The organism is Bradyrhizobium sp. 142 (genome assembly GCF_023074015.1).
Classification (GTDB): domain Bacteria; phylum Pseudomonadota; class Alphaproteobacteria; order Rhizobiales; family Xanthobacteraceae; genus Bradyrhizobium.
The window spans coordinates 1-56,197 of sequence record NZ_JADPKQ010000344.1 but is presented as its reverse complement, the minus strand read 5'-3'; the positions used below and the strand labels follow the sequence as shown (position 1 = coordinate 56,197).

Sequence of the window (56,197 nt, the reverse complement as noted above, 5' to 3'; positions counted from 1 at the left end):
TGCGCCTCGTCAATCTTCCAGAGTCGAAAATCCTTGCTCATAGCCCCGCAAAGAATCAGACTCGCCCCAGCTTGACCAGCGACTACTTGGACAGGCTCCTAGCTAGAAGCACCCGTGTTTATTGGGCTTTTCGCACGGGCTGGACACCGCAGATATGGCGGAGAGGGAGGGATTCGAACCCCCGATAGGCTTGCACCTATGCCGCATTTCGAGTGCGGTGCATTCAACCACTCTGCCACCTCTCCTTGAAGTGCCGATGAGGGGCAGGAACCCCTGTGGTCGGGGCGTGTAATAGGCGAGGACGGCGAGTGAGACAAGGCGCGAAAGGCGAAAATCCGCAGCCACCCCTGCCCTTCGCCTGGAAGGAACTGCGATGGAGCATCTGACCATCACGGCCAATGGCGCCAGCTTCCACCTGGCCCGCTGCGGGCGAGGCAAACCGCTGCTTTTGCTGCATGGTTGGCCGGAATTCTGGCTGACCTGGGAGCCGGTGATGTCGCGGCTGGCGGACCGGTACATGCTGATCGCGCCCGATCTGCGCGGCTTTGGCGACAGCGACAAGCCGGACGGGCCTTACGGATCGGACGGTCACGCAGCGGACATGCTGGCGCTGATGCAGGGGCTCGGCATCAGCCGATCCGGCGTCGTCGGCCATGATGTCGGCGGCGCCGTGATGCAGCCTTTGGCGCGCCAGGCGCCGGAGCGGCTGGCCGGGCTGTTCCTGTTCGATTTCGTCTATCCCGGCATCGGGCCGCGCATGGCGGCGCCTGACCGGCTCAACCACATCTGGTACCAGTCCTTTCACCAGCTGGAGATGGCCGAGCGGCTCGTCGGCGCGAGCCGCGAGAGCTGCCGGCTCTATATCGGCCATTTCCTGAAGGGCTGGTCTCACCGCAAGCACGCTTTCGACGATGTCCTCAATGATTTCACCGACAATTTCTTTGAGGAAGGCAACCTCGCCGGCGGCTTTGCGTATTATCGCGCCGCGCATGCCGGGCGTATCGCGATGATGAAGGGCGAAGCGCCGCACCTGCCGCCGATCACAACGCCGACCTGCGTGCGCTGGGCCGAGCACGATCCGTTATTTCCTTATGCCTGGACCGACCGGCTCAAGGAGACTTTCAGCGAGCTCGATCTTGCGATGTTTCCCGGCGTCGGACACTTCCCGCATCGCGAGGATCCGGATCGCGCAGCAACGGAGATCGCTGCGTTCTTTGGGCGAATTGGCTGGAGCTGAAACCCCCGGGGAATCCAAAGGGCTATCGCGTACAGATTTCACGAGGGCAGTCCGCGGGCTTGCTCCGCCTCTCCCGCTTGCGGGAGAGGCCGACGCGCTCGCAGAGCGCGGCGGGTGAGGGTTCTCGCCGCGCTGGGACGTCCTCCGCAAGCCTTAACAATCCCGACGCGGGGATACCCCCACCCCAACCCTCCCCCGCAAGCGGGAGAGGGAGCTCAGTGCCGACGTCGAAGCATCATGCACACAAATATGCGATTGCCCTGCTAGATGGGGGTGGGACCGCCAGACGCGGTAAACACTGGCGGTCCCGTGCCGCTCATTGAAATACTGGCTGGGAAGGGCGGCTTCGCCGGCCAGGTGAGGCGACAATTCGACCGTAGCGTGCGTCTGCCATCCCGCAACGCAATCCGTCCCTTAACCTAACCAGTCAAGGTTACTCCTTGTCGCCTCTGCCCTTTTTCTTGCCGTTCTCCGTAGAGTCCCGGTCTTTGCTGTTGCCGCCGTCCTTGCGGCGGTTGGTGAAGCGCGCGTTGCCAAGCCCGGTGCCGATGGTCAGCACGCCCCAGCGCTCGACGTCTTGCATGAAGGGGATTTCGGAAAGGCCCTGCACCACGCCGTCATTGTGCATCACGATCGCGGTATCGTGCTCGCCGATCTGCGGGATGCCCTCGGCCAGACTCGCCGGCAGGTTGAACTTGCTGCTCTCCCAATTGCCCGGCAGGTTTTGGGCGCCCTTCTCGATGGAGCCGTCCTCGTCAATCACGCCGGGACAGGCGATGCCGATGAACGGCGCCAGCTTGAAGCCCTCATTTTCGGCTTCCGCGATCAGTCCCTTGAGCATTTTCGCGAGCCGTTTCACCGCCGCTTCGCGGGTCGGCTCGTCGTCAGCATGACGCCACAGCTCGGATTTCCAGACCGAAGCCTTCGACAGGTCGTTGGCCTTCTTCCAGCCGGTTGCCACCACGCCACAGCGGATGTTGGTGCCGCCGATATCAACGGCGAGGATGCTGTCATAGGCCTCAAAGATCCAGGATGGCGCCAGATGCAGCGCCCCGATCAGGCCGGCCTCGTCCGGATGATGACGGATCGGCTGCAAGTCGATCTTGGAGTTCTCGGACTTCAGGATGATCTCGGCGCGCGCGATCGCGAGCTCGCCGAGCCTGGAGTCGCGAAAACCGCCCCCGACCACGATGCGCTCGGTCTTGGCCCAGGCCTTGGACTTGAGGAAGCGGCGCGTGACATAAGCAAGCTCCTGGGCGAAATCCTCGATTGCGCTGTGCACTACGGCCGAGGCCTCGGTGTCATCGCCGACCAGGATGTCGTCCAGTGTCTTCTTGCTGATCTCCTCCGACGGCTCCTTGCCGAACGGATCCTCGCCGGTCTTGCGCAGCGGCTTGCGCCAGCGCTCGAGAATGTCGCGGAACGCGCCCTTGCTGGCGCGGTCGCCGAGAAAACCGTCCTCGTCCTTCATCTCGATGTTGAAGCTGTCGATGTCCACCGACGGCAGCCGCGCCGCGCCGTGGGTGGCGATGCCCGTCGTCTTGACCAGTTCGTCTGTTGCCATGGAAAGCCCTTGCCCGCGCGCGAAATTCGCTTGAACAACGGCGGGGGAACCCGTTTGGTTGCAGGCTGGACCCGAGAAACGATTTCCGGACCGGGAAGCGGCCCAAATCCTTCAATTCCGGGCCTTTTCCGGCGGTTTTCCTTGACTCTCGGCGTCCGCCGGCTATAAGTCCCGCAACCGGCGCGGGGCGTTTCTCGCGCCGCCTGTTTTTGCGTGGGTTTTCAAACGGATAACTCCCACCTGCGCAAAACTCGCAAAACCCATAGCGACTGACAAAAAGCCGGCCCGGACATCCTGTCGCGAGGCCGGGATTGAACACGAAGGAAGAAAACGATGTTCGCAGTCATCAAAACCGGCGGCCGGCAGTACCGCGTCGTTCCGGATGATGTCCTGGAAGTAGGCAAGATCGCCGGCGAAGTCGGCACGATCGTGCAGCTGAATGAAGTTCTGGTGGTTGGCGGCGACACGCCGGTGCTGGGTCTGCCGACGGTGGCAGGCGCGTCCGTTGCGGCCGAGGTGCTCGACCACAAGCGCGGGCCGAAGGTCATCGCGTTCAAGAAGCGCCGCCGCAAGAACTCGCGCCGCAAGCGCGGCTACCGCGACGAGATCACGGTGCTGCGCATCACCGAGATCCTAACCAACGACGCCAAGCCTTCGATCGGACCGCGCCCGAAGCGCGAAAAGGTCGCCAAGGAAGCGGCGAAGGAAGAAGAAGCCGCATAAATTGATCACGCCAATTCACGAATTGATGCGTGAGAAAATGTGAAATGATTCCGTCAAGGAATTGATCTAGAACTACGCAGGATTTGGAGACGAGCCATGGCTCACAAAAAAGCAGGCGGTTCATCGCGCAACGGTCGCGATTCGAAGGGCAAGCGCCTTGGCATCAAGGCGTTCGGCGGGGAAGTCGTCATTCCCGGCAACATCATTGCGCGTCAGCGCGGCACCACCTGGCATCCCGGCCTTAATGTCGGCATGGGCACGGACCACACTTTGTTCGCCAAGATCGAGGGTCGCGTTACGTTCCAGGCCAAAGCCAACGGCCGCACCTTTGTATCGGTGCTCCCGCTCGCAGAGGCGGCTGAATAGACGGTGGATCAATTTGGAGTCCGCCGGGTCCTACCAAACCGGCGGAGTCCTTCAGATCAAAAAGATCAAAGGCTCCAGGGGAGGCGGGAAACCGGCCTCCCCTTTCGTTTGACGTGCTCACTTTTCACTTAGTGACTTCGACGGAGCCGGACATGTTGCAGGATTTTTCGAGCGTGACCTTGCGGGAGCCGAGACCGAGCGTCGTCGCCACCGAGCGGCTGACCTTGCGGCGGCCGACGCTCGCCGACGTCAGAACCATCGCCAAGCTCGCCAATGACCGCCGCATCGCGGAAAACACCCGCCGCCTGCCGCATCCCTATTCGCAAGACGATGCCGTCGAATTCATCCGCGCCACCGCGGCGATCGGCAGCGAGACCGTGTTCTTGATCGAGCACGACAGCGGGCCGGTCGGCATGGTCGGCATCGACTGCTCGACGCCGGACAATGCGGAACTCGGCTACTGGCTCGGCGTCGAGCACTGGGGCCGAGGTTTTGCCACCGAAGCTGCGCGCGGCGCGATCGACTTCTTCTTCGAGGAGTTCGACGACGATCATCTCTATGCGGGCGCGCGCGTCACCAATCCGGCGTCCCGCAACGTGCTGGAGAAATGCGGTTTCCAGTGGAGCGGCGTTCAGCTGCACCGCTTCCTGGCGCTGGGCTGCTCCACGCCCGTCGACTGCTTCCGCCTCTCGCGCGGCGTGTGGGCGTCGCTGAAGAGCTGGAGCAGTGCAAGACGGGTGAGATAGGGCGGGAGCGGCGCCTCAATCACAACTGTCGTCCCGGCCTAGTGCGCAATTGCGCACGGGGGCCGGGACCCATAACCACGAATGCTGGTGATGCGAAGGCTCCCACTCCGCGTCTTCGCCAAACATGGTCCTGTGGGTATGGGTCCCGGATCGGTGGCTCACTTCGCTCGCTGGTCCGGGACGACGATCTCGTTTGTGTCTTCTATCTCACGCCGGCGGATTGACCTGCTCGTCCCCACGGCCGAGATCGCGCTCGCGCAGATAGATGTAGAAGCCAGCGCCGATGATGATGGCGGCGCCGACGAGGGTGGCGACCTGCGGCACATCGCCGAACACCACGAAGCCGAAGATCACGGCCCAGACGATCATCGAATATTGGTAAGGCACGACGACGCTGGCCGGCGCGAGCTTGAGCGAGCGGTTGACGCAGAACAGCGCCGTCACCGAGACACATCCCGCCAGCGCGAAGATCACGAGGCTGCCAGGGCTCGGCGGCACCCAGTGGAACGCCGACAGCACGGCGCCGAGCAGGAACGTGCCGACGAATTGCGAGGACGCCATCACGATGTCGGGCGTCTTGCGCAGGCTGCGCGTGATCAGCATCAAGGTTGCAAACGACAAGCTGCCGCCGAGCGCGATCAGCGCCGGCAGGCTGACCGTCTGCGCCGACGGTCGCAGCGCGATCAGAACACCGCAGAAGCCGATCAGGATCGCAGTCCAGCGTCGCCAGCCGACGCGCTCGCCCAGAAAGACAGCCGACATCGCGGTGACGAAAATGGGGCCCGCGAGATAATAGGTGATGACGTCGGCGAGCGGCAGATAGACGGTCGCAAGGAAGAACGCGGCCACTTCCAGTGTCGACAGCGTGACCCGAAACAGCTGAAGCCACGGCCGCTCCGGGTGCAGGAAATCATGACGCTGCCGCCAGATCATCGGCGACAGCAGCAGCAGCGCCGCGCAGGCGCGCAGGAACAGGAGCTGTCCCACCGAATAAGTCCCGACCAGGAACTTGCCCATGGCGTCGCCGAACGAGAACATGAAGATCGACAGCAGCATCAGCGCAATGCCGGCAAGTCGCGCCGAGCGCTCGTCATAGGCGGAGAGATTTTTGAACAGGGGCATTGAACAAGTCTGAGAGAGAAAAGCTCGTCATTGCGAGCGAAGCGAAGCAATCCAGTCTGTCATCGCGAAAACAGTCTCGATTGCTTCGTCGCAAGGGCTCCTCGCAATGACGGGCGGAGGAAGCGGCAGGAACCGGCGACAAGACTCGCTTGTGGCTGTTTTAATGACGTGAGCGACAGCGACAAGCCCGCCGCCTCAAATTGAGCGGATGGTCGCACTCCCTTGATCCGCCGCGGCCGACGGGTTAAGGTAAAAATCGCGAAAATTGGGCCGATTCGCGGGTCAATTCGGGTTGCCGCGCGGGACCGGCTGGCCTACCTATGACGCATGAAATTCCTTGACGAAGCAAAGGTCTATATCCGCTCCGGTGATGGCGGCAACGGCTGCGTGGCGTTCCGCCGCGAAAAATTCATCGAATTCGGCGGTCCTTCCGGCGGCAATGGCGGCCGCGGCGGCAATGTCGTCATCGAGGTCGCCGACGGGCTGAACACGCTGATCGACTATCGCTACCAACAGCACTTCAAGGCCCAGAAGGGCGAAAACGGCAGCGGCTCGGACCGCCACGGCGCCAACGGCAAGAACATCGTGCTGAAGGTCCCCGTCGGCACGCAGATCTTCGACGAAGACCGCGAGACGCTGATCCACGACTTCACCAATGTCGGCGAAAAGTTCGTGCTCGCCGAGGGCGGCAATGGCGGCTTCGGCAATGCGCATTTCAAGACGTCGACCAACCGCGCGCCGCGCAACGCCAATCCCGGCCAGCTTGGCGAGGAGCGCTGGATCTGGCTGCGGCTGAAGCTGATCGCCGACGCCGGCCTGGTCGGCCTGCCCAACGCCGGCAAGTCCACCTTCCTCTCCAAGGTCAGCGCGGCAAAGCCGAAGATCGCCGACTATCCCTTCACCACGCTGCATCCGCAGCTCGGCGTCGTGAACTCCGACGGCCGCGAATTCGTGCTCGCCGACATTCCCGGACTGATCGAAGGCGCGCATGAAGGCGCGGGCCTCGGCGATCGCTTCCTCGGCCATGTCGAGCGCTGCCGCGTGCTGCTGCATCTCGTCGATGCGACCTGCGAACATGCCGGCAAGGCCTACAAGACGGTGCGAACGGAGCTCGATGCCTATGGCGGCCTGCTCACCGACAAGATCGAGATCGTGGCGCTGAACAAGATCGACGCGGTCGAGCCGGACGAGTTGAAGAAGCAGAAGGACCGGCTGAAGCGCGCCGCCAAGAAGACGCCGCTGCTGCTTGCCGGCGCCACCGGCCAGGGCGTCAAGGAAGCGCTGCGCGCGCTCGTCGAGGTGATCGGCGAGAACCCCGTCTCCGCCAAGGCGAAGAGCGCGGCTGAAGCGGAGCCCTGGTCGGCCTGAGGAGAGCGATGCTCATTCCACACCTCTCCCCAAAGGGGAGAGGTTTCTTCGCGCCCTCGATAGTGCAATATCCAGCCAAAGGGACGGAGTGAGAAGCATGGCGCGCGCGAAGAACGTTCTCTGGATCATGTGCGACCAGCTCCGCTACGACTATCTCGGCTGCACCGGCCATCCCTCGCTGAAGACGCCAAACATCGACGCCATGGCGAAGCGCGGCGTGCTCTTCACCAAGGCTTACGTGCAGTCGCCGATCTGCGGCCCGTCGCGGATGTCGTTCTACACCGGGCGCTACATGCGCTCGCACGGCTCGCACTGGAACGGCTGGCCGCTGCGGGTCGGCGAACCCACGCTCGGCGATCACCTCAAGGCAATCGGCGTGCGCAACGTGCTGATCGGCAAGACCCACATGGCCCCCGACATCGAGGGCATGAAGCGGCTCGGCATCCCGCCGGAATCCATCGTCGGCGTCCATGTCGCCGAATGCGGCTTCGAGCCTTATGAGCGTGACGACGGCTTGCATCCGACCGGACGGCCGCGTCCGAAATACGACGACTATCTGCGCAAGCAGGGTTTCGAGGCGACGAACCCCTGGGAGCATTGGGCCAATTCCGGCGCCGCCGACGACGGCAGCTTGCAGAACGGCTGGTTGCTGACGCACGCTGACAAGGCCGCACGCGTGCCGGAAGAACACTCCGAAACGCCCTATATGACGCGGCGCGCGATGGACTTCATCGCCGAGGCCGAGACCGATGGCAAGCCGTGGTGCCTGCATCTGTCCTACATCAAACCGCACTGGCCCTATATCGCGCCCGAGCCCTATGCCAGCATGTATTCGACATCGGACATGCTGCCGGTGATCCGCTCCGAGCGCGAGCGGCAAAACCCGCATCCGGTGTTCGGCGCCTATATGGACATGCGCTACTCCCGCAACATGGCGCGCGACGATGCCCGGGAGAAAGTGATCCCGACCTATATGGGCCTGATCACCCAGATCGACGACCAGATGGGCGTGCTGATGAAGTTTCTCGAGGAGCACGCCCTCCTGGAAACCACCATGATCGTGTTCACCTCCGATCATGGCGACTATCTCGGCGATCATTGGATGGGCGAGAAGGACCTGTTCCACGAACAGTCGGCGAAGATCCCGCTGATCGTCATCGATCCATCGACGGACGCGGATGCGACGCGCGGCACGCGATGCGACGCACTGGTCGAAGGCATCGATCTCGCGCCGACTTTCGTCGATTATTTCGGCGGCAAGGTGCCGGGACACATCCTCGAAGGACGTTCGCTGCTGCCGCTGCTGCGCGGGCCGACGCCGCCCGACTGGCGCAAGGTCGCATTCTCCGAATACGACTACGCCATGCAGGACGTCCGGCTGAAATTGAATCAGCCGATCGAGCGCTGCCGCCTGTTCATGGTGTTCGACGGCCGCTGGAAGTACATCCACGCCTCCGGCTTCCGTCCGATGCTGTATGACATCGAAACCGATCCGGAAGAGTTTTTGGATCGCGGCGACGACTCTGATTGCGCCGGCATCATCGCGCGGTTGCAGGCCGAGCTGTTCGACTGGGCGCTGCATCCAAACGACCACATCACCACGCCTCGCGAGAAGATCGCGAACTATGCGGATAACCAGCTCCAGGTGAAGGGCGGGATTTTGATCGGCGTCTGGGACGAGGCGGAGCTTGCGTCGATCCGCGATGGAATAGAGCGGCGCGCGAAGATGTAGCTGAGCGGCAACTCGTCATGGCCGGGCTTGATCCGGCCATCCACGCGTAGCCGAGCCTGACGCAAGACGTGGATGCCGGGGACAAGCCCGGGCATGACGACGGAGTACTTGGCGCGAGCGCCTCAATTCTCGATCTTGTATCCCGTCGCCTTGACGATCGGCTGCCAGAGGGCGGTGTTCGCGGCGAGCTCCTGAGCAAGTCCGTCCGCCGTGCTGCCGACCGGAATCATGCCGATCGCTGTGAGCCTGTCCTTCACCTCGGGCTTGGCGAGAGCGGCGCGGGCCGCCGCGCCGAGCCTGCTTGCAAATTCCGGCGGGCTGCCGGCGGGAAGCCACATGCCGTACCAGGCGTCCGCAACGAGAGCGATGCCGTTCTCCTTCAAGGTCGGGACATCGGGCGCGAAGGGCGAACGTTCCGCGCTCGCGACCGCGACGATCCTCACGCCCTTGGCGCGATGCTGCGGCAGCGCATCGGCCAGCGTCGTGATTCCGAACGAGAGGTGGCCGCCGACGAGGTCGTTGAGAATCGGCGCACTGCCGCGATAGGGCACCCGGGTCAAGGGAATGCCGAGGTCCTTTTCCAGCTTCGAGCCCATGAAATGCGGAATGGTACCGTTGCTGGGCACGCCGAACGACGTCTTGTCCGGATGCGCCTTCAGCCAGGCCACGAATGACTTGAAGTCCGTGACATCGAGCACCGGATTGATCACGAGCGCGAACTCGAACCGAGCCAGCAGCGACACCGGCACGAAATCCTTCGCCGTGTCGAAGCGCGGCGTCGTCTCCACCATCGGCAGCAGATACATGGTGGGACCCGTCGTCACCAGCACCATGCTGCCGTCGGGGCTCGCGCCCTTCACCGCCTTGATGCCGATCAGACCGTCGCCGCCGGTGCGGTTCTCGACCACCATGGTCCGCTGCAGCACCGGCGCCATGTCCTGCGCGATCAGCCGGCACAGCGTGTCGCCGCCCGCGCCCGCCGCGAACGGGAAGACGATTTTGGTGAGCCCGGCCTGGGCCTCCGCCTCGCCCGCTCGCGCGAGCAGCGGCAGGCCCAGACATCCGGCCATGAATTGACGGCGATCCATACGTTTCCCCTTTTGGTCCGTTATTGATTGCCGGCATTAGAACCGGGCCCGCGTCCAAGACAAGGCCGGCGGTGGCGCTGTTTACCATGCCGGCCGCCTTGCGCCGGCCATCGTCCTGCTGCAAAAAGCAGGCCTCACCGGCGCCGCCCTTCGCTCCGCCGTTTCCTAGTGCAGAGCAACTCGACGCCAGCGCCCATGGCCAGCCCCGAACTCAGTCAATTCCGCCGCATCGTGGTCAAGGTCGGCTCCGCGCTGCTGGTCGATTCCGACAGGGGCGAGGTGCGCGCATCCTGGCTGGCCGCGCTCGCCGACGATATGGCCAAGCTGCACCAGGAGGGCCGCGACGTCCTCGTCGTCTCCTCGGGCTCGATTGCGCTCGGCCGCAGCCGGCTCAAACTGCCGCGCGGCCCGCTCAAGCTTGAAGAGAGCCAGGCGGCCGCCGCCGTCGGTCAAATCGCGCTGGCGCGGATCTGGTCGGAGGTGCTCGGGGCGCACGGCATCGGCGCCGGCCAGATTCTGGTGACGCTCCAGGATACCGAAGAGCGCCGCCGCTATCTCAATGCGCGCTCGACCATCGGCAAGCTGCTGGAATGGCGCGCGATCCCCGTGATCAACGAGAACGACACGGTCGCCACCAACGAGATCCGCTACGGCGACAATGACCGCCTCGCCGCGCGCGTCGCCACCATGGCGAGCGCCGACCTATTAGTGCTGCTGTCCGACATCGACGGGCTCTACGACGCCCCGCCGAAGACCAATCCGGACGCCAAGCTCATACCCGTGGTCGACAGCATTTCCTCGGAAATCGAGGCTGTGGCGGGCGATGCCGAGTCCGAACTGTCGCGCGGCGGCATGCGCACCAAGGTCGAGGCCGCCAAGATCGCCACGACAGGCGGCACGCATATGCTGATTGCGTCCGGCAAGATCGAGCACCCCCTGCAGGCAATCGCCGACGGCGGCCGCTGCACCTGGTTCCTGACGCCCGCCAACCCCATCACCTCGCGCAAACGCTGGATCGCAGGATCGCTGGAGCCGAAGGGCACGCTGACGATCGATGCCGGCGCGGTCACAGCGCTACGCGCGGGTGCCAGCCTGTTGCCGGCGGGCGTCATCAAGGTCGAGGGCCAGTTCGCCCGCGGCGACGCCGTGATCGTGCGCGGCCCCGACACCAGCGAGATCGGCCGCGGCCTGATCGCCTACGACGCCGAAGATGCCGAACGGATCAAGGGCCGCTCCTCCCCCGATGTGATGGCGATCCTCGGCATCAGCGGCCGCGCCGAGATGATCCACCGCGACGATCTGGTGGTGGGTGGGTAGGGCCGAGCCGGGCCGTTTTTCGAGGGACCGCTAGGTCAATGACCCAGCCGGCACGCAGCCGGGGAGACCAGCCATACCCTCCCGACCCTTCGCAAAAGCGGGATTTCCGTGCTAGGACACGCCCTTAGCAGAAGGTTCGAACCGCTATGGCCGCCCCCCTCAAAGCCCTTGATGGCAATGCCGATCTCCAGGCGCTGACGACCCTCGCAGCCAAAGCCCGCGCTGCGGCGCGCGTGCTGGCGCTGGCGCCGCCGGAGCAGAAAGACCGGGCGCTGGAAGCGATGGCGCGGACGATCCGCGAGAACGCGGCCGCCATTCTTGCTGCCAATGCCGAGGACGTCGCCGAGGCCCGTGCCTCCGGCAATGCCACCTCCGCCTTCGTCGACCGCCTGACGCTGACGCCCGCGCGCGTCGAGGCAATGGCCGAAGGCATCGGCATCGTGCGCGGCATTGCCGATCCAATCGGAATCGTCACCGAGAGCTGGCAGCGGCCGAACGGCATGACCATCGAACGCGTGCGTGTGCCGCTCGGCGTCGTCGGCGTGATCTTCGAGAGCCGGCCCAACGTTGCGGCCGACGCCGGCGCGCTGTGCCTGAAGGCGGGCAATGCCGTGATCCTGCGCGGCGGCTCCGACAGTTTCCGCTCCTGCCGCGCGATCCATCAATGCCTGGTGCAGGGCCTGCGCGAAGCGGGACTGCCGGAAGCTGTAATCACGCTGGTGCCGACGCGCGACCGCGCGGCGGTCGGCATGATGCTGTCCGGATTGAACGGCGCCATCGATGTGATCGTGCCGCGCGGGGGAAAAAGCCTCGTCGCGCGGGTCGAGGCTGAAGCGCGCGTGCCGGTGTTCGCGCATCTCGAAGGCATCAACCACGTCTATATCGACGGCAGCGCCGACCTTGCCATGGCGAAGTCGATCGTCCTCAACGCCAAGATGCGCCGCACCGGCGTCTGCGGCGCGGCCGAGACGCTGCTGGTCGACCGCGCCGGCGCCGCAAAGAGCCTGAAGCCACTGATCGAGATGCTGATCGAAGCCGGCTGCGAAGTGCGCGGCGACGAAACGGTGCAAGGAACGGATGCGCGCGTAAAACCCGCGCGCGAGGACGATTGGGACACCGAATATCTCGATGCGATCATCGCGGCGAAGGTGGTCGACGGCATCGACGGCGCGATCGCGCACATCCAGAACCACGGCTCGCACCACACCGATGCCATCGTGAGCCAGGATGAGGCCGCCGCGAAGAAGTTTCTGAGCGAGGTCGATTCCGCGATCGTGCTGCACAACGCCTCGACGCAGTTCGCCGATGGCGGCGAGTTCGGCTTCGGCGCCGAGATCGGCATCGCCACCGGCCGTTTCCACGCTCGCGGCCCGGTCGGGGCCGAGCAGTTGACGAGCTTCAAATATCGCGTCCACGGCACAGGGCAGACGCGGCCGTAACGTCGCAAGGCGCGGGGCATTGAGCAACGATTTCGTCGCGCCTCGCTTCGTGGCGCAGGCCATACCGCCCTATACCCAGGGCATGCGCATCGGCTTGCTCGGCGGCTCGTTCAATCCGCCGCATCAGGCTCATCGCGCCATCAGCCAGTTCGCGCTGAAGCGCCTTCAGCTCGACCGCGTGTGGTGGCTGGTGACGCCGGGCAATCCGCTCAAGGAAAACGGCTCGCTGCATGAGCTCGGCGCGCGCATGCAGGCGGCGCGCGACGTCGCTGGCGATCCCAGGATCGAGGTGAGCTGTCTCGAATCCGTCATCCGTACGCGCTACACTATCGACACGATCAACACCTTGCGCCGCCGCCTCCCCGGCCTGCGCTTTGTCTGGATCATGGGCGCCGACAATCTCGCTCAATTCCACCGTTGGCAGGACTGGCGCCGGATCGCTGGCCAGGTGCCGATCGCGGTAATTGATCGCCCGCCACAGAGTTTTCGCGCCCTTGCCTCGCCCGCCGCCCAGGCGCTCGCGCGCTATCGCCTGCCCGAGAGGGAGGCGGCGCTGCTTGCGGACCGGCCAGCGCCGGCCTGGGTCTTCCTGACGGGATTGAAGCTGAACCTGTCGTCGACCGGCCTGCGGAACCCGGACGGGAGCTGGAAAGGTACGAAGTGAGACGGACTTATGCGGGCTGGGGCTCTCTGGCATATTGAAACCCTTAACCCCACATGATGTAGTGTAACCAGTGAGCGCCGGATTCGGCCCTCGCGATACAGTGAAAGGAATGGTCCCTGACCACGTCTGTATTGTCCAAGTCTGTTTTACCCAAGGTAGCTAAACCGGCGCGTAAAACATCGACCAAAGCTGCGGCCTTGAAGGCGCAACCCGACGCCGACAAGACGCTGAACCTGATCCTCTCCCGCCTCGACGATATGAAGGCGGAAGAGACGGTCACCATCGACCTTCGCGGCAAATCGGCGTATTCCGACTACATGATCGTGACCACGGGCCGGGCCAACCGGCACGTTGGCGCGATCGCGGAAAATGTCACGAAGAGCCTCAAGGAAACCGGCATCAAGACCATCCATGTCGAGGGCTTGCCCAATTGCGACTGGGTGCTGATCGATTCCGGCGATGTGATCGTGCACGTGTTCAGACCCGAGGTCCGTGAGTTCTACAATCTCGAGAGATTGTATACGCAGGGCCCAGGGGCGGCGAAGGCGATCTAGACTTAGAGAGCCGATTTCGAATCGGCTGGCGCGCATGCTAGCGTCGTGCGCGCGCGTGACGCGCGCGGTCTGGAAAACGTGACCCTGAAGACGTGACCCTGAAGACGTGGTCCTAGAGACGTCATGCGTGTTGCCGTCATTGCGGTGGGCCGGCTGAAGCAGGGCCCCGAGCGTGAGCTTGCCGATCGCTATTTCGCGCGGTTCGACGAGGTCGGCCGCAAACTTGGATTCCGCGAGCTCACTGTCCATGAAATTCCAGAGAGCCGGGCGCGCGACGCTGCGACCCGGATGGCCGAGGAAGCCGCGGCGATCGGCGCGCATGTTCCCGACAAGTCGGTCCTGATGGCGCTGGACGAGCGCGGACAAAGTCTGGATTCCACCGTATTCGCACGGAATCTCGGCCGCTGGCGCGACGAGGGCGCCGGACATACTATCTTCGTGATCGGAGGGGCGGACGGACTTTCGCCCGAATTGCGCCGTAAGGCCAAGCTCGCGATCGCGTTCGGCTCTGCGACCTGGCCGCACCAAATGGTTCGCGTCATGCTTCTGGAACAGCTTTATCGGGCCGCAACCATCCTGGCCGGCCATCCCTATCATCGCGCGTGATGCGCGCCACACGAGCATCTTTGCCGAAACGATGCGAGCGCCGATTCTCAACCTGTTGCTGATCGCAATGCTCGCCGGCGCCAGCCTCGCGCAAGCTCAGACGGCAGCGCCGGCACCGCAGACCGCGGCGATCTCGCCCGACGCGATCAAGCAGCGCGAGCAGGAGCTGGAAGCCGCGCGCGCAAGGCAGAAGAGTGCGGAGGAAGCCCAGGCTAAGCTCAAGGCCGAGATCACCTCGCTCGGTCAGGACCGCACCCAGCTCAATCAGCAGTTGATCGATACCGCCGCGAACGTGCGCGCCGTCGAGACCAAGATCGACGAAGCCGAAGCGCGGCTGCGCACGCTGAACGGCCGCGAGCAGGCGATGCGCAGCTCGCTCGATTCGCGCCGCGCCGACATCGTCGAGGTGCTGGCCGCCCTGCAGCGCGCCGGCCGGCGATCGCCGCCTGCACTACTGGTGCGGCCGGAAGATGCGCTGCAGTCGCTGCGCACCGCCATGTTGCTCGGCGCCGTGGTGCCGGAATTGCGCACCCGTGCCGAGAAGATCGCAGGCGAGCTCGGTGAGCTCGTGGCCTTGCGCAAGAGCATAGCCACCGAGCGCGACCAGCTCGCCGCCGATCGCGACAAGATCCGCAACGACCAGACCCGACTCACCGCCCTGGTCGACGAGCGGCAGCGCCAGCAGGCGTCGCGCGAAAAAGATCTCGACGCCGAGAATTCGCGCGCCATCGCGCTATCCCGGCAGGTCGGCGATCTCCAGGGGCTGATCGCCAAGATGGAGCAGGATCTGCAAAGCGCCGCCAAGGCGGCTGAGAAGGCGGCTGAGGCCGCAAAGCAGGCCGAGGCACAGGCGGCAGCCAGCGCCAAGCCCGGCCCGGGCGCTTTCAAGGACCGCTCCCGGGCGACCCCGGCAATCGCTTTCGCTTCGGCCAAGGGCCTCCTGCCTCTTCCGGTTAACGGTAACAAGATCAGGGATTTCGCTGGTTCCGACGGGGTCGGCGGGGTCCAGAAGGGCATTTCCCTGGCGAGTCAGCCCGGCGCCCAGGTCACGACGCCGTGTGACGGCTGGGTGGTCTATGCCGGCCCGTTCCGCAGCTATGGACAACTCTTGATCCTCAATGCCGGGGGCGGGTATCATGTCTTGATCGCCGGGATGGAGCGCATTTCGGTAAACATCGGTCAGTTTGTGCTCACGGGAGAGCCGGTCGCGACCATGGGGTCGACTTCTCAAGTCGCCTCCATTCTCGCCACGAACGCGAGTCAACCTGTGCTCTATGTCGAGTTCCGCAAAGACGGCACTCCAATCGATCCAGGCCCATGGTGGGCCGCAAATGAAGGCGAGAAGGTTCGCGGATGATGCGCAAGACTTCAGTTATCCTCCTCAGCGCGGCCACCGGTGCGGCGCTGACGCTGTTCGTGACCCAGCCGCGCGCGGTGTTCATGGGCTCGAGCGCACGGGCCGCCACCGCGGACACCTATCGCCAGCTCAATCTGTTCGGCGACGTGTTCGAGCGCGTGCGCTCCGATTATGTCGAGAAGCCCGATGACACCAAGCTGATCGAATCAGCCATCAGCGGCATGCTCACCGGTCTCGACCCGCATTCGAGCTACATGGACGCCAAGAGCTTCCGTGACATGCAGGTGCAGACCCGCGGCGAGTTTGGCGGCCTCGGCATCGAAGTCACGATGGAAGACGGCCTGATCAAAGTGGTCTCGCCGATCGACGACACGCCGGCCTCGCGCGCCGGCATCATGGCCAACGACATCATCACCAATCTCGACGAAGAAGCCGTGCAGGGCCTGACCCTGAACCAGGCGGTCGAGAAGATGCGCGGTCCGGTCAACACCAAGATCAAGCTCAAGATCATGCGCAAGGGCCAGGACAATCCGATCGACGTCACGCTGGTGCGCGACAACATCCGCGTCCGCTCGGTGCGCGCGCGCATCGAAGCCGACGACATCGGCTACATCCGTATCACCACCTTCAACGAGCAGACCACCGAAGGCCTGAAACGTGAGGTCACCAGCCTTTCGAACCAGATCGGCGACAAGCTCAAGGGTTACATCATCGACCTGCGCAACAATCCGGGCGGCCTGCTCGAGGAAGCGGTCACCGTCTCCGACTCCTTCCTGGAGAAGGGCGAGATCGTGTCGACCCGCGGCCGCAATGCCGAGGAGACCCAGCGCCGCACCGCCCATGCGGGCGACCTCACCAAGGGCAAGCCGGTCATCGTACTGGTCAACGGCGGCTCGGCCTCGGCGTCGGAAATCGTCGCGGGCGCGCTCCAGGATCACAAGCGTGCGACCATCGTCGGCACGCGTTCGTTCGGCAAGGGCTCGGTGCAGACCATCATCCCGCTCGGCTCGGGCAACGGCGCGCTGCGGCTGACGACGGCGCGCTACTACACGCCTTCGGGCAAGTCCATCCAGGCCAAGGGCATCGTGCCCGACATCGAAGTGCTCCAGGATGTGCCGGACGAGCTGAAGTCGCGCACCGACACCAAGGGCGAGGCTTCGCTGCGCGGCCATCTCAAGAACGACGGCGACGAGAAGACCGGCTCGCAATCCTACATCCCGCCGGACGCCAAGGACGACAAGGCCCTCAAGATGGCCGACGACCTGCTTCACGGCATCAAGAATAGCGCCTCCGCAGCGCCGACGCCGGGCAGCGACAACAAGGGCGCGACCGACAAGCCCAAAGCGGCAAACTAAGTCGTCGCATCACGCGATCTCTCGAAAAGGGCGGCTCCTGGAGCCGCCCTTTTTGCTTGCAACTCCTTGCCAACTCCTGCCGCCCCCGGCCTATCCCGGCCTGCCGCCCCTTGACCTCGGCGTGGTATCGTCGGCACCAGTGATTCGGGATCGCGCATGACTGAAACGGCCGATGATCTGAGCGCCCCGCTTGGACAGGACAAGCCGCGCCGGAAACGCCGGCTGCGGCCGCCGTTCACGGCCATGCAGTTGTTGGCCGTACTGCTCGGCCTGTTCCTGATCAGCTTTGCCGGCTTCGCCATCTTCAACAAGGACCCGCTCGGCGGCGAGCCGATGACGCGGCTGGCGATCGGCGAGCCCAAAGCCACGGACACTACGGAGCAGAAGCCGGCCGCTGGCGGCCATGGCCAGGAAAGCAAGCAGGAGACCAAGGAGGCGCCGAAACCGGCCGCCGCCGGCGAGCACAAGACCGTCACCATCATCGACGGCTCAAGTGGTGCGCGCCATGACGTGGTGATCGGCGGCGATGCCGCCGAGAAGGGCGAGGCGGCCTCCATGGCGCCGCCCGTCATGGCCGGGGTCGACCAGAAGCTGCTGGAGAAATCGCGCTACGGCATGATCCCCGTGGTCGTCGACGGGCTGAAGCCGTTCAACGTCTATGCCGCAGAAGCCGATCGCGCCAGGGCCGCCAAGATGCCGGTGGTTGCGATCGTGATCGGCGGCCTCGGCGTCGGCGCCGCCAAGACCACCGACGCAATCATGAAGCTGCCGCCCGCGGTGACGCTGGCCTTCACGCCCTACGGCTCCGATCCCGGCAAGCTCGCCGAGCGGGCCCGCGCCCAGCGCCACGAGATCTTCCTCCAGATCCCGATGGAGCCCTACGACTTCCCTGACAACGATCCAGGGCCGCAAACGCTGCTGACTTCGCTGAGCGCCGACCAGAACATGGACCGCCTGTACTGGCATCTGAGCCGGATGCAGGGCTACGCCGGCATCACCAATTTCATGGGCGCCCGCTTCGTGGCGACCGATGCGGCGATGCAGCCGATCATCCGCGAAGCCGCCAAGCGCGGGCTCGGCTTCTTCGACGACGGCTCCTCGCCCCGCAGCATCGCGACCCAGGCCGCCGCGAGCCTGGCGATGCCGTTCGGCAAGGGCGACATCGCGATCGACGTCGTGCCGACCCCGGCCGAGATCGACCGCGCCCTGAACAAGCTCGAAGCGGCGGCCCGCGAGCGCGGCGTGGCGGTCGGAACCGCCTCCGCCCTGCCGGTCTCGATCGAGCGGATCGGCACCTGGACCAAGACATTGAGCGACCGGGGCATCCTTTTGGTGCCATTGACAACCGCGATGCTGAAATCAAAATCCAGCTAAATCAACGGATTGGTATGGTACGGGTCCTGCGGGGCCGACGTGCCTGCGTACAGCATGCGAAAGGTTCGGCGGAATGGCGCGTTACGAGGATCTGCCCTACCGAACCTGCGTCGGCGTGATGTTGCTCAACAAGGACGGACTGGTGTTCATCGGCCGCCGCGCCGGCGGCATCGAGCATGTCGACGACGCCCATGTCTGGCAGATGCCGCAAGGCGGCGTCGACCCCGGCGAAGACACCTGGGAAGCGGCCAAGCGCGAGCTCTATGAGGAGACCAGCGTGCGCTCGGTCGAGCGGCTCGGCGAGGTGCCGGACTGGCTCACTTACGACATTCCCCGCACGGTCGCTGGCCGCACCTGGAAGGGCCGCTACCGCGGCCAGCGCCAAAAGTGGTTCGCGGTGCGCTTCACCGGCAAGGACAGCGAGATCAATGTCGAGAAGCCGGGCGGCGGCCACAAGTCCGAGTTCGTGAGCTGGCGCTGGGAGCCGATGAAGAACCTGACCGGCCTGATCATTCCCTTCAAGCGCCCGGTCTATGAGCGGGTGGTGAAGGAATTTGCCGCGCTCGCGGAGCAGTGATTGCATCGTCAATCCTGGGCATGCGAAGCAGGTCCCATGGTGCGCGATTGCGCACCTGAGAATGACGAAGAAGGAAGTCCGTGACCGATCAAAAGCCCTACCGTCCCAATGTCGGGATCGCGCTGTTCAACGCCGATGGCCGCGTGCTGATCGGGCACCGCTTCAAGGGCGATGGACCTGAGATCATCCTGCCGGGCCTCGATTGGCAGATGCCGCAAGGTGGCGTCGACGAAGGCGAGGACCTGCGCGATGCGGCGCTGCGCGAGCTCTGGGAGGAGACCAGCGTCAAGAGTGCAAGCTATCTCGGCGAGACCGACTGGCTGACTTACGAATTCCCGCCTTACGACGGACCGCAGTCACACCGGCTGGCGAAGTTTCGTGGCCAGCGCCAAAAATGGTTCGCACTGCGCTTCACCGGCCAGGACGGCGAGATCGATCCGCTGACGCCGCGCAACGGACAGCCGGCGGAATTCGATGCGTGGCGCTGGGAGAAACTCGACCGGGTCGTCGATCTCGTCGTGCCGTTCCGCCGCGAGGTTTATCGGGCTGTGGCGCAAGCGTTCGCAGCGTTCGCAAACTAAAACAGCGAAAACAACCCCATGCACAGTAGCCGACCACCGCCGGTGCGTTGCCCTGCGGTCGCTGCGAAGCCACTGACATTTCAGAAAGAATCGGGGGCACGGCGCAATCGCCGCAAAAGATGCCATTGAGCACGCGACGGTCATTTACCCGCCGAACGCCGCGCGACTTGTTGGGCAGCATCGGCTTGATCGCGATCCATTCATAGTCGCTGAGTTCGTAGCGCATGATTCAAGGCTCCGGTTTCGGAGATTGAATCACTTCTCGAGCAGCGCCATCAACTCGCCATGACCAACGCGCAGTCGCTAATGCTCTGAATTTACTTACGGACATGGCTGGACTTGCCACTCGTTCGCCCCTGTAGCGAACGACCCTTACAGACAACGGGCTTTGGCTCACCGCAGCTTTGGGCGCCCAGACTAACTCACCCGAACTATCGCCCCTTAATCGGAAAGAGAAGTAAATTAGGTCGGGACCGCACTTGGCAGTGCGGAAACTAAGCCAGTCCCAAGCCGCCATCGACGGCGAGAACCTGGCCCGTCAGCCATTGCGAGGCGGGGCCCGCAAGCTGGACAATCCATTCCGCGATGTCGTCGGGAACGCCGCGCCGACCGAGCGGAATCCGTGCGCGCTCGTCTTCCTTGACGGCTTCCGCCTGTTCCGCAGATAGCCCCATCATCCCGGTCAGGGCGCCGGATTCCGTGGGCCCGGCCGCGACCGCATTCACCCTTATTCCGAGCGGCGCGAGTTCGAGCGCCCAGCAGCGGGTCAGGTGTTCCAGCGCCGCCTTGCTGGCGGCGTAGTGAGATAGTCCCGCCGCCGGCCGGTGACCGAAGGTCGAGGAGATGTTGATGATGGTGCCCTGCGTCGCCTTCAGGTGAGGAAGGGCGGCGCGGGCCAGCAGGCTCGGACCGAGCACATTGACGGAAAAGATGTCTGTGATCCGATCGGCTGTCGCATCCGATAAGGGAAGGATGGCGCCCGCGCCGGCGTTGTTGACGAGCGCATCCACTCGGCCCCACTTGTCGACCGCCGTGGCGATGGTCCGCCTGGCGTCTTCAGCAGAGGCGGTATTCGCAACGATGCCCGCGATATTCTTGTGCTCCGCCACCGTTTGCTCGACGGGGCCGGCGCGGCGGCCGGTGATGAGCACCCTGTCGCCTTGGTTCGCGAAACGGAGCGCGGCCGCGCGACCGATGCCGGAGCTGCCGCCCGTTATGATCATGACCTTTTCGTTCTGCATGTTCGTTCGACTCATCTGTAAAGCTGGAAGTTGGTCAAAGCGGGCATTAAGCGACCGCTCCGGTTTCAGCGGCTCAGTGGTTGCGAGGTATTGAACCAGGGCGCGAACTCATACGCCCTGGTTCGGCCTTAACCCGACGAGCGGTCAGTAGTCCCAGAAGACCGGTACGAAACGGAAGGCGTCGCCGTCGGCCGCCACCCGGCCGATGGACGGGAACGGCAGGTGAGTGGCCACCAGCATCTCGCCGCTCTTAGCCAGCTCCCGCAAAAGACGGACCCGAACGCGCGCCGCCTCTTCGGGGTCGTGTTCGAAGCCGTTGTGCCAGTCGGGCTGCTCGAACCCGACAGTAAACACGGCGTCGCCGGCGAACGTCAGCCCATCGCCGCCGGACGCCACGCGGACCACGCTGTGCCCGGGGGTGTGACCGCCGGTGCGACGGGCGACCACGCCCGGCGCAATCTCGTGCTCCTCATCGAACGTCCGCAGGTTGCTCCCGTACTCGCTCACGAACCGCTTGGCGGCCGACCGAAGCGCATCCGGGAAACCCTGCGGCATGGAGGTGTGGGAGAAATCGGGCGACTCCCAGAACTTGACCTCGGCGGCCGCCACGTGGATCCGCAGGTCTTTACGCAGTCGCTCCTTCACCCCCTCGACGAGCAGCCCGCCAATGTGGTCCATGTGCATGTGGGTCAGCACCAGGTCGGTCACGGACCCAAGATCGATGCCGGCGGCCTCCAGTCGCTTGATCAACTGGCCGGCCCGCGGCAAGTTCAAGTCCGGATCGGACCCTAGTCCAGCGTCAATGAGGATGGTCTTGCCGCCGCTACGCACCACGACCACGTTCAGCGCCCAGTCGAACGCGTCCTGCGGCAGGAACATGTCTTTCAGCCAGGCCGCGCGGTCGGCCGGGTCGGCGTTGTGTCCCAACATTTGGGTTGGGAGCGGCAGCACGCCATCGCTGACCACCAGCACGTCAATGTCGCCGACCTTCAGCGCGTAGCGCGACGGAACGAGCTCTTCGGGTCCCGATGTAACGGGGTATGAGGTGTTGTGCAGGTTCATGTTCGTCTCCTGTTTCATGGTAAAGGCGCCTGGTTGGTCTTGGTTCTGGCTGGTCTTGGTTCTGGCTGGTCTTGGTTGAGCAGGCCGCGCAGCCAGGGGAGCGCGGCCGCCATCGCTTGGGGCGTCTAGAGGTTGGTCACGCGCTCCGGATTGGCCGACGCGAGCGCCGCGGCGCGCTCGGCGCGGGGCGGGTAGATCCAGACAGTATTGATCTCCTGCTTGGTCTTCTTGGCGAGGTCGCCGACCATCTCGACCTTGCGCTCCCAGCTGCGCGTGAACAGAGCGCCGGCTTCGCCGAGGTCGAGGCAGGTGACGTAGGCCTTCTGGTGATACGGCCTGGTCGGAACACCCAGGAGTTCGGCGACGGCATTGTTGCCGGCAAAGGCGCCCATCCGCGTGGCGTGCTGGCACGACATCAGCGCGTAGTTGCCTTCGTCGTCGCATGCGGCCCGCGCAGCATCGCCGGTGGCGAAGACGCCGGCGACACCCGGCACGCGCAGATCGCGATCCACCAGCAGCCGGCCGAAATTGTCGCGCTCGGCAGGAATCTGCTGGGTCAACGGGGCGGCGCGAATGCCGGCCGCCCAGATCACGGTTTCGGCTTCGATGCGTTCGCCGTCGGCAAGCGTGATGCCGGATCCATCGAGCGCCGCAACGCCGGCGCCGAGACGGGTCTCCACACCGAGCTTGCGCAGGGCGTCCTCGATGACAGGACGGGGGCCTTCGCCCATATCGGGTGCGATTGCGCTGTTGCGGTCGACGATGATCACGCGCGTCTTGGCGTCCTTGCCAAGGATTTCGCGCAAGCGCGCAGGCAGCTCGGTTGCTGCCTCGATGCCGGTGAAGCCGCCGCCAGCGACGACGACCGTATCGCGCCCGTTGATGGCCGGCCGGTCGACTAGGCTGTGTAGGTGCTTGTCGAGCGCGATTGCGTCATCGAGCGAGTCAACACTGAAACCGTGCTCGGCAAGGCCCGGAATGTTGGGGCGGAAGAGGCGGCTGCCGGTCGCCACCACGAGACGGTCGTAGGACAGAGTCCTTCGCGGGCCGTTCGGAGTCGTGATCTGCACCGTTCGAGCATCGGTGTTGATCGTTTCGGCGCTGCCCTGGATGTAGTCGACGTCGATCGCCTTGAGGACGTCAAGCAGCGGCGCTGTCAGGGTTTCCGGCTTCGGCTCATAGAGCCGCGGGCGGACCACCAGCGTCGGCTCCGGTGCGATCAGTGCGATTTCGAGATCGTCAGGCGAAACGCCCTGAATGTCGCGCAGCCGGGCGGAGGAAAGGGCGGCGTACATGCCGGCGAAGCCGGCGCCGATAATGACTAGTCGCATGGATTTTCTCCTTGGTTTGCACTTGTCGAAAGTCTGTGCGCTACCGCCGCTTCTCCGTTGAGGGCAGCGTTCGGCGGCTCTACGAGAGGTGAAGCGAATGCTGGTCTTAAGGTGCGATGCAGCGTGACGGCGAGCTCAGCGGCCAGCCGTATATCGAAAGCCAGCCGGTGCAGACCTCTTCGGACTCCAGTCCTGGTAGGGAAGGCCGGACCCAGCCCCGGTCATCATCGAAACCAGCGGGTGCGGCGTTTGCATGAAGTGCGGCGCGACTTCCACCTCCTCGCCCGCCGCGGAAGTGAAGCGAACGGCCAGAGAGAGGCCGTAGAAGACGGCAGGGGCAACGACCCTACGTCGCGATCTGATTGCAAGTGGGCTGGCGAAGCTCTTCCAGGTCATATTTGTCTCCCGCTGTTCCTGATCGGCGCCGACTAGGCCGAGATGAAGGAGAGAATGTCGGCGTTGATGAAGTCGGCATGTGTCGTGCACAGGCCGTGCGGCAGAAGATCGTAGATTTTTAGTGTGCTGTGCTTCAGTAGCTTCGCCGACAGGGGCGCGGAGTCGTCGACGGGTACGATCTGATCGTCACCGCCATGCAGGACGAGCGTGGGCTGGGTGATGCTTTTCAGGTCCTCGCTGAAGTCCGTTTCCGAGAAAGCCTTGATGCCATCATGGTGGGCCTTAGCGCTGCCCATCATGCTTTGGCGCCACCAATTCCAGATGACGGCCTGCGATGCTTCTGCGCCCGGGCGGTTATAGCCATAGAATGGACCGCTCGCGAAATCTCTGTAGAACTGCGCCCTGTTGGCAGAGAGCTGCTGGCGTAGGCCGTCGAACACTTCGATGGGCAAGCCACCCGGATTGGTCTCCGTCTTCAACATCAGCGGCGGCACCGCACCGATCAGGACCAGCTTCGCCACGCGATTTCTGCCATGGCGTGCAACGTAACGCGTGGCCTCGCCGCCGCCCGTGGAATGGCCGATGTGAATGGCATTCCGAAGATCAAGGTGCTCTACGACGGCCGCGACATCGGCTGCGTAGTGATCCATATCGTGGCCGTCACTCACCTGCATCGAACGACCATGACCCCGGCGATCATGGGCGATGACACGGTAACCCTTGCTGACGAAGAAGAGCATCTGGTTATCCCAGTCATCGGCGGTCAGTGGCCAGCCGTGGTGAAAAACGATCGGTTGGGCTGATTTCGGCCCCCAGTCCTTATAGAAAATCTGGACGCCATCGTTGGTGGTGACGGAGATCATAGGATCGGTCCCTTGAGTTCGTGTGTCGCTCTCTCAGCGTGGGCACGACGATCTCTAGCGAACCTGGCGTGCCGCTGCCCCAGAGCGATTGCCGTCGCTATAGAGCGATTGCTGCTAACGCCTGCGCCTCCGCCAATCGCCCGGGGCATAGCGGACCTCGCAAGCCGCCCGTCCGGCAGATTTATGGGTTCACGGCCTAATTGACCGGCCCCACCGCGAACGGGCCGATCGCGATCACATGGCAATCGCTGTCACGCCTGGCGCAATCGGCCAGCGCCGAATTGACGGCGGTCTGCTCGTCGGCGGCCTTCAGGCCGAGACCGGGGCGGCCTGCGGTGCCGACAGCGACCGCATTCCAGCCGGTGGCGTCAGCGAGCTTGCGCGCGACCTCGTCGCGCGCATCCGCCAGAATCGAGGCGTTGCTGGCGGCATGGAAGAAGCCGGTGATCTTGAGCACAGTCGGGATCGGCACGACGAAATTGTCATCGACCGCCACGATCAGGCAGGCCACGCCGGCAATCGCCCCGCAGGATTCGAGCGCGCGCCGCGTCGCATCGTCGGCCGACGGTGCGCCCATCACCATGAAATACTGTCCGCCGGGGCCGAGCGCGACCGAGCGCGATTTCGTAGCCGGAACATACATGTTCTCGAGGCGAAGCTTGGCGGGATCGCGCACCATCGGAAAGTCCTTCGAGGCGAACGGACGCTCGGTCATGGTGTCGTGCCGCACCCAGGGTTGCGGCGGCACCGGCGGCTTGCCGTGGGTGTAGACGATGGTGTTGCCGACCGCATAGAGCTCGCAGCGCCGCGGCGATTGCGAGGCATCGGCGCGCTTCTGGCACTGCTCGAGCGCAGCGTTGCGCGCGGCTTCCTCATTCGGCTGGTTCAGTGCCGAACCAGTGAAGCCGCCGATGTTGAGCGCAAAGGCCTTGTAGTCGCCGGCGGTGGAATACTCATTGGAAAGATAGGCGCGCACACGCTCGCCAATGAACGGCACCATGTCGGCTGGGAATTTGCCGCCTGAGACCGCGGGCGGCGAAGGGACCGGCGCCGGATTCGCCGCGGCCATGGTCGGCGTCGAGCCGGGTGCTGCGGCAGCCGCCGTACTGGCGGCCGGATTTGACGCCGCAGCCGGCGCTGCCGCCGCGCTTGCCGGTGCCTTGGTGGTTTCGAGCTTGGTGAAATAGAGGAAGCCGCCAACGCCAATGGCGACGATGGAGACGACGCCGACGACCAGCGGCCACATCCAGTTCGGCGCGGGCGCGGCCTTGCCCGAGACCTTCTTCACCTGCGGCGTGTTGTAGCTGCCGTCCTCGCGCCGCATCGCCACCATGTAGGCATGGACGGGCGTCGGGATATTCTTGACCTCTTGCGCGCCGATATCGGCGAACTGCACCGACAGCTTGTTGGCGACCTGCTCGTGCACGGCGCGGGAGACGCAAATGCCGCCTACCTCGGCGAGACCTTCCAGCCGCGCCGCGATGTTGACGCCATCGCCGAGCAGATCGCCGTCGCGCTCGACCACGTCACCGATGGTGATGCCGATACGAAACGACATCTGGCGGCTCGGCGGATAGGCCATGTTGCGGGTCCGCAGCGACTCCTGGATGTCGATCGCGCAGCGCACCGCATCAACTGCGCTGGGAAATTCCGCGAGCACGGCATCGCCGGCGGTATTGAAGATTCGTCCGCCCGCTTTCGCAATGAAGTCGTCGACGACTTCGCGGTAGGAGGCCAGACGCCGCAGCGTCTCCTCCTCGTCTTCCGCGACAAGTCTCGAATACCCGGCAATATCGGCTGCGAAGATCGCCGCGATCTTGCGTTTCATCTGCTACCGGCCCCGGAACAAATTTCCGCGGATCAGAATGCCGCTATCGGCGGCGCGGTGCAACAAAGTTTCAGCGCCCGCCACGGCCGTGACGAGCGCTGAATGTAGCCAGAAATCTTGTGTTCGAGCCCCGGAGCGGTGCCCCGGGGCTTAGTGCATAGCCGTGGAGTTGAGCTGTTGCTGGATGCTCTTGAAGTGGTCGAGCCGTTCGATGGCACGATCGAGCTCGCCGCCCTCGTGCTCCTTGAGGTTCTCTTCCATCTCCGAGATGGTCTCGGCGAACCGCGCACGGTCGAGCTCGGCCAGCGACGTCGCGACGTCGGCGAGCACGGTGAGGCCCTTCTCGGAGATTTCGGCAAGGCCGCCGAGCACGATGATCTTCTCGTGCTTGCCGCCGGTGGTAACGGTGAGAATGCCGGGGCGGATCGCAGCCACGACCGGCGCATGTCCCGCCAGCACGCCGAAGTCACCCTCGACGCCGGGGACGTCGACCTGGTCGACCTCGCCCGAGAATGCGAGCTTTTCCGGAGAGACGAGATCGAAGTGGAAGGTGGCCATGGACTGTCCGTTGTTTTCTGCTTGTCACCCGCGGGCTCGACCCGCGGGTCCATCCATCAAGATTCTCTGTCGATGGATCGCCGGATCAAGTCCGGCGATGACGAGATGAGAAAGCTTAAGCGGCTTCGGCGGCGAGCTTCTTGCCCTTCTCGACCGCCTCTTCGATGGTGCCGACCATGTAGAAGGCAGCTTCCGGCAGGTGGTCATACTTGCCTTCGCAGAGGCCGCGGAAGCCCTTGATGGTGTCCGCAAGATCGACGAACTTGCCCGGCGAGCCGGTGAAGATTTCGGCGACGTGGAACGGCTGCGACAGGAAGCGCTCGATCTTGCGGGCGCGGGCCACCGTCAGCTTGTCCTCTTCCGAAAGCTCGTCCATGCCGAGAATGGCGATGATGTCCTGGAGCGACTTGTAGCGCTGCAGCACCTGCTGGACCTGGCGCGCGGTGTCGTAGTGCTCCTGGCCGACGACGAGCGGCGAGAGCATGCGCGAGGTCGAGTCGAGCGGATCGACCGCCGGGTAGATGCCCTTCTCCGAGATCGCGCGGTTCAACACCGTGGTCGCGTCCAAATGCGCGAACGAGGTCGCGGGTGCCGGGTCGGTCAAGTCGTCGGCCGGCACGTAAATGGCCTGCACCGAGGTGATCGAGCCCTTGTGCGTGGTGGTGATGCGCTCCTGCAGCGCGCCCATATCGGTGGCGAGCGTCGGCTGATAACCCACGGCGCTCGGAATACGACCGAGCAGCGCCGACACTTCCGAACCGGCTTGCGTGAAGCGGAAGATGTTGTCGACGAAGAACAGCACGTCCTGGCCCTGGTCGCGGAAATGCTCGGCGACGGTCAGACCGGTGAGGCCGACGCGGGCGCGCGCGCCCGGCGGCTCGTTCATCTGGCCGAACACTAGCGCGCACTTCGACTTCACGCTCGGGTCCGGATTGTGCGGATCGGCGTTGACCTTGGACTCGATGAACTCGTGGTAGAGGTCATTGCCCTCGCGGGTACGCTCGCCGACACCGGCGAACACGGAGTATCCGCCGTGCGCCTTGGCGACGTTGTTGATCAGCTCCTGGATCAGCACGGTCTTGCCAACGCCGGCGCCGCCGAACAGGCCGATCTTGCCGCCCTTCGCGTAAGGAGCAAGAAGATCGACGACCTTGATGCCGGTGACGAGAATTTCAGCTTCGGTCGACTGGTCGGTGTAGGTCGGCGCTTCCTGGTGGATGGCGCGCTTGCCTTCGGACTGGATCGGGCCGGCTTCGTCGATCGGCTCGCCGATCACGTTCATGATGCGGCCGAGCGTGCCCGCGCCCACCGGAACCGCGATCGGCTGACCGGTGTCGGTCACTTCCTGGCCGCGCACTAGACCTTCGGTCACGTCCATCGCGATCGTGCGCACCGTGGACTCGCCGAGATGCTGGGCGACTTCCAGCACCAGGCGGATGTTGCCGTTCTTGGTTTCCAGCGAATTGAGAATGGCCGGCAGGTGGCCCTCGAACTGCACGTCGACGACTGCGCCCATGACCTGGGTGACGCGACCGACCTGGTTAGCTGCTGTGGCCATGAATTGCTCTCCTTCGGAATTCTGTACTTGAACGACCGTCGTTTGGTTCGTGCGTCAGATCGCCTCGGCGCCGGAGATGATCTCGATCAGCTCCTTGGTGATCTGGGCCTGACGGGTTCGGTTGTAGATCTGGGTTTGCTTGCGAATCATTTCCCCCGCGTTGCGGGTGGCGTTGTCCATCGAGCTCATCTGCGCGCCGTAGAACGAGGCGTTGTTCTCCAGCAGCGCGCGGAAGATCTGCACCGCGATATTGCGCGGCAACAGGCCGGACAGGAGTTCGTCCTCCTCCGGCTCATATTCGTAGGAGGTCGAGGGTGCGTTCGCCGCCTTTTCTTCCACGATCAGCGGAATGATCTGCTGCGCGGTCGGGATTTGCGCAATCACCGACTTGAACTGCGCGTAGAACAGCGTGCAAACGTCGAACTCGCCGGCGTCGAAACGGGCGAGCAGCTTCTTGGCGATGTCCTCGGCGTTGACAAAACCGAGCTGGCGGACGCCGCGCAGGTCGAGATGCTCGACGATCTGCTTGTCGTAGAGGCGGCGGAGCTGCTCATAGCCTTTGCGGCCGACGCAGAAGAATTTCACTTCCTTGCCCTGCGCCATCAGCGTCTGCGCGCGTTCGCGTGCCAGACGCACGATCGAGGAGTTGAAGGCGCCGGACAGGCCGCGCTCGCCGGTGCAGACCAGCAGCATGTGAACCTGATCCCTGCCGGTGCCGGCGAGCAGCGCCGGCGCACCGGGCGAGCCCGCAGCGGCGCCGGCGATATTGGAGATCACCGCGCTCATCTTGTCGGCATAGGGCCGCGCCGCCTCGGCCGCTTGCTGGGCGCGGCGCAATCTGGACGCTGCGACCATCTGCATGGCCTTGGTGATCTTCTGCGTCGCCTTGGTGGAGGCGATGCGGACCCGCATGTCTTTAAGTGACGCCATTCTTCGTCCCCGACGGCTCGATCCCTTGCGGTCAAGCCGCTAGCCTATTTCTGTCGTCATGCCCGGGCTTGTCCCGGGCATCCAAATCTTCGTCTCCCACGCGGTCAGGCGGGGACGGCCTTCTTAGGCAAAGCTCTTGTTAGGCAAAGCTCTTGGCGTAGCCTTCGACCACCGACTTCAGCTTGGCGGCGGTATCGTCTGACAGATCGCGGCTGTCGCGGATCGCGTTGAGGATCTCGGCGTTCTTGCCGCGCAGCAGCGACAACAGACCGTCTTCGAACGCGCGCACTTTGCTGACCGGAAGCGGATCAAGATAGCCGTTGGTGCCGGCCCAGATCACGCAGACCTGCTCTTCCATCTTCAGCGGCGCGAACTGCGGCTGCTTCAGGAGCTCGGTCAGGCGCGAGCCGCGGTTGAGCAGGCGCTGGGTCGAGGCGTCGAGGTCGGAGCCGAACTGCGCGAACGCCGCCATTTCGCGGTATTGCGCCAGCTCGCCCTTGATCTTGCCGGCGACCTTCTTGGTGGCCTTGGTCTGCGCCGAAGAGCCAACGCGCGACACCGACAGACCTACGTTCACCGCGGGACGAATGCCCTGGAAAAACAGGTCAGTTTCCAGGAAGATCTGGCCGTCGGTGATCGAGATGACGTTGGTCGGAATGTAGGCCGACACGTCGTTGGCCTGAGTTTCGATGACCGGCAGCGCCGTCAGCGAGCCGGAGCCCTGGTCCTTATTGAGCTTCGCCGCGCGCTCGAGCAGGCGGGAGTGCAGATAGAACACGTCGCCCGGATAGGCTTCGCGGCCCGGCGGGCGGCGCAGCAGCAGCGACATCTGGCGGTAGGCGACGGCCTGCTTGGACAGATCGTCATAGATGATGACGGCGTGCATACCGTTGTCGCGGAAATACTCGCCCATGGTGCAGCCGGTGAACGGCGCGATGTACTGCATCGGCGCCGGATCGGACGCAGTCGCGGCGACGATGATCGAGTATTCCAGCGCGCCCTGCTCTTCCAGCACCTTGACGAACTGGGCGACGGTCGAACGCTTCTGGCCGATCGCGACGTAGACGCAATACAGCTTGATGTTCTCGTCCGGCTGCGCGTTGAGCGGCTTCTGATTGAGGATGGTGTCGAGCGCGATCGCGGTCTTGCCGGTCTGGCGGTCGCCGATGATGAGCTCGCGCTGGCCGCGGCCGATCGGGATCAGGGCGTCGATCGCCTTGAGGCCGGTCGCCATCGGCTCGCTCACCGACTTGCGCGGAATGATGCCGGGCGCCTTGACGTCGACGCGCATGCGCTTGTCGGCCTGGATCGGGCCCTTGCCGTCGATCGGGTTGCCGAGTGCGTCGACGACGCGACCGAGCAGGCCCTTGCCGACCGGCGCGTCCACGATGGCGCGGGTGCGCTTGACGGTCTGGCCTTCCTTGATCTCACGGTCGGCGCCGAAAATAACGATACCGACATTATCGGTTTCGAGGTTCAGCGCCATGCCGCGGGTGCCGTTCTCGAACTCGACCATTTCGCCGGCCTGGACGTTGTCCAGACCGTAGACGCGGGCGATACCGTCGCCGACGGACAGCACCTGTCCGACTTCAGAGACTTCAGCTTCCTGGCCGAAATTCTTGATCTGGTCCTTGAGGATCGCGGAAATTTCCGCGGCGCGGATGTCCATCAGCCTGCCTCTTTCATCGCGTGCTTGATCGAATTGAGTTTGGTGCGAAGCGAACTATCGATCATGCGGCTGCCAAGCTTGACCACGAGGCCACCGATGATTGAGGGATCGACTTTCACGTTCAGCGCGACGTCCTTGCCGGTCACCGATTTCAGGGCAACCTTGAGAGCGTCGAGATTCTTGCCCGAGAGCGCCTCCGCCACGGTGACGTCCGCGGTCGCCTCGCCCTTGAACTTGGCGACCAGGGCGCGGTAGGCGCGGATGACGTCGGCCACCGCAAACAGCCGGCGGTTGGCGGTCAGGACTTTGAGGAAATTGGCGGAAATGCCGGCGATCCCGGCCTTGTCCAGCACTGCGCTGAGCGCCCTGGACTGGGCCTCGGCCGCGAACACGGGGCTGCGGACGAGGCGCTTCAGATCAGCGCTTTCGTTCAGCAGGCCCTCGAACCGCTCGAGATCGGCCTTGACCTCGTCGACCACTTTCTGGTCGCGGGCCAATTCAAACAAGGCCGTTGCATAACGGCCCGACACACCGGAAACGGACGTATCTTCAGCAGCCACAGACGCGCTCTTTTAGCTGTCAAATTCGCAAGGGAAAAACCGTCGCCACGAAGCAGCGCCTAGCGATCCAAGCCCTTGGAATTCAAGCGGGACTTCGATTTCCGACCGACACAGGGAAGTGCCGGGCTCGTTAAAATCGCGGCTTTGCTAACATAGCAGGCGCGCACGTGCAACATGACGCCAAGTTAAAGACCCGCGTTCTGTCGCCAGTCCGTCGCATCCCGCGATGCGTCGGCGTCCACTTGCCAGGCCACGGAATGACACCGGAGGCGCCGCGGCTTCTCGCCCATTCGTTCCTGCCATCAGCGCATGGCGGCCATGAACACGGCTCGCTGAGGCGTGAATTCGGCGCGGCCGTTTCACTCAGCGAATACTTACCCAATTCTAAATCCCGAGGGCGATGACTTCGCACTACAGTATTCATAAGTATTGATATGGTTGATAGATCGTTAAAGCAGACTATTACGGAACATCCCTGGAATACAGGCCCGAGTAACAAGATGTTTCAACCGCACACATACTGGAACTACTGCCCAATTCATGCCGCATTGCGCAACGAAACGCCATCGCGCTCATAACTTGATAGGGGCTCCATTAGCCACAGATGTGGCAATACTAGCGTAGGGACCACTAAATGCTGTCATTTAAGGCGCTGGGGTACATCACCCGGCCTCGTACGGCGCTCGCTTTCGTCGCCGCAACTCTTCTGATCGGTGGAACTGCCACCGAGGCATCAGCCAAGTCGAGGCACCACCGGCACCATCACCGCCACCACGCTCAGACCGAGACCAATTCGGATTGGCGAAATGCCAACGCGGCAATGACGCCGTCGACCGGCACGGGCCGCAGCTTCTCCGGCATGGCCTCCTTCTACGGCAACGAATCCGGCAGCAAGACCGCGTCGGGCCAGCGCTTCAACCAGAACGCCATGACCGCGGCGCACCGTTCGCTGCCGTTCGGCACCAAGCTGCGTGTTACCCATGGCGGCTCGAGCGTCATCGTCACCATCAATGATCGGGGCCCATTCATTCGCGGCCGCGTCCTCGACCTCTCCACGGGCGCTGCCCGCGCCATCGGCCTCACCGGCGCCGGCGTCGGCCGCGTCACCGCAGAGGTCGTCTCTTAAGACCCTCGACGCGCCGCGCAGCACAGCATGAGCAGCTTGCCGCGCGCGTGAAACAAGCCCGCCGTCTTGGGGGACGGCGGGCTTTTTGTTGCCGTCATTTCGAGGCGACGCGTAGCCCGGATTTCGCGAAGCGAAATCCGGGAGTCTTCGTATGTGGATCGACTTGTCCCGGATTGCGCTTCGCTCCATCCGGGCTACAGGCTCGTCGTGACAGCGGCGCCTACAAAAAGCTCTGCGGATCGACGTCGACCTCGAGCTTCTGGTTGCCCTTCGGCTTCGGGCTGACGGCGAGCCAGTTGCGCAAATAATCTGACAGGTCGAAGCCGCGCGCCGATTTCACCAGGATGCGGAAGCGGTAGCGGCCCTTGATCACCGCGAGCGGCGCTTCCGCGGGCCCCAGCACCTGCACGCGCTCGTCGCGCGGCGCCAGCGCAACCAGCCGACGGCCAAAACCTTCCGCGCTCGGGCGATCGCCCGCGGAGATGATCAGGCTCGCGAGCCGTCCGAACGGCGGATAAAGCGTGCGCTCGCGCAAATCGATCTCGCTGTCGTAGAACGCCTCGCGGTCGCAGGCGATCAGCGCCTTCATCACCGGATGATCCGGCTGATGGGTCTGGAGATAGCCGACGCCGCGGCCCTGCTCGCGCCCGGCGCGGCCGATCACCTGGTTGAGCAATTGCCAGGTGCGTTCCGCCGCGCGCGGGTCGCCGTTGGAGAGGCCCAGATCGGCATCGACCACGCCGACCAGATTAAGCCGCGGGAAATTGTGCCCCTTGGCGACGAGCTGCGTGCCGATGATGACGTCGACACGGCCTTCGGCGATGTCGTTCAGCTCGGAGCGCATCGCCTCGATCGAAGTGATGAGATCGCTCGACAGCACCATGGTGCGCGCCTTCGGAAACAGCGCGGCTGCCTCCTCCTGCAAGCGCTCGACGCCGGGCCCGACCGCGACCAGTGATTCCTCCGCCGCGCAATGCGGGCAGGCCTGCGGGCGCGGCATCGAGAAGCCGCAATGGTGACAGACCAGCCGCTGGCGGAAGCGGTGATCGACCAGCCAGGCGTCGCAGATGGTGCAGGCGAAGCGATGGCCGCAGGCGCGGCACAGCGTCAGCGGCGCATAGCCGCGGCGATTGAGGAACAATAGCGCCTGCTCGCGCCGCTCAATCGCGCTTCTGATCTCGGACGCCAGGCGCCGCGAGATGAAGCGGCCGCGCGCGGGTGGCTCGCGGCGCAGGTCGATCGCCTCGATATGCGGCATGTGCTGACCGCCGAAGCGCGAGGGCAGCGCGATGCGTTGATAGCGGTTCCTGCGGGCGTTGACTTCGGACTCGACCGACGGCGTCGCGGACGCCAGCACGATCGGAATCTTTGCGATATGCGCCCGCACAACCGCCATGTCGCGGGCGTGATAATGCACGCCGTCATCCTGCTTGTAGGCCTGGTCGTGCTCTTCATCGACCACGATGAGCCCGAGATTAGCGTAAGGCAAAAACAACGCCGAGCGCGCACCGACCACGACCGGCGCGCTGCCGTCGCAGATGGCAGCCCAGTTGCGTGCGCGGGTGCGCGGGGTCAGCTCCGAATGCCACTCCAGCGGCCGCACGCCGAAGCGCTGTGCGAAGCGGTCGAGGAACTGGCCGGTGAGTGCGATCTCCGGCATCAGGATCAGCGATTGCTTGCCGCGGCGGATGGCCTCGGCGATGGCCTCGAAATAGACCTCGGTCTTGCCCGAGCCGGTGACGCCGTCGAGCAGGGCAACGTGAAAGGTGCCGTTGGCAGCGAGCGCACGCATGGTGTCGACCGCAGAAAGCTGGAGCTGTGTGAAATCCGGCCGGCCAAAGCCGGGATCGGGTGCCGGCGGCGGCGGAGGCGGCGGCAGCGGCTCGACCGCGAGCGTGCCTTCGTCGACCAGGCCGTCGATCACGCCGGCCGATACGCCGGCTTCTTTCACCACGTCCGACTTGCCGTGCAGCAGCCGGTCCGACAGCGCCTCGAGCACGCGCTGCCGCGCCGGTGTCAGCCGCCGCGGCGGATCGCCGACCAGCCGCACGCCGGCGCGCACCCTCTCCGGGCCGAGGTTGTCGCCCATCCGCAGGCACATGCGCAGCACCATGCCGCGCGGGCTCAGCGTGTAATTGGCGACCCAGTCGACCACCGAGCGCAGCTCGCCCTTCAGGGGTGGAAGATCGAGCTTCTCGCTGACGTCCTTCAGGCGGTTGTGCAGGCGCGGATCGGGATTGGTATTGTCCGCCCAGACCACGGCAAGCACCTCGCGCGGGCCGAGCGGCACACTGACGAGATCGCCTGCCTTGAGCTCCATGCCGCGCGGGACGCGGTAGGAATAGGCATGGTCAAGCGCAACCGGCACCAGCACGTCGACCATGCGGGTCGCGTTGGCGGAGGCGGTGCTGCTGCGCGGTGATTGGTCCATGAATGGTCTTTGGACGAAGAATCGGAACCGAGGCCTTCAATGCTAGCGGCGCGAGGCCGCCTTAGCGAACAGTAAACGAGTGTGATGCGATATACTGAGTGGAATCACCACGTCCAGAGCGCATGAGCAAAGCGGCCGCCCCACAAATCGAGCTCGCCAGCGCCGATCCTGACATCGCGCAGGAGATGGCGCGCTGGCTGTCGCATCTCGGCACTGAGCGGCGGCTGTCGCCGAAGACGCTGGAGGCCTATGCCCGCGACCTGCGGCAATGCCTCGATTTTCTCTGCACCCATTGGGGCGAGCGCGTGACGCTTCAGCGCTTCGCCGCGCTCGAGGCCACCGACATCCGCGCCTTCATGGCGATGCGCCGCGCCGACGATATTGCCGGCCGCTCGCTGATGCGCGCACTCGCAGGCCTTCGCTCGTTCGGCCGCTTCCTCGAGCGCGAAGGCAAGGGCAAGGTCGGCGCGCTCTCGGCGATCCGCGCGCCGAAAGTCGCAAAAAGCCTGCCGAAGCCGCTGCCGATGGCATCGGCAAAACGCCTTGCCGACGCCGACGAGCGCGCCGGCGAAGAGCGCGAGAGCTGGATCCTGGCCCGCGACGCCGCGGTGATGGCGCTGCTGTACGGCTCGGGCCTGCGCATCTCCGAAGCGCTCGGCCTGAAGCGCCGCGAAGTGCCGCGGCCCGGCGAAGGCGACGTGCTCGTCGTCACCGGCAAGGGCAACAAGACCCGCATGGTGCCGGTGCTGCAAAACGTGCTCGCGCTCGTTCAAGAGTATGCCGCGATGTGCCCGCATCCGATGCCTCCGGATGGTCCGATTTTCCTCGGCGCGCGCGGCGGCCCGCTTAGCCCGCGCATCATCCAGCTCGCGATGGAGCGGCTGCGCGGCGCGCTCGGCCTGCCCGACAGTGCGACGCCGCACGCGCTCCGGCATTCTTTCGCCACGCACCTGTTGTCGCGCGGCGGCGACCTCCGCGCCATCCAGGAATTGCTTGGCCATTCCTCGCTCTCGACCACGCAGATCTATACCGGCATCGATTCCGAGCGGCTGCTGGAAGTCTATGCCAGCGCGCATCCGCGGCGGTGACACACTGACGTCATAACTTGCTTGCCTCTTGCGCGTCGCCCGCGGTTCGGTCAATCGTGGGGAACCGAGGCAGGAGGGACATCATGAGCGCACATGAAAGCATGGAGCACGCCGAACACGCCGAGCACGCGTCCGGCTCGAACAAGAATATCGCCCTTCTGATCGCCGTGCTGGCGCTGTTCCTGGCGATCTCCGAGACGCTCGGCAAGGGCGCACAGACCGAATCGATCAGCAAGAACGTCGAGGCGTCCAACCTCTGGGCCTTTTTCCAGGCCAAGAGCATCCGCCGCACCGTGGTGCAGACCGCAGCGGACCAGGGCAAGTTGACGCTGGGCTCTGCGACCGACGACGCCATCAAGGCGGCGGCGCAGAAGCAGATCGAGGACTGGCAGAAGACCGCGGCACGCTACCGCTCCGAGCCGGAGACCGGCGAAGGCACCGAACAGCTGGCCGACAAGGCCAAGCACGCCGAGCACGAGCGCGACGAGGCGACCGCGAAGTATCATCATTTCGAACTTGCGTCCGCCGCCTTCCAGATCGGCATCGTGCTGGCATCGGCCACCATCATCACCGGCATGCTAGCGCTGGCTTATGTCAGCGGCATCCTCAGTGTCGCCGGCATCGTCATGACCGCGCTTGGTCTGTGGTGGCCGCATCTGCTGCATTTGCATTGATCGCTCCACACAACGACCGCGCCGTTTATCCCGTGCGAGGCTCGCGATGCAACGCATCGCGGGCATAGCCTCGAAGGATGAACGGCCCGGATGTAGCCGGCCGTCGCCCTTCGAGGGCCGCTGAAGAAGCGGCCACCTCAGGGTGACGGTGATAGATGGAGTTGCAGCACTCACCGCGCTTCGTGCACGCTCTTGCGGAAGCGCTGGATCAGGCGGAGCGTGCGCGAGGACCAGCCTTCGCCGTTGCCGGCAACGAGCTCCCTGATGCGCTGCTTGACGGGATCGACGAGCTCGGCCGCCCTGGCGCGCAGCTTCAGCACCAGGACATAGAGCCGCTCGAACCAGGCCATTTCCATCAGCTTGTCGCGCGTCACATCGAACACGAAGGCGGTGACGCCGACGCCGAGCATCTTGGCGAACAGGATCGTGAAGACCGCGCTGGTCCAGTATTCATGCGTGAGCAGCCACAGCCCGACCAGCTTGAGCGGAAACAGCGGGATGATGGGGACGGCGAACACGATCAGCGTCATGGCCGGCGACAGCGCATCGACGCGCTCCGTCAGCCACTGCTTGAACCGCGCGAGCGGGATCGCTACGACCACCCGCGCGACGATCGGCTCGAGATGGTCCCACAGCCAGGCTTCGATCAGGAAGACGATCGCAAGCAGAACCCAGACCGGTTGAAGAAGGCGGCGCAGCATGTGTTGTCCCGCCCGATTCGGCTCGCGGCGTCCCTTACATATGGATGGCCCGCTTGCCGACCGCAAGCGCGGCCTCCTTGATGGCTTCCGAGCGGGTCGGATGCGCGTGGCAGGTGCGGGCGAGATCCTCCGCACTGCCGCCAAATTCCATGAGAACAGCCGCTTCATGGATCATTTCACCGGCTTCGCGGCCGATAATGTGGACGCCGAGCACGCGATCGGTCTTCGCATCTGCGAGAATCTTCACGAAGCCGTCGGTGGTCTGGTTGACCTTGGAACGGCCATTAGCGGTAAAGGGAAACTTCCCGACGGTATAGGCCGTGCCCGCTTGCTTTAGTTCCTCTTCGGTCTTGCCGACGCAGGACAGTTCGGGCGTGGTATACACGACCCCTGGGATAACGTCGTAATTCACATGGCCGGCCTGGCCCGCGATGATCTCCGCAACCGCAACGCCTTCATCCTCGGCCTTGTGCGCAAGCATCGGGCCCGCGACGACGTCGCCGATGGCATAGACGCCTTTGAGGCTGGTGGCGAAATGCGGGTCGATCTGGACGCGGCCGCGATTGTCGAGTGCGACGCCGGCCTCCTTCAGGCCGAGGCCATCGGTGTAGGGCACGCGGCCGATGCAGACGAGAATGACGTCCGCTTCGAGCGTCTCCGCCGCGCCGCCTGCGGCCGGCTCGATCTTGGCGAGCAATGCCTTGCTGTTCGCTTCGACACCCGTGACCTTCGAGCCCAGCTTGAAGGCAAAACCCTGTTTTTCCAGGATGCGCTGGAATTGCTTGGCGATCTCGCCGTCCATGCCGGGCAGGATGCGGTCGAGGAATTCGACGACGATGACTTCGGCGCCGAGGCGTTGCCAGACCGAGCCGAGCTCGAGGCCGATCACGCCGGCGCCGACGATCAGCAGCTTGCCGGGCACCTTGTCCAGCGACAGCGCGCCGGTCGAGGACACGATGCGCTTCTCGTCGATCTCGATGCCCTTCAGCCGCGCGATGTCCGAGCCGGTGGCGATGACGATGCTCTTGGTCTCGACAATTTGCGACTTGCCGTCGGCGGAGACCTCGACCTTGCCGGTGCCCAAGATCTTGCCGGTGCCCTTGAGCACGTCGATCTTGTTCTTCTTCATCAGGAACTCGACGCCCTTGACGTTGCCGTCGATGCCCTGCTGCTTGAAGTTCATCATCTCCGGCAGCTCGAGCTTCGGCGCCGAGACCGACACGCCCATCTTGGCGAAGGAATGCGCGGCTTCCTCGAACATTTCGGACGCGTGCAGCAGCGCCTTCGATGGCATGCAGCCGACATTGAGGCAGGTGCCGCCGAGCGTGGCGTTCTTTTCCACCACGGCGACCTTCATGCCGAGCTGGCTTGCACGCACCGCGCAGACATAACCGCCCGGTCCGGTGCCGATGACGACGAGATCGTAGGTAGCCATGAAAGGAAGTCCCGTAAGTTTAGCGTGAATGGATGCGTCAGCGTCCGCCGGACACATCGAGAATGGCTGAGGTGACGTAGGAGGCATCGTCCGACATCAGCCAGACGATGGCGTTGGCGATTTCCTCGGCGGTGCCGACGCGCTTCATCGGCACCATATGGGCCAGACGATGGGCGCGGTCGGGCTCGCCGCCGGCGGCATGGATTTCGGTGTCGATCAGGCCGGGGCGAATGCCCGCGACGCGAATGCCCTCGCCCGCGACCTCGTGGCCGAGGCCGACGGTGAAGGAATCGATCGCGCCCTTGGACGCCGCGTAATCGACGTAGGTGTTGGGCGCACCTAACCTGGCAGCGACCGACGACAGATTAACGATGACGCCGCCCTGGCCGCCGTGCTTGGTCGACATCCGCTTCACGGCCTCGCGGGCGCAGAGGATGGAGCCGGTGACGTTGACCGCCATGACGCGCTGGATGCGCTCGGCCGACATCTCGTCGACACGCACGCCGCTGGTCCCGACGATGCCGCCATTGTTGACGAGCGCGCCTAACGTGCCGAACTGATCGGCGGCCTCGAACAGCGCGAGAATATCGCCTTCCTCGGCAACATCGCATTTCACTACGATGGCCTTGCCGTTGCTGGCCTCGATCTGGCTGACCACCTCGTCGGCGGCCGCCTTGTTGCTGACGTAGCCGACCACGACGCGGAAGCCGCGCGCAGCCGCCGCGATCGCAGTCGCGCGGCCGATGCCGCGGCTGCCGCCGGTGATGATCGCAACCTTATCCGTCACGCTCGCCTCCATGGTTCAACACGCGCCGTCGCGTCGCGCGACGGCGCTCGCCAGGCATCAGGGATCAGAGGTCCAGCACCAGGCGGGCGGGATCTTCCAGGCTCTCCTTGACGCGCACCAGGAAGGTGACGGCTTCCTTGCCGTCGATCACGCGGTGATCGTAGGACAGCGCCAGGTACATCATCGGACGCACTTCGATCTTGCCGCCCACAACCATCGGCCGCTCCTGGATCTTGTGCATGCCCAGGATGCCGGATTGCGGCGCATTCAGGATCGGTGTCGACATCAGCGAGCCGTAGATGCCACCATTGGTGATGGTGAAAGTGCCGCCCTGCATCTCGTCGATCTTGAGCTGGCCGTCGCGGGCACGGCGGCCGAAATCGGCGATGCCCTTCTCGATGTCGGCGATCGACTTGTGGTCGCAATCGCGCACGACGGGCACGACGAGGCCCTTGTCGGTGCCGACGGCGACGCCGATGTGGTAGTAATCCTTGTAGATCAGGTCGGTGCCGTCGATCTCGGCATTGACGGCCGGGATGTCCTTCAGCGCCTGCACGACGGCCTTGGTGAAGAAGCCCATGAAGCCGAGCTTGGAGCCGTGCTTCTTCTCGAACGCGTCCTTGTAGTGCCCGCGCAGCGCCATGACGTTGGTCATGTCGACCTCGTTGAACGTCGTGAGCATCGCGGCGGTGTTCTGCACATCCTTGAGGCGGCGCGCGATGGTCTGGCGCAGCCGGGTCATCTTGACGCGCTCTTCGCGGGCGGCGTCATCAGCCGGCGACGGCGCGCGCACCTGAACGGCGGCGGCGGGCTGGTTGACCGGGGTCGGCGCGGAAGCCGCAAGCTCGATCGCGGCGAGCATGTCGCCCTTGGTGACACGGCCGTCCTTGCCGGAGCCGGGAACGGTCGAGGCGTCGATGCCGGTCTCGGCGGAGAGTTTGCGCACGGAGGGCGCGAGCGGCGCATCGGCCGGCGGCGCCTTCGTGGCCGGAGCCGGCGCGGCAGCAGCGGCGACGGGCGCAGCGGCAGCGGCGGGCTTGGCGGGCGCGGCGGCCGGCTTGGCGGCGCCGGCGGCCCCTTCGGTGATCTGGCCAAGCAGCGCACCGACTGCAACGGTGGCGCCATCGGCGGCGACGATCTCGCTCAGCGTGCCGGCGGACGGCGCCGGGACTTCGATGGTGACCTTGTCGGTCTCGAGCTCCACCAAGGGCTCGTCGACGGCGACGGGATCGCCGGCCTTCTTGAACCAGCGGCCGATGGTGGCCTCGGTGACGGATTCGCCGAGCGTCGGCACACGAATTTCAGTCATGGTCTTTTCCTTCAATGGCTAATGCCGTCATCGTCCGCCTTGTGCGCAATTGTGCACTGGGGCGGACGATCCAGTACGCCGCGACGTTCATGGCCAAAACGTTCGGCGCGGCGTACTGGATGCCCCGCCCCAGTGCGCAATTGCGCACAAGGCGGGGCATGACAAATTGGAATTGTGTTAGCTCAATGCTTCGTCCAGGAACGCCTTCAGCTGCGCCTGATGCTTGGACATCAGACCAGTGGCAGTCGCGGCGGAGGCGGCGCGGCCGACATAGCGCGGACGCCGGCTCGCGCCGTTCACCTGGTTCAGCACCCATTCCAGATAGGGCTCGATGAAGTGCCACGCACCCATGTTGCGCGGCTCTTCCTGGCACCAGATCACTTCGGCCTTCTTGAAGCGCGACAGCTCGGCGACCAGCGCCTTCAGCGGCACCGGATAGAGCTGCTCGACGCGCATCAGGTAGATGTCGTCGATGCCGCGCTTCTCGCGCTCCTCATAGAGGTCGTAATAGGCCTTGCCAGAGCAGAGCACGATGCGGCGGATCTTCTCGTCCGTAACGAGCTTGGTCGCCTCGCTCGGCTGCATCTGGGCGTCATCATAGAGGATGCGGTGGAAGGTCGTCCCCTTCGCGAGCTCCTCCAGGCGCGACACCGCCCGCTTGTGACGCAGCAGCGATTTCGGCGTCATCACGATCAGCGGCTTGCGGATCTCGCGATGGAGCTGGCGCCGGAGCGCGTGGAAGTAATTCGCCGGCGTGGTCGGGTAGACCACCTGCATGTTGTCTTCGGCGCACATCTGCAAGTAACGCTCAAGACGCGCCGAAGAGTGCTCCGGTCCCTGGCCTTCATAGCCGTGCGGCAGGAGGCAGACGAGGCCGGACATGCGCAGCCATTTGCGCTCGCCCGAGGAGATGAACTGGTCGAACACGACCTGGGCGCCGTTGGCGAAGTCGCCGAACTGGGCTTCCCACAGCGTCAGCGTGTTCGGCTCCGCGAGCGAATAGCCGTACTCGAAGCCGAGTACCGCCTCTTCCGAGAGCAGCGAGTTGATGACCTCGTAATGGCCCTGCTCGTGGCCGAGATGGTTGTACGGCGTGTAACGGCTCTCGTCCTCCTGGTCGATCAGCACCGAGTGGCGCTGCGAGAAGGTGCCGCGCTCGGAATCCTGGCCCGACAGGCGAACATGGTGGTTCTCGTTGAGCAGCGTGCAGAACGCCAGCGCCTCGCCAGTCGCCCAGTCGATGCCGACGCCGGTGTCGATCGCCTTGGCGCGGTTATCGAGGAAACGCTGGATGGTGCGATGGACGCGGAAACCGTCCGGCACCTTGGTGATCTTGCGGCCGATTTCCTTCAGAGCAGCAGTGTCGACGCCGGTGACGCCGCGCCGCGCATCCTCTTCCTGGTCGGCGATCTTGAAGCCCGCCCACTTGCCGTCGAGCCAGTCGGCCTTGTTCGGCTTGTAACTGGTGCCTGCCTCGAACTCGGCATCGAGCCGCGCGCGCCAGTCGGCCTTCAGCTTGTCGACCTCACCCTCGGTGACCACGCCTTCGGCGATCAGGCGCTTGGAGTAGAGGGTGAGTGTCGACGGATGGGCCGCGATCCGCTTGTACATCACCGGCTGGGTGAAGGCCGGCTCGTCGCCCTCATTGTGGCCGTAGCGGCGATAGCACCACATGTCGATGACGACGGGCTTGTGGAATTTCTGCCGGAACTCGGTCGCGACCTTGGCCGCGAACACCACGGCTTCCGGATCGTCGCCGTTAACGTGGAAGATCGGCGCGTCGATCATCTTCGCCACATCCGACGGATAGGGCGAGGAGCGCGAGTAGCGCGGATAGGTGGTGAAGCCGATCTGGTTGTTGACGATGAAGTGGACGGAGCCGCCGGTGCGGTAGCCCTTCAGGTCCGACAGGCCAAAGCATTCTGCGACCACGCCCTGGCCGGCGAACGCCGCGTCGCCATGCATCAAGAGCGGCATCACCGAAATGCGCATGTCGGGCGGATCGCCGTGCTGGTCCTGCTTGGCGCGGACCTTGCCGAGCACCACGGGATCGACGATCTCCAGATGCGAGGGGTTCGCGGTCAGCGACAGATGGATGCGGTTGCCATCGAACTCGCGATCGGAGGACGCGCCGAGGTGGTACTTGACGTCGCCCGAGCCTTCCACCGCGTCCGGGTTGGCCGAGCCGCCCTTGAACTCGTGGAATAGGGCGCGATGCGCCTTACCCATCACTTGCGTTAGCACGTTGAGGCGGCCGCGATGCGGCATGCCGACCACGACTTCCTTCACCCCGAGATTGCCGCCGCGCTTGATGATCTGCTCCAGCGCCGGGATCAGCGACTCGCCGCCGTCGAGGCCGAAACGCTTGGTGCCGGTGAACTTGGTGTCGCAGAATTTCTCGAAGCCCTCGGCCTCGACCAGCTTCGTCAGGATGGCGCGCCGGCCTTCGCGAGTGAACGAGATTTCCTTGTCCGGCCCTTCGATCCGCTCCTGAATCCAGGCCTTCTGCGCAGCGTTGCTGATGTGCATGAACTCGACGCCGAGCGTCTGGCAGTAGGTGCGCTCGCAGATCGCTGTGATCTCGCGCAGCGTCGCATATTCGAGGCCGAGCACGTGATCGAGGAAGATCTTGCGGTCGAAATCGGCTTCACTGAAGCCGTAGGTGCGCGGGTCGAGCTCTTCGCGATTGCGCGGGGCTTCAATGCCGAGCGGGTCGAGCTTGGCATGGAAGTGACCGCGCATACGATAGGAGCGGATCAGCATCAGCGCACGGACCGAGTCGCGTGTGGCCTGGAGCACCTCGGCGGACGAAATGCCACCGCCCTTGTCGCCCGCTTTGGCCTGCGCCTTGGCGGCGATCTTGCTGCCGACCGCCTTCTCGACTTCCGCCCAATTGCCGTCGAGGGCGGAGGTCAGGTCGTCCTGCGGCGTCAGCGGCCAGTTGGCGCGCTCCCAGGACGGGCCCTGGGCGTTGCGGCGGACGTCGTCCGGCTGGTCCTTCAGGCTCTTGAAGAACTCCTGCCACTCGGAGTCGACCGAGGACGGGTCGTTCTCGTAGCGGGCGTAGATTTCGTCGATGTAGGTGACGTTGGTGCCCTGCAAAAAAGAGGAGAGGGCAAAGGCTGCGTTCGCGTCTTGGCGAGACATACTTGAGTTCCTGGCGATTTCGGTTCGCGCATAACAAACGGCGCTGGCGCCGAGCTCCCGGCAGAGGCTCGGCGCGACAGGCACCATTTATCCTATTTGCTACGAAACTTCGCCCGGAAAAGTACGAAGAAGTGAACTAGCACTTCAACTTTTCGGCAAGCGTATGTCCGAGGCGGGCGGGAGACGGCGAGACTGTAATTCCTGCCGATTTCATCGCGTCGGTCTTGGAGCCGGCGTCGCCCTTGCCGCCTGAGATGATCGCGCCAGCATGGCCCATGCGGCGGCCGGGAGGTGCGGTGACGCCGGCGATGAAGCCAACCATCGGCTTCTTGCGGCCCCGCTTGGCCTCGTCCTTGAGGAACTGAGCGGCGTCCTCCTCGGCGGAACCGCCGATCTCGCCGATCATGATGATCGACTCGGTCCTGGGGTCGGCCAGCAGCATTTCCAGCACGTCGATGAACTCGGTTCCCTTGACCGGGTCGCCGCCGATGCCGACCGCGGTGGTCTGGCCGAGGCCCTCCTGGGAGGTCTGGAACACGGCTTCATAGGTCAGCGTGCCGGAGCGGGAGACGATGCCGACGCTGCCGGTCTTGAAAATGTTAGCCGGCATGATGCCGATCTTGCACTCGCCGGCGGTCATGACGCCCGGGCAGTTCGGCCCGATCAGGCGCGACTTGGAGCCGGCCAGAGACCGCTTCACCCGTACCATGTCGAGGACCGGGATGCCTTCCGTGATGCAGACGATCAGCGGGACCTCGGCGTCGATGGCTTCGCAGATCGCATCGGCCGCGCCCGGCGGCGGCACGTAGATCACCGACGCATCGGCACCGGTCTTCTCGCGCGCCTCCCGCACGGTATCGAACACCGGCAGCCCCAGATGCGTTGCACCGCCTTTGCCCGGCGAGGTGCCGCCGACCATCTTGGTGCCGTAGGCAAGCGCGGCCTCCGAGTGGAAGGTGCCGTTCTTGCCGGTAAAGCCCTGGCAGATGACCTTGGTGTTCTTGTCGATCAGGATGGACATGAGGTCTGCTTTCGCGAAACTAACAGTGAGAGGTCAGTGGATGCGGCGGTAGACGCCGGTGAGCACGTCGGCCCATCCTTCCGCGTCCGGCGAGAACTGGATCTTCAACGAATAGGAATCGTCGTCGATGATTTCGTAGACGTGGCGCGCGTTGCCGCGCAGCGAGCCGCGCACCAGCGTCAGGGTCTTTCCGACCCAGCCGCCGGAGGCGGGCGAGGGCGGCGTGTAGCCGAGCGAGTCGTACCAGAACAATTTATAGGTCCGGTCCTCGCGGTCGAAGGTGAAGATGCCATGGGTGGCGAAGACCTGCTTGCCGTCGCGCATCTGGACCGAGTCCTGGATCAGGTAGAACCCATTGAGATCCATACGCGCCACGGTGCGCGAGGTCGCCGGCCCGCCGGCGGTCCAGCGCGACGGAAAGACCACCTCTTCGCCGTTCCATTCGCCGGCGAACGCGGCAAGCCGCGCGTGCTCCGGCAGCGGGGATGATGCGGCGAGATGGTCTTGGGTCATGGCCTTAGCCTCCCTTGACGGCCTTCACGATCTTCTGCGCGGCGTCGTCGAGATTGTCCGCCGGCACCACGTTCAGGCCGGATTCACGGATGATCTTCTTGCCCAGTTCGACATTGGTGCCTTCGAGGCGAACCACCAGCGGCACGGTGAGGCCGACCTCGCGCACGGCGGCGGTCACGCCCTCGGCGATCACGTCGCACTTCATGATACCACCGAAAATGTTGACCAGGATGCCCTTCACGTTGGGATCGGCGGTGATGATCTTGAAGGCGGCGGCGACCTTCTCCTTGCTGGCGCTGCCGCCGACGTCGAGGAAGTTGGCCGGCGCCATGCCGTAAAGCTTGATGATGTCCATCGTCGCCATCGCAAGGCCGGCGCCGTTGACCATGCAGCCGATGTTGCCGTCGAGCGTGACGTAGTTGAGGTCGTATTTCGACGCCTCGATCTCCTTGGCGTCCTCCTCGGTCTCGTCGCGCAGTACGAGCACTTCGGGATGACGGAACAGCGCGTTGTCGTCGAACGACACCTTGGCGTCGAGCACGCGGAGCTGGCCCTGCTTGGTCACGACCAGCGGGTTGATCTCCAGCATCGACATGTCCTTGGCGACGAAGGCGGCGTAGAGCTGCGCTGTGAGCTTTTCAGCCTGCTTGGCGAGATCGCCAGACAGTTTCAGCGCGTTGGCAACGGTGCGGCCGTGATGGCCCATGATGCCGGTGGCGGGATCGATCGAGAAGGTGACGATCTTTTCCGGGCTGTTGTGCGCGACGTCCTCGATGTTGACGCCACCCTCGGTCGACACCACGAAGGAGACGCGCGAGGTCTCGCGGTCGACCAGGATGGAGAGATAGAATTCCTTGTCGATGTCGGAGCCGTCCTCGATGTAGAGGCGGTTGACCTGCTTGCCGGCCGGGCCGGTCTGGATCGTCACGAGCGTGGCACCGAGCATCTGCTTGGCGAATTCGGTGACCTCTGCGGCCGACTTGGCGATGCGAACACCGCCCTTGTCGCCGGCCGAGACTTCCTTGAACTTGCCCTTGCCGCGGCCCCCGGCATGGATCTGGCTCTTCACCACCCAGACCGGGCCGGGCAATGCCTTGGCCGCAGCCTCTGCGTCGGCCGCCTTCAGGACCGGAACGCCCTTGGAGATCGGCACGCCGAACTCGTTCAGCAGCGCTTTGGCCTGATATTCATGGATATTCATAATATGGTCGCTCCCTGAACCCGCGGGCGGTGACCTCGTAGGCCAACCTCAGTCTTGTGGCTGGCATACCATATACCACAGGAACTGCAACCCGGATTCTTTGACATCGATTTCTGGACGCACCCGGAACCCGCCAGCCTTCAACAAGTGGTGCAGCCGGCTCCGGAAATGAAACCGCCGAACACCGGGTTTCGATCTTCGGCGGGGGATTGTTACTCTTAGCGGCCGAGCAGGTCGGGCGCGATCTTCTTGCAGGCGTCGACGAGACCCTGCACCGCGCCGACCGACTTGTCGAAGGCTTCGCGGTCCTTGCCGGTAAGCTCGATCTCGACGACGCGCTCGACACCCTTGGAGCCGATCACGACGGGCACGCCGACATACATGTCCTTCACGCCGTATTCGCCGTTGAGGTAGGCGGCGCTGGCCAGCACGCGCTTCTTGTCACGCAGATAGCTCTCGGCCATCGCGATCGCGGAGGCCGCCGGCGCATAGAAGGCCGATCCGGTTTTGAGCAAATTGACGATCTCGGCGCCGCCGTTGCGGGTGCGGTCGACGATCTCGTCGAGCCGCGCCTGCGAGGTCCAGCCCATCTTGACGAGGTCGGGCAGCGGAATACCGGCAACCGTGGAGTACTTCACCAGCGGCACCATGGTGTCGCCATGGCCGCCGAGCACGAATGCGGTGACATCCTCGACCGAGACGTTGAACTCGTCAGCCAGGAAATAGCGGAAGCGCGACGAATCCAGCACGCCGGCCATACCGACAACCTTCTTGTGCGGCAGGCCAGATGCCTTCTGAAGCGCCCAGACCATGGCGTCGAGCGGATTGGTGATGCAGATGACGAAGGCGTCGGGGGCGTACTTCTTGATGCCGGCGCCGACCTGCTCCATGACCTTGAGGTTGATGGAGAGGAGGTCGTCGCGGCTCATGCCGGGCTTGCGCGGCACGCCGGCGGTGACGATGCAGACCTTGGCGTTGTCGAGCGCCTCGTAGGAATTAGCGCCGGTGTAGTGCGCATCAAAACCATCGACCGGTGAGGACTGTGCGATGTCGAGCGCCTTGCCCTGCGGCACGCCCTCGGCGATGTCGAACATCACGACGTCGCCCAATTCTTTCAGGCCGATGAGATGAGCCAGCGTTCCGCCGATCTGACCGGAGCCAATCAAAGCAATCTTGTCGCGCGCCATGTGAACCTGTCCTCTAGACACGTAAGGAGGGGAAAACTGACAGGGTGGTTATCCCTTTCGCCTCCCCCGTTCAAGTCGCCGGATGCCCAATTGTCGGGCTTGCCGATGCATGGGGCACGCAGCCCTGTCATTTCGGGGCGCTACAAAAGTCGCGAGCCCAGAATCCATCGGGCGGCAGAGCGCGCTGATGGACGGATTCCGGGCTCGTCGCTTCGCGACGCCCCGGAATGACAGCGCTGGCAAATAGGACTTAAGTCTCCACCAGCCCGTTGGTGGAGCCGCTGGCGGTGGAATCCTTGCGGCCGTGAGCCAGCGCCAGATAGGATTCGGAGCTCATCTCGATCAGGCGCGACGAGGTCCGCTTGAACTCGTTGGCCTCGTTGCCCTCGTGGGCGAGATAGAGCGACACCGGATTGGCCTCGGCCGAGGCCATCAGCTTCACGGCGTTGTCATAGAGCGTATCGATCAGCGTGATGAAGCGCTTGGCGGCATTGCGTCGAGACAGGTCCATCACTGGAATATGGTCGACCAGGATGGTGTGATAGTCGTGCGCGAGCCTGAGGTAGTCGGATGCGCCGAGCGGCTTCTCGCAGAGATCGGCGAAACTGAACCGCGCCACGCCATGGGCCGAGCACGGCACGTGCAGGATCCGGCCCTTGATCGAAATATCGCGCGACTTGCATTTGGCGCTGCCGGTCATCCTCGACCAGGCGCGGTCGAGCGCCGCGTCCGCGTCAGCATCCGCCGGCGTCAGCCACATCGGCACACCCTGGAGCTTTTCCAGCCGGAAGTCTGTGCGCGCGTCGAGCCGCAGCACGTCCATGTGGTCGGTGATCAGCTTGATGAAGGGCAGGAATAGCGATCGGTTCAAGCCACCCTTGTAGAGATCGTCGGGCGCGACGTTGGAGGTCGCGACCACGACCGTGCCGAGCTCGAACAATTTGGCGAACAGGCGGCCGAGGATCATCGCGTCGGCGATGTCGGTGACGTGGAATTCGTCGAAACAGAGCAGCCAGCTCTCCTCGAAGATCGCATGCGCGGTCAGCGCGATGACATCGCCATCGGCGATCTCGCCGCGCGCGATGTTTTGGCGGTAGCCATAGATGCGCTCGTGCACCTCGGCCATGAACTCGTGGAAATGCGCGCGCCGCTTGTGCTCGACGGAAGAGTGCTGGAAGAACAGATCCATCAGCATGGTCTTGCCGCGCCCGACCTCGCCATGGACGTAGAGCCCGCGCAGCGCCTCGTCTTTGTCGCCGCCGTTGAACAAACGGCTGAGCAGGCCCTGCTTGCGCGGCGGCTTGTAGTTTGCGAGCCGCTGGTCGAGCGCCGCATAGGCCTCGGCGACTTCGGCCTGCGCAGCGTCGGGCTCGATCGCGCCGGACGCGATCTGGGCCTGGTAGGCCTCGCGGAATGAGGAACTGGGGGTCGTGAGCATGGCCCTTTACCGCCAGAGACGGCGGCAAATTGCAAGCCGTGAATCGGGGGAAGGGGTATGCATTTGGTGTCCCGGACGCGCTGACGCGCCCTTGCGCTGCTGCGCAGAGCCGGGACCCACTATTTCATTCATTCACTGCGGAGCGATGGGCCCCGGCTCTGCGGCCGGGGCACGAGAGCCGTATCACGCACACAGCTCGTAGGCATCCTCGACTACATACGGTCCGCCGCCGGTCGACGCGCGGGACGAGAACAGCACGAAGCGTTCGGCCAGAAACGCCTTGCTCGGGAAGTAGCCGCGCAGCGAAAGATAGTCGGCGACGTCCTGGTCGGAGGCGTCGTGCAGCCGGGCCAGCGTGACATGCGGGATGAATTTGCGCCCTTCCGGATCGAGGCCGATCCGCTGCATCATGCGTTCGAGCTCGGCCTGCAATTCGATCAGCGGCTTGCTCGGCGCAATCGTCGCGACCACCGCACGCGGCTTGCGTCCGCCGAAGCTCGTGAGGCCCTGCACCTTGACCTCGAACGGCTTGCGGTTGACGCGAAACAGCATCGAGGCGATCTCGTTGGCGGAGATGCCGTCGATATCGCCGATGAAGCGCAGGGTGACGTGGTAATTTTCGGGATCGATCCAGCGGGCGCCGGGAAGGCCGCCCCGCAAATTGGAAAGCGTCTGGCCGATCTCGGCCGGAATTTCCAGACCAGTGAACAAACGCGGCATCGTTTCGCACTCCCGATGCTTGGGCATGAACCTTGAGAAGGATCATATCCAAATTTTAGAGCCGGCGACGAATCACCGGTAGCCTGATTCCTATCGCAGTTGTGTGACTCTGCGAAGCATCGCGCGAGCCACCCCGGTAAAACCCTGGGTATTAGGGTTAGCGCTGCCTGCTTTTCAACGCCGTTGCTCGCTTATGTTGCGCAAGAATGCCTCCGCTGTGGGCATGATGTTGCCGACGATGATGTCGACGCCGGCCGCGGTCGGATGAATGCCGTCGGCCTGGTTGAGCTTGGCGTCGGCTGCGACTCCATCGAGGAAGAACGGATAGAGCGGCACGTCGAATTTCTTCGCCAGATCCGGATAAATCGAATTAAAGCGCGCGGCATAATCGGCGCCGTAATTCGGCGGCGCCAGCATGCCGCAGAGCATCACCGCGATCTTGCGCGCCTGCAGCCGCGTGACGATGTCGGTCAGCGCGGCGCGCGTCAGGTCGGGATCGATGCCGCGCAGCGCATCATTGGCGCCGAGTTCGACAATCACGCCCTCAGTTCCCTCCGGCACCGACCAGTCGAGCCGGTCGCGGCCGCCGGAGGTGGTGTCACCCGATACCCCGGCATTGATCATATCAACCGTTATGCTTTTGTCCTGCAAGGCTTTTTTAAGTTTCGCCGGAAACGCCTCCTGGCCGGCAAGCCCGAGACCGGCGCTCAAGGAATCGCCGAGGACCACCAGCTTGATCGGTTTCGCCGCAGCTTGCGTCTGGGCGGCGGCCGCATTCGCGACCGTCATCAAAGCGAACATCAACACGGCTATGTGCATGAACAATCCGTAACGCCTCTCGACCGCGCCAGCGGAGTTGCCATATGACCGGACTATGGACACTCGCATCGAATCCTCTTCGCTCGCCGGCACTGCGCCGGACACGATCGCCATCTCCAACGTCAATCTCTCATTGGGTACGGGGGCGGCACGCGTTCACATCCTCAAGGATATCAGCCTGCGGGTCGGCCGGAGCGAGACGATCGGCCTCATTGGCCCGTCAGGCTCGGGCAAATCCACGCTGCTGATGGTGATGGCGGGACTGGAGCGTCCTGATAGCGGAGAGGTGGTGGTCAATGGCACACCTTTCAATGCCCTCGACGAGGATGCGCTCGCCCGCTTCCGCGGCCGCCAGGTCGGCATCGTCTTCCAATCCTTCCACTTGATCCCAACCATGACGGCGCTGGAGAACGTCGCGGTGCCGCTCGAGCTCGCCGGCAATCCGGATGCTGCCAAACGCGCCGCGCAGGAGCTGCAATCGGTCGGGCTCGGCGACCGCCTGCATCATTATCCAACGCAACTCTCCGGCGGCGAGCAGCAGCGCGTTGCGCTGGCCCGCGCGCTGGCGCCCGATCCCGCCATCCTCGTCGCCGACGAGCCGACCGGCAATCTCGACGAAACGACCGGCAAGCAGATCGTCGATCTCTTGTTCGGCAAGCATGACGAGCGCGGCATGACCCTGGTGTTGGTCACGCACGACGCCTCGCTCGCGCATCGCTGCGATCGCGTGATCCGGCTGCGTTCGGGGCGCATCGATACGCAGTCCAGGCCAGCATGAGCGCCGCAGCCGAACCGTTTGCGCGCCCCAACGGCGCCGCGCTGTCGCTGCGCTACGCACTACGCGAATTGCGCGGAGGCCTTCGCGGTTTTTACGTTTTCATCGCCTGCATCGCGCTCGGCGTTATGGCGATCGCCGGGGTCGGCTCGGTGTCGGCGAGCCTCAGCGACGGTCTCGCGCGCGAGGGCCGCACGTTGCTCGGCGGCGACGTGTCTTTCGTCTTGTTTCAGCGCGAGGCGAAGCCCGAAGAGGTCGCCTTCCTGCGTTCGCGCGGCACCGTCTCGGTCGCAGCGACCCTGCGCGGCATGGCGCGCTCAGCCGAAGGCAAGCTGGCACTGGTCGAGATGAAAGCTGTCGATGGCAGCTATCCGATGCTGGGACAGTTGACGCTGGCGCCGCAGATGCCGCTGTCCGACCTGCTCGCAGAGCGCGACGGCGCATTCGGCGCCGCCGCCGATCCGACGCTATTGGCGCGGCTCTCCCTGAAAACCGGCGACCGCGTCACCATCGGGGCGGCGACGTTCCAGATCCGCAGCACCGTCGAAGCCGAGCCCGACAAGCTCGCCGGTGGCATCGGCTTCGGCCCGCGCTTCCTGATCAGCGAGGCGGGCCTGCACGCTACCGGGCTTATCCAGCCCGGCAGTCTGGTGCGCTGGGTCTACCGGGTGAAGCTGCCGGAGATCGCCAACAGCGACCGCGCCACTGACGCCTTCATCGCCGATGCGCGCAACGCCGCGCCGCAGGCCGGCTGGGAGGTCCGCAGCCGCTCCAATGCCTCGCCGCAGCTCGAGCGCAATATCAGCCGCTTCACGCAGTTCCTGACGCTGGTCGGCCTCGCCGCGCTGCTGGTCGGCGGTGTCGGCGTCGCCAATGCCGTGAAGAGCCACATCGACCGCAAGCTCGAGGTGATCGCGGCCTTGAAGGCCGTCGGCGCCACCGGGCGCGACGTGTTCGGCATCTATCTCGCGCAGGTTCTGCTGCTGGCCGCAATCGGCTCGGCGATCGGGCTGGCGCTCGGTGCCGCGATGCCCTTTGCCATCGTCGGCCTGTTCGGAAAGCTGCTGCCGCTGCCGGTCATCCCGGCGGTGCATGCCGACGAGCTCGCACTGTCCTTCGTCTATGGCCTGCTGACCGCGCTCGCCTTCGGCCTGTGGCCGCTCGGGCGGGTGCATGACGTGCCGGTCGCCGCCCTGTTCCGCGACACCATCAGCAACGAATGGCACCGGCCGCGCTGGCGCTATCTCGCCTTCATGGGCGTCGTCGTCGCCCTGCTCGTCACCGTCGTGATCGGGTTGTCGTTCGACAAGCGCATCGCCGCGGTGTTCGTGGTCTGTTCCATCGTCGTTTTCGCGCTGCTCCGGGGCGTCGCCGCCGTGCTGATGACGATCGCGCGCCGGTTGCCGCGCACGCGGCTGCCGATGCTGCGGCTCGCGATCGCCAACATCCACCGGCCGGGCGCGCTGACGCCCTCGGTGGTGCTGTCACTCGGCCTCGGGCTCGCGGTGCTCGTCACCATCACCCAGATCGACGGCAATCTGCGCCGGCAGTTTCTGGCGGCGCTCCCGGATCACGCCCCGTCCTTCTACTTCATCGACATCCCGAGCACCCAGGCCGCCGAGTTCGACCACTATCTGCGCGGAATCGTGCCGGATGCGAAGGTCGAGGACGTGCCGATGCTGCGCGGGCGCATCGTCGCCGCGCGCGGCGTCCGTGCCGAAGACCTGAAGCCGTCGACCGATTCCGAATGGGTCCTGCAAAGCGATCGCGGCCTGACCTACACCGGCGAGCTGCCGAAAGGCTCAGAGGTCATCGAGGGCGAGTGGTGGGCCGCCGATTATTCCGGCCCGCCCCTGGTCTCGATGGAGAAGAAGATCGCCGACGGGCTCGGTCTCAAGATCGGCGACGAGGTCGTGGTCAACGTGCTCGGCCGCGACATTCCGGCGAAGATCAGCAATTTGCGCAAGATCGACTGGCAGGGGCTCGGCATCAATTTCGTCCTGGTGTTCTCACCCAACGCCTTCAAGGGCGCGCCGCACACTCACATCGCGACGCTGACGCAAGCCGGCGGCGACGCCGCCGGCGACGGCAGGATTATCACAGAGGTCGCCGACGCCTATCCGATGGTCACGAGCGTGCGCGTGCGCGAGGTGATGGAGACGGTCGGCTCGGTCGTGACCAACCTCGCGCTGGCGATCCGCGGTGCCAGCGCCGTGACCCTGATCTCGGCGATTCTTGTGCTGGGCGGGGCGCTTGCCGCCGGCCACCGCCACCGGGTCTACGATGCAGTGATCCTGAAGACGCTGGGGGCGACCCGGCTGCGGCTGCTCGGCGCCTACGCCCTCGAATACCTCCTGATCGGGCTGGCCACCGCCGTGTTCGGCGTGATCGCCGGCAGCATCGCGGCCTGGACCATCGTCACACGGGTGATGACGCTCACTTTCGTCTGGCAGGCGGCAAGCGCTGCCGGCGTGGTCGCGGCCGCCCTGATCGTCACTGTCGGGCTCGGGCTCGCCGGTACGCTGCTAGCGTTGAACAAAAAGCCCGCCACGGTGTTGCGGAATTTGTGACAAAATGTAGCGGGCGGCCGCGCGGGAGCGGAATCGCACGATTCCTGCGATTAACCACGTCCGCTCGCCAGGATTGTGGCTGAGGGCGACATTCAGCCGCGCGTGGACGGTTGCAGCGGATGTGTTAGTTTCCCACATATCGAATGGGTTCGGAGCCCCGATTGTGAGCCAAAATTTAGTCGGCAGGCATCGGTATCCGAGATAGAGTTTGACGAACCGGCGGCATGGCGACCCTCATGCCGGACCGGCCAACCAACGGGAATTCGACCATGTCGGACCTAGACCGTAACTACGCTTCTCCTTTCGGCAGGGCCGCCGGGCGTGTTGACGCCGCGACGGTCGATGCCGGCCTGCGCGCCTACATGCTGCGCATCTACAATTACATGAGCATCGGCCTCGCCATCACCGGCCTTGCCGCGCTCGGCGTCTACATGGCCGCCGTAACCGACGTTCCGACTGCGGAAGCCGTTCGCGTCGGCAAGCTGTTCCTGACGCCGTTCGGCTACGCGATGTTCGTCAGCCCGCTGAAATGGCTGTTCATGCTGGCACCGCTCGCCATGGTGTTCGTGATCTCGGCGGGTATCAACCGTCTCGCCCCCTCGACCGCCCAGATCCTGTTCTGGGTGTTCTCGGCGCTGATGGGCATCTCGCTGTCGTCGATCTTCCTGGTGTTCACGCACACCTCGATCGTGCGGGTGTTCTTCATCACCGCCGCCACGTTCGGTGCGCTCAGCTTCTACGGCTACACCACCAAGCGTGACATGAGCGGGATGGGCTCGTTCCTGTTCATGGGTCTGATCGGCATCATCATCGCGAGCCTGGTCAACCTGTTCCTGGCGAGCACGATGCTGCAATTCATCGTGTCGGTGGTCGGTGTGCTGGTGTTCGCGGGCCTCACCGCCTGGGACACCCAGCGGCTGAAGAACGACTACATCTACGGCTACGCTTCGGCCGGCGGTGACATCGCAGAGCGTGCGGCCATCACCGGCGCGCTGTCGCTGTACCTGAACTTCATCAACCTGTTCACGCTGCTGTTGCAGCTCCTCGGCCAGCGTGACTAAGCGCCTGGCTCAGGGTGAACGACACGAGCCCCGGCCAAAAAGGCCGGGGTTTTTGTTTGGCACCTCTGCCTCCCGCGTCATTGCGAGGAGCCCTTGCGACGGTCGCGGTAGGGACGCTCATTGCTGAGCGCCCCCCGCACAGATCCGTACGTGCGGCTTTCCCGCATACGGCTCCCACCTCGGGTGAGTGACGGCGAAGCGTGCTCGCGGCCAAGGATGACGGATGTTGGGCCTGGGGAGGCAGTCACAGGCGAGGCGACTGATCGTCTCCCACCTCATGCCATCGGTCTGGCTGCGGCGCCGGAGCGTGCGTCTCCAGAGTTCGATGACGAAGAAGCGGAAGGCGCTGAGCGCCCGACTGTTGGTCGGCACCGCATGGTCGTTGAAGTAGCCGGTGACGACCTGCCGCAGCCATTTACCCTGTTCGA

Annotated in this window: 48 protein-coding genes, 1 tRNA gene and 2 pseudogenes; 22 read left to right on the top strand and 29 right to left on the bottom strand. The window is 64.5% G+C overall.

What is annotated here, in order from left to right; translation table 11 throughout:
* Nucleotides 1-155 precede the first annotated feature (155 nt).
* Nucleotides 156-245: transfer RNA gene (locus IVA82_RS32510), tRNA-Ser, on the bottom strand.
* Nucleotides 246-373: 128 nt separating this feature from the next.
* On the opposite strand from IVA82_RS32510, the gene IVA82_RS32505 reads away from it, so the two are divergent.
* Nucleotides 374-1,237: an alpha/beta hydrolase gene (locus IVA82_RS32505; protein WP_247389583.1), complete on the top strand. Its 864-nt coding sequence runs from the start codon at nt 374-376 to the stop codon at nt 1,235-1,237.
* A gap of 433 nt (nt 1,238-1,670) precedes the next feature.
* On the opposite strand, the gene IVA82_RS32500 is transcribed toward IVA82_RS32505, so the two are convergent.
* Entirely contained in the window at nt 1,671-2,801 is a 1,131-nt protein-coding gene (locus IVA82_RS32500; protein WP_247389584.1) for an ROK family protein, read from the bottom strand.
* A 333-nt stretch (nt 2,802-3,134) separates the two neighbouring features.
* On the opposite strand from IVA82_RS32500, the gene rplU reads away from it, so the two are divergent.
* The 3 genes from rplU to IVA82_RS32485 all read left to right on the top strand — a co-directional run bounded on the left by rplU (nt 3,135) and on the right by IVA82_RS32485 (nt 4,636).
* Nucleotides 3,135-3,524, top strand: coding sequence for a 50S ribosomal protein L21 (rplU, locus tag IVA82_RS32495; protein ID WP_148739281.1), 390 nt, complete (start codon nt 3,135-3,137; stop codon nt 3,522-3,524).
* A 96-nt stretch (nt 3,525-3,620) separates the two neighbouring features.
* A complete protein-coding gene (gene rpmA, locus IVA82_RS32490) occupies nt 3,621-3,890 on the top strand; it encodes a 50S ribosomal protein L27 (RefSeq protein WP_008137923.1) in 270 nt (89 codons plus the stop codon).
* Between the two features lie 152 nt (nt 3,891-4,042).
* Complete coding sequence (locus IVA82_RS32485) at nt 4,043-4,636, top strand: GNAT family N-acetyltransferase (RefSeq protein WP_247389585.1); 594 nt, start codon at nt 4,043-4,045, stop codon at nt 4,634-4,636.
* Nucleotides 4,637-4,843: 207 nt separating this feature from the next.
* Here IVA82_RS32485 and IVA82_RS32480 read toward each other — a convergent pair whose 3' ends face one another.
* Nucleotides 4,844-5,758, bottom strand: coding sequence for a DMT family transporter (locus IVA82_RS32480; RefSeq protein WP_247389586.1), 915 nt, complete (start codon nt 5,756-5,758; stop codon nt 4,844-4,846).
* Between the two features lie 327 nt (nt 5,759-6,085).
* Here IVA82_RS32480 and obgE point away from each other — a divergent pair, with 327 nt between their 5' ends.
* Both obgE and IVA82_RS32470 read left to right on the top strand, forming a co-directional pair.
* A complete protein-coding gene (gene obgE, locus IVA82_RS32475) occupies nt 6,086-7,126 on the top strand; it encodes a GTPase ObgE (protein WP_247389587.1) in 1,041 nt (346 codons plus the stop codon).
* Nucleotides 7,127-7,223: 97 nt separating this feature from the next.
* Nucleotides 7,224-8,858, top strand: a complete 1,635-nt coding sequence (locus tag IVA82_RS32470) for an alkaline phosphatase family protein (protein ID WP_247389588.1) — start codon at nt 7,224-7,226, stop codon at nt 8,856-8,858.
* 122 nt (nt 8,859-8,980) lie between these two features.
* Here IVA82_RS32470 and IVA82_RS32465 read toward each other — a convergent pair whose 3' ends face one another.
* The gene (locus tag IVA82_RS32465; RefSeq protein ID WP_247389589.1) at nt 8,981-9,946 is read right to left on the bottom strand and encodes a Bug family tripartite tricarboxylate transporter substrate binding protein; all 966 of its coding nucleotides are present in this window, start codon (nt 9,944-9,946) and stop codon (nt 8,981-8,983) included.
* 195 nt (nt 9,947-10,141) lie between these two features.
* Here IVA82_RS32465 and proB point away from each other — a divergent pair, with 195 nt between their 5' ends.
* The 10 genes from proB (at nt 10,142) to IVA82_RS32415 (ending at nt 19,770) form a co-directional block, all read left to right on the top strand.
* Nucleotides 10,142-11,263, top strand: a complete 1,122-nt coding sequence (proB, locus tag IVA82_RS32460; protein ID WP_247389590.1) for a glutamate 5-kinase — start codon at nt 10,142-10,144, stop codon at nt 11,261-11,263.
* 146 nt (nt 11,264-11,409) lie between these two features.
* On the top strand, nt 11,410-12,702 hold the full coding sequence (locus IVA82_RS32455) for a glutamate-5-semialdehyde dehydrogenase (RefSeq protein ID WP_247389591.1): 1,293 nt from the start codon (nt 11,410-11,412) through the stop codon (nt 12,700-12,702).
* Nucleotides 12,703-12,721: 19 nt separating this feature from the next.
* Nucleotides 12,722-13,366, top strand: coding sequence for a nicotinate-nucleotide adenylyltransferase (locus IVA82_RS32450; protein WP_247389592.1), 645 nt, complete (start codon nt 12,722-12,724; stop codon nt 13,364-13,366).
* Between the two features lie 197 nt (nt 13,367-13,563).
* The gene (gene rsfS, locus IVA82_RS32445) at nt 13,564-13,920 is read left to right on the top strand and encodes a ribosome silencing factor (RefSeq protein ID WP_148739270.1); all 357 of its coding nucleotides are present in this window, start codon (nt 13,564-13,566) and stop codon (nt 13,918-13,920) included.
* A gap of 123 nt (nt 13,921-14,043) precedes the next feature.
* Nucleotides 14,044-14,526 (top strand): 23S rRNA (pseudouridine(1915)-N(3))-methyltransferase RlmH, encoded by a 483-nt coding sequence (gene rlmH / locus IVA82_RS32440; protein ID WP_247389593.1) that lies wholly within the window; start codon nt 14,044-14,046, stop codon nt 14,524-14,526.
* A gap of 31 nt (nt 14,527-14,557) precedes the next feature.
* On the top strand, nt 14,558-15,883 hold the full coding sequence (locus tag IVA82_RS32435) for a peptidoglycan DD-metalloendopeptidase family protein (RefSeq protein ID WP_247389594.1): 1,326 nt from the start codon (nt 14,558-14,560) through the stop codon (nt 15,881-15,883).
* Nucleotides 15,880-17,238, top strand: coding sequence for a S41 family peptidase (locus IVA82_RS32430; RefSeq protein ID WP_247389595.1), 1,359 nt, complete (start codon nt 15,880-15,882; stop codon nt 17,236-17,238). Before IVA82_RS32435 ends, IVA82_RS32430 begins: the two co-directional genes overlap by 4 nt.
* 156 nt (nt 17,239-17,394) lie before the next feature.
* Nucleotides 17,395-18,612, top strand: a complete 1,218-nt coding sequence (locus IVA82_RS32425; RefSeq protein ID WP_247389596.1) for a divergent polysaccharide deacetylase family protein — start codon at nt 17,395-17,397, stop codon at nt 18,610-18,612.
* A gap of 73 nt (nt 18,613-18,685) precedes the next feature.
* On the top strand, nt 18,686-19,189 hold the full coding sequence (locus IVA82_RS32420) for an RNA pyrophosphohydrolase (protein ID WP_247389597.1): 504 nt from the start codon (nt 18,686-18,688) through the stop codon (nt 19,187-19,189).
* A gap of 80 nt (nt 19,190-19,269) precedes the next feature.
* Nucleotides 19,270-19,770 (top strand): RNA pyrophosphohydrolase, encoded by a 501-nt coding sequence (locus tag IVA82_RS32415; protein WP_247389598.1) that lies wholly within the window; start codon nt 19,270-19,272, stop codon nt 19,768-19,770.
* Nucleotides 19,771-19,888: 118 nt separating this feature from the next.
* Here the strand turns inward: IVA82_RS32415 and IVA82_RS32410 are convergent.
* The 11 genes and pseudogenes from IVA82_RS32410 to IVA82_RS32360 all read right to left on the bottom strand — a co-directional run.
* A pseudogene (locus IVA82_RS32410) lies at nt 19,889-19,996 on the bottom strand (IS5/IS1182 family transposase); the annotation flags it as partial.
* 268 nt (nt 19,997-20,264) lie between these two features.
* The gene (locus IVA82_RS32405; RefSeq protein ID WP_247389599.1) at nt 20,265-21,011 is read right to left on the bottom strand and encodes an SDR family oxidoreductase; all 747 of its coding nucleotides are present in this window, start codon (nt 21,009-21,011) and stop codon (nt 20,265-20,267) included.
* 144 nt (nt 21,012-21,155) lie between these two features.
* Nucleotides 21,156-22,073, bottom strand: a complete 918-nt coding sequence (locus IVA82_RS32400) for an MBL fold metallo-hydrolase (protein ID WP_057900729.1) — start codon at nt 22,071-22,073, stop codon at nt 21,156-21,158.
* Between the two features lie 125 nt (nt 22,074-22,198).
* Entirely contained in the window at nt 22,199-23,404 is a 1,206-nt protein-coding gene (locus IVA82_RS32395; protein WP_247389600.1) for an NAD(P)/FAD-dependent oxidoreductase, read from the bottom strand.
* Nucleotides 23,405-23,832: 428 nt separating this feature from the next.
* Nucleotides 23,833-24,663 (bottom strand): alpha/beta hydrolase, encoded by an 831-nt coding sequence (locus IVA82_RS32390; protein WP_247389601.1) that lies wholly within the window; start codon nt 24,661-24,663, stop codon nt 23,833-23,835.
* 196 nt (nt 24,664-24,859) lie between these two features.
* Entirely contained in the window at nt 24,860-26,491 is a 1,632-nt protein-coding gene (locus IVA82_RS32385; protein ID WP_247389602.1) for an adenylate/guanylate cyclase domain-containing protein, read from the bottom strand.
* 150 nt (nt 26,492-26,641) lie between these two features.
* Nucleotides 26,642-27,049, bottom strand: coding sequence for a F0F1 ATP synthase subunit epsilon (locus IVA82_RS32380; RefSeq protein WP_247389603.1), 408 nt, complete (start codon nt 27,047-27,049; stop codon nt 26,642-26,644).
* A gap of 115 nt (nt 27,050-27,164) precedes the next feature.
* Nucleotides 27,165-28,607, bottom strand: a complete 1,443-nt coding sequence (gene atpD / locus IVA82_RS32375) for a F0F1 ATP synthase subunit beta (RefSeq protein WP_247389604.1) — start codon at nt 28,605-28,607, stop codon at nt 27,165-27,167.
* Nucleotides 28,608-28,661: 54 nt separating this feature from the next.
* The gene (locus IVA82_RS32370; RefSeq protein WP_247389605.1) at nt 28,662-29,537 is read right to left on the bottom strand and encodes a F0F1 ATP synthase subunit gamma; all 876 of its coding nucleotides are present in this window, start codon (nt 29,535-29,537) and stop codon (nt 28,662-28,664) included.
* A 139-nt stretch (nt 29,538-29,676) separates the two neighbouring features.
* Complete coding sequence (gene atpA, locus IVA82_RS32365) at nt 29,677-31,206, bottom strand: F0F1 ATP synthase subunit alpha (RefSeq protein ID WP_247389606.1); 1,530 nt, start codon at nt 31,204-31,206, stop codon at nt 29,677-29,679.
* Nucleotides 31,206-31,766, bottom strand: a complete 561-nt coding sequence (locus IVA82_RS32360) for a F0F1 ATP synthase subunit delta (RefSeq protein WP_247389607.1) — start codon at nt 31,764-31,766, stop codon at nt 31,206-31,208. Before IVA82_RS32360 ends, atpA begins: the two co-directional genes overlap by 1 nt.
* Nucleotides 31,767-32,400: 634 nt before the next feature.
* Here IVA82_RS32360 and IVA82_RS32355 point away from each other — a divergent pair.
* Nucleotides 32,401-32,892 carry a septal ring lytic transglycosylase RlpA family protein gene (locus tag IVA82_RS32355; protein ID WP_148739253.1) on the top strand — a complete coding sequence of 164 codons (492 nt, stop codon included), beginning with the start codon at nt 32,401-32,403 and terminating at the stop codon, nt 32,890-32,892.
* A gap of 220 nt (nt 32,893-33,112) precedes the next feature.
* Here IVA82_RS32355 and IVA82_RS32350 read toward each other — a convergent pair whose 3' ends face one another.
* Nucleotides 33,113-35,323, bottom strand: a complete 2,211-nt coding sequence (locus IVA82_RS32350; protein ID WP_247389608.1) for a primosomal protein N' — start codon at nt 35,321-35,323, stop codon at nt 33,113-33,115.
* A 122-nt stretch (nt 35,324-35,445) separates the two neighbouring features.
* Between IVA82_RS32350 and IVA82_RS32345 the strand changes: the two genes are divergently transcribed.
* Both IVA82_RS32345 and IVA82_RS32340 read left to right on the top strand, forming a co-directional pair.
* Nucleotides 35,446-36,411, top strand: coding sequence for a tyrosine recombinase XerC (locus IVA82_RS32345; protein ID WP_247389609.1), 966 nt, complete (start codon nt 35,446-35,448; stop codon nt 36,409-36,411).
* Between the two features lie 83 nt (nt 36,412-36,494).
* Nucleotides 36,495-37,085 carry a DUF4337 domain-containing protein gene (locus IVA82_RS32340; protein ID WP_247389610.1) on the top strand — a complete coding sequence of 197 codons (591 nt, stop codon included), beginning with the start codon at nt 36,495-36,497 and terminating at the stop codon, nt 37,083-37,085.
* 170 nt (nt 37,086-37,255) lie between these two features.
* On the opposite strand, the gene IVA82_RS32335 is transcribed toward IVA82_RS32340, so the two are convergent.
* From IVA82_RS32335 to IVA82_RS32280, 12 genes are all read right to left on the bottom strand, one after another.
* Entirely contained in the window at nt 37,256-37,786 is a 531-nt protein-coding gene (locus IVA82_RS32335; protein ID WP_247389611.1) for a hypothetical protein, read from the bottom strand.
* A 34-nt stretch (nt 37,787-37,820) separates the two neighbouring features.
* The gene (gene lpdA, locus IVA82_RS32330) at nt 37,821-39,221 is read right to left on the bottom strand and encodes a dihydrolipoyl dehydrogenase (RefSeq protein ID WP_247389612.1); all 1,401 of its coding nucleotides are present in this window, start codon (nt 39,219-39,221) and stop codon (nt 37,821-37,823) included.
* Nucleotides 39,222-39,258: 37 nt separating this feature from the next.
* Nucleotides 39,259-40,008 (bottom strand): SDR family oxidoreductase, encoded by a 750-nt coding sequence (locus IVA82_RS32325; protein ID WP_247389613.1) that lies wholly within the window; start codon nt 40,006-40,008, stop codon nt 39,259-39,261.
* Between the two features lie 64 nt (nt 40,009-40,072).
* A complete protein-coding gene (gene odhB, locus IVA82_RS32320) occupies nt 40,073-41,317 on the bottom strand; it encodes a 2-oxoglutarate dehydrogenase complex dihydrolipoyllysine-residue succinyltransferase (protein WP_247389614.1) in 1,245 nt (414 codons plus the stop codon).
* Nucleotides 41,318-41,494: 177 nt separating this feature from the next.
* Nucleotides 41,495-44,464 (bottom strand): 2-oxoglutarate dehydrogenase E1 component, encoded by a 2,970-nt coding sequence (locus tag IVA82_RS32315; protein WP_247493693.1) that lies wholly within the window; start codon nt 44,462-44,464, stop codon nt 41,495-41,497.
* Between the two features lie 136 nt (nt 44,465-44,600).
* Nucleotides 44,601-45,485: a succinate--CoA ligase subunit alpha gene (sucD, locus tag IVA82_RS32310; protein WP_247389616.1), complete on the bottom strand. Its 885-nt coding sequence runs from the start codon at nt 45,483-45,485 to the stop codon at nt 44,601-44,603.
* Nucleotides 45,486-45,518: 33 nt separating this feature from the next.
* Nucleotides 45,519-45,998 (bottom strand): DUF1579 family protein, encoded by a 480-nt coding sequence (locus IVA82_RS32305; protein ID WP_247389617.1) that lies wholly within the window; start codon nt 45,996-45,998, stop codon nt 45,519-45,521.
* Between the two features lie 4 nt (nt 45,999-46,002).
* Nucleotides 46,003-47,199 (bottom strand): ADP-forming succinate--CoA ligase subunit beta, encoded by a 1,197-nt coding sequence (gene sucC, locus IVA82_RS32300; protein WP_247389618.1) that lies wholly within the window; start codon nt 47,197-47,199, stop codon nt 46,003-46,005.
* Between the two features lie 218 nt (nt 47,200-47,417).
* Nucleotides 47,418-48,386, bottom strand: a complete 969-nt coding sequence (gene mdh, locus IVA82_RS32295) for a malate dehydrogenase (protein ID WP_045012755.1) — start codon at nt 48,384-48,386, stop codon at nt 47,418-47,420.
* Between the two features lie 250 nt (nt 48,387-48,636).
* Nucleotides 48,637-49,824 carry a cell division protein ZapE gene (gene zapE / locus IVA82_RS32290; protein WP_247389619.1) on the bottom strand — a complete coding sequence of 396 codons (1,188 nt, stop codon included), beginning with the start codon at nt 49,822-49,824 and terminating at the stop codon, nt 48,637-48,639.
* Between the two features lie 183 nt (nt 49,825-50,007).
* Nucleotides 50,008-50,544 carry an RNA 2',3'-cyclic phosphodiesterase gene (thpR, locus tag IVA82_RS32285; RefSeq protein WP_148739239.1) on the bottom strand — a complete coding sequence of 179 codons (537 nt, stop codon included), beginning with the start codon at nt 50,542-50,544 and terminating at the stop codon, nt 50,008-50,010.
* Between the two features lie 174 nt (nt 50,545-50,718).
* Nucleotides 50,719-51,363 carry an arylesterase gene (locus IVA82_RS32280; protein ID WP_247389620.1) on the bottom strand — a complete coding sequence of 215 codons (645 nt, stop codon included), beginning with the start codon at nt 51,361-51,363 and terminating at the stop codon, nt 50,719-50,721.
* A gap of 55 nt (nt 51,364-51,418) precedes the next feature.
* Here IVA82_RS32280 and IVA82_RS32275 point away from each other — a divergent pair, with 55 nt between their 5' ends.
* The 3 genes from IVA82_RS32275 to IVA82_RS32265 all read left to right on the top strand — a co-directional run bounded on the left by IVA82_RS32275 (nt 51,419) and on the right by IVA82_RS32265 (nt 55,769).
* Nucleotides 51,419-52,141: an ABC transporter ATP-binding protein gene (locus tag IVA82_RS32275; RefSeq protein WP_247389621.1), complete on the top strand. Its 723-nt coding sequence runs from the start codon at nt 51,419-51,421 to the stop codon at nt 52,139-52,141.
* A complete protein-coding gene (locus IVA82_RS32270) occupies nt 52,138-54,708 on the top strand; it encodes an ABC transporter permease (RefSeq protein WP_247389622.1) in 2,571 nt (856 codons plus the stop codon). Before IVA82_RS32275 ends, IVA82_RS32270 begins: the two co-directional genes overlap by 4 nt.
* A gap of 269 nt (nt 54,709-54,977) precedes the next feature.
* Nucleotides 54,978-55,769 carry a Bax inhibitor-1/YccA family protein gene (locus IVA82_RS32265; RefSeq protein ID WP_187435826.1) on the top strand — a complete coding sequence of 264 codons (792 nt, stop codon included), beginning with the start codon at nt 54,978-54,980 and terminating at the stop codon, nt 55,767-55,769.
* A 117-nt stretch (nt 55,770-55,886) separates the two neighbouring features.
* Here the strand turns inward: IVA82_RS32265 and IVA82_RS32260 are convergent.
* Nucleotides 55,887-56,197: pseudogene (locus IVA82_RS32260) on the bottom strand (hypothetical protein); the annotation flags it as partial.

What these genes read in the sequence shown, in the direction of transcription:
- IVA82_RS32500 (WP_247389584.1), bottom strand. Translation starts at nt 2,801, where the DNA reads ATGGCAACAGACGAACTGGTCAAGACGACGGGCATCGCCACCCACGGC.
- IVA82_RS32275 (WP_247389621.1), top strand. Translation starts at nt 51,419, where the DNA reads ATGGACACTCGCATCGAATCCTCTTCGCTCGCCGGCACTGCGCCGGAC.
- IVA82_RS32350 (WP_247389608.1), bottom strand. Translation starts at nt 35,323, where the DNA reads ATGGACCAATCACCGCGCAGCAGCACCGCCTCCGCCAACGCGACCCGC.
- IVA82_RS32505 (WP_247389583.1), top strand. Translation starts at nt 374, where the DNA reads ATGGAGCATCTGACCATCACGGCCAATGGCGCCAGCTTCCACCTGGCC.
- IVA82_RS32265 (WP_187435826.1), top strand. Translation starts at nt 54,978, where the DNA reads ATGTCGGACCTAGACCGTAACTACGCTTCTCCTTTCGGCAGGGCCGCC.
- IVA82_RS32270 (WP_247389622.1), top strand. Translation starts at nt 52,138, where the DNA reads ATGAGCGCCGCAGCCGAACCGTTTGCGCGCCCCAACGGCGCCGCGCTG.
- IVA82_RS32485 (WP_247389585.1), top strand. Translation starts at nt 4,043, where the DNA reads ATGTTGCAGGATTTTTCGAGCGTGACCTTGCGGGAGCCGAGACCGAGC.
- IVA82_RS32280 (WP_247389620.1), bottom strand. Translation starts at nt 51,363, where the DNA reads ATGCACATAGCCGTGTTGATGTTCGCTTTGATGACGGTCGCGAATGCG.
- proB (WP_247389590.1), top strand. Translation starts at nt 10,142, where the DNA reads ATGGCCAGCCCCGAACTCAGTCAATTCCGCCGCATCGTGGTCAAGGTC.
- sucC (WP_247389618.1), bottom strand. Translation starts at nt 47,199, where the DNA reads ATGAATATCCATGAATATCAGGCCAAAGCGCTGCTGAACGAGTTCGGC.
- IVA82_RS32435 (WP_247389594.1), top strand. Translation starts at nt 14,558, where the DNA reads ATGCGAGCGCCGATTCTCAACCTGTTGCTGATCGCAATGCTCGCCGGC.
- IVA82_RS32420 (WP_247389597.1), top strand. Translation starts at nt 18,686, where the DNA reads ATGGCGCGTTACGAGGATCTGCCCTACCGAACCTGCGTCGGCGTGATG.
- IVA82_RS32480 (WP_247389586.1), bottom strand. Translation starts at nt 5,758, where the DNA reads ATGCCCCTGTTCAAAAATCTCTCCGCCTATGACGAGCGCTCGGCGCGA.
- obgE (WP_247389587.1), top strand. Translation starts at nt 6,086, where the DNA reads ATGAAATTCCTTGACGAAGCAAAGGTCTATATCCGCTCCGGTGATGGC.
- rplU (WP_148739281.1), top strand. Translation starts at nt 3,135, where the DNA reads ATGTTCGCAGTCATCAAAACCGGCGGCCGGCAGTACCGCGTCGTTCCG.
- IVA82_RS32385 (WP_247389602.1), bottom strand. Translation starts at nt 26,491, where the DNA reads ATGAAACGCAAGATCGCGGCGATCTTCGCAGCCGATATTGCCGGGTAT.
- lpdA (WP_247389612.1), bottom strand. Translation starts at nt 39,221, where the DNA reads ATGGCTACCTACGATCTCGTCGTCATCGGCACCGGACCGGGCGGTTAT.
- atpD (WP_247389604.1), bottom strand. Translation starts at nt 28,607, where the DNA reads ATGGCCACAGCAGCTAACCAGGTCGGTCGCGTCACCCAGGTCATGGGC.
- IVA82_RS32405 (WP_247389599.1), bottom strand. Translation starts at nt 21,011, where the DNA reads ATGCAGAACGAAAAGGTCATGATCATAACGGGCGGCAGCTCCGGCATC.
- IVA82_RS32315 (WP_247493693.1), bottom strand. Translation starts at nt 44,464, where the DNA reads ATGTCTCGCCAAGACGCGAACGCAGCCTTTGCCCTCTCCTCTTTTTTG.
- IVA82_RS32430 (WP_247389595.1), top strand. Translation starts at nt 15,880, where the DNA reads ATGATGCGCAAGACTTCAGTTATCCTCCTCAGCGCGGCCACCGGTGCG.
- IVA82_RS32340 (WP_247389610.1), top strand. Translation starts at nt 36,495, where the DNA reads ATGAGCGCACATGAAAGCATGGAGCACGCCGAACACGCCGAGCACGCG.
- IVA82_RS32335 (WP_247389611.1), bottom strand. Translation starts at nt 37,786, where the DNA reads ATGCTGCGCCGCCTTCTTCAACCGGTCTGGGTTCTGCTTGCGATCGTC.
- IVA82_RS32380 (WP_247389603.1), bottom strand. Translation starts at nt 27,049, where the DNA reads ATGGCCACCTTCCACTTCGATCTCGTCTCTCCGGAAAAGCTCGCATTC.
- rlmH (WP_247389593.1), top strand. Translation starts at nt 14,044, where the DNA reads ATGCGTGTTGCCGTCATTGCGGTGGGCCGGCTGAAGCAGGGCCCCGAG.
- IVA82_RS32455 (WP_247389591.1), top strand. Translation starts at nt 11,410, where the DNA reads ATGGCCGCCCCCCTCAAAGCCCTTGATGGCAATGCCGATCTCCAGGCG.
- sucD (WP_247389616.1), bottom strand. Translation starts at nt 45,485, where the DNA reads ATGTCCATCCTGATCGACAAGAACACCAAGGTCATCTGCCAGGGCTTT.
- IVA82_RS32345 (WP_247389609.1), top strand. Translation starts at nt 35,446, where the DNA reads ATGAGCAAAGCGGCCGCCCCACAAATCGAGCTCGCCAGCGCCGATCCT.
- IVA82_RS32395 (WP_247389600.1), bottom strand. Translation starts at nt 23,404, where the DNA reads ATGCGACTAGTCATTATCGGCGCCGGCTTCGCCGGCATGTACGCCGCC.
- IVA82_RS32355 (WP_148739253.1), top strand. Translation starts at nt 32,401, where the DNA reads ATGCTGTCATTTAAGGCGCTGGGGTACATCACCCGGCCTCGTACGGCG.
- odhB (WP_247389614.1), bottom strand. Translation starts at nt 41,317, where the DNA reads ATGACTGAAATTCGTGTGCCGACGCTCGGCGAATCCGTCACCGAGGCC.
- IVA82_RS32370 (WP_247389605.1), bottom strand. Translation starts at nt 29,537, where the DNA reads ATGGCGTCACTTAAAGACATGCGGGTCCGCATCGCCTCCACCAAGGCG.
- IVA82_RS32425 (WP_247389596.1), top strand. Translation starts at nt 17,395, where the DNA reads ATGACTGAAACGGCCGATGATCTGAGCGCCCCGCTTGGACAGGACAAG.
- zapE (WP_247389619.1), bottom strand. Translation starts at nt 49,824, where the DNA reads ATGCTCACGACCCCCAGTTCCTCATTCCGCGAGGCCTACCAGGCCCAG.
- IVA82_RS32390 (WP_247389601.1), bottom strand. Translation starts at nt 24,663, where the DNA reads ATGATCTCCGTCACCACCAACGATGGCGTCCAGATTTTCTATAAGGAC.
- IVA82_RS32465 (WP_247389589.1), bottom strand. Translation starts at nt 9,946, where the DNA reads ATGGATCGCCGTCAATTCATGGCCGGATGTCTGGGCCTGCCGCTGCTC.
- IVA82_RS32400 (WP_057900729.1), bottom strand. Translation starts at nt 22,073, where the DNA reads ATGAACCTGCACAACACCTCATACCCCGTTACATCGGGACCCGAAGAG.
- thpR (WP_148739239.1), bottom strand. Translation starts at nt 50,544, where the DNA reads ATGCCGCGTTTGTTCACTGGTCTGGAAATTCCGGCCGAGATCGGCCAG.
- IVA82_RS32470 (WP_247389588.1), top strand. Translation starts at nt 7,224, where the DNA reads ATGGCGCGCGCGAAGAACGTTCTCTGGATCATGTGCGACCAGCTCCGC.
- atpA (WP_247389606.1), bottom strand. Translation starts at nt 31,206, where the DNA reads ATGGACATCCGCGCCGCGGAAATTTCCGCGATCCTCAAGGACCAGATC.
- rpmA (WP_008137923.1), top strand. Translation starts at nt 3,621, where the DNA reads ATGGCTCACAAAAAAGCAGGCGGTTCATCGCGCAACGGTCGCGATTCG.
- mdh (WP_045012755.1), bottom strand. Translation starts at nt 48,386, where the DNA reads ATGGCGCGCGACAAGATTGCTTTGATTGGCTCCGGTCAGATCGGCGGA.
- IVA82_RS32305 (WP_247389617.1), bottom strand. Translation starts at nt 45,998, where the DNA reads ATGACCCAAGACCATCTCGCCGCATCATCCCCGCTGCCGGAGCACGCG.